At 69.2% G+C, this 43,691-nt stretch carries 48 protein-coding genes, 2 tRNA genes and 1 rRNA gene (1 of these 51 cut by a window edge); 27 read left to right on the forward strand and 24 right to left on the reverse strand.

Translation table 11 applies throughout. From position 1 onward, the window contains the following. A protein-coding gene (locus tag CRP55_RS11620; RefSeq protein ID WP_097319819.1) for a mechanosensitive ion channel family protein crosses the window boundary here: on the reverse strand, positions 1-645 show its 5' portion. It extends 420 nt beyond the left edge of the window; only the first 645 of its 1,065 coding nucleotides appear in the window; it begins with the start codon at positions 643-645; its stop codon lies off the left edge, out of view. A gap of 189 nt (positions 646-834) precedes the next feature. Between CRP55_RS11620 and CRP55_RS11625 the strand changes: the two genes are divergently transcribed. Continuing rightward, on the forward strand, positions 835-1,383 hold the full coding sequence (locus CRP55_RS11625; protein WP_097319820.1) for an HNH endonuclease: 549 nt from the start codon (positions 835-837) through the stop codon (positions 1,381-1,383). Between the two features lie 58 nt (positions 1,384-1,441). On the opposite strand, the gene CRP55_RS11630 is transcribed toward CRP55_RS11625, so the two are convergent. Both CRP55_RS11630 and CRP55_RS11635 read right to left on the reverse strand, forming a co-directional pair. Beyond that, positions 1,442-2,245, reverse strand: coding sequence for a class F sortase (locus CRP55_RS11630; protein WP_097319821.1), 804 nt, complete (start codon positions 2,243-2,245; stop codon positions 1,442-1,444). 244 nt (positions 2,246-2,489) lie between these two features. Beyond that, entirely contained in the window at positions 2,490-2,984 is a 495-nt protein-coding gene (locus tag CRP55_RS11635; protein WP_097319822.1) for a hypothetical protein, read from the reverse strand. Positions 2,985-3,234: 250 nt separating this feature from the next. Here CRP55_RS11635 and ctaJ point away from each other — a divergent pair, with 250 nt between their 5' ends. The 3 genes from ctaJ to CRP55_RS11650 all read left to right on the forward strand — a co-directional run bounded on the left by ctaJ (position 3,235) and on the right by CRP55_RS11650 (position 4,660). After that, positions 3,235-3,519: an aa3-type cytochrome oxidase subunit CtaJ gene (gene ctaJ / locus CRP55_RS11640; RefSeq protein ID WP_245922932.1), complete on the forward strand. Its 285-nt coding sequence runs from the start codon at positions 3,235-3,237 to the stop codon at positions 3,517-3,519. Positions 3,520-3,583: 64 nt separating this feature from the next. Further along, positions 3,584-3,973 carry a DUF5130 family protein gene (locus CRP55_RS11645; protein WP_097319920.1) on the forward strand — a complete coding sequence of 130 codons (390 nt, stop codon included), beginning with the start codon at positions 3,584-3,586 and terminating at the stop codon, positions 3,971-3,973. Between the two features lie 114 nt (positions 3,974-4,087). Next, entirely contained in the window at positions 4,088-4,660 is a 573-nt protein-coding gene (locus CRP55_RS11650; protein WP_097319823.1) for a Uma2 family endonuclease, read from the forward strand. On the opposite strand, the gene pepN is transcribed toward CRP55_RS11650, so the two are convergent. Beyond that, entirely contained in the window at positions 4,657-7,215 is a 2,559-nt protein-coding gene (pepN, locus tag CRP55_RS11655) for an aminopeptidase N (protein ID WP_097319824.1), read from the reverse strand. The two genes, CRP55_RS11650 and pepN, sit on opposite strands and share 4 nt — an antisense overlap. A 129-nt stretch (positions 7,216-7,344) precedes the next feature. Between pepN and CRP55_RS11660 the strand changes: the two genes are divergently transcribed. From CRP55_RS11660 to CRP55_RS11680, 5 genes are all read left to right on the forward strand, one after another. Further along, positions 7,345-7,974, forward strand: coding sequence for a mycothiol-dependent nitroreductase Rv2466c family protein (locus CRP55_RS11660; RefSeq protein ID WP_097319825.1), 630 nt, complete (start codon positions 7,345-7,347; stop codon positions 7,972-7,974). Positions 7,975-8,044: 70 nt separating this feature from the next. Next, positions 8,045-8,257 (forward strand): hypothetical protein, encoded by a 213-nt coding sequence (locus CRP55_RS11665; RefSeq protein ID WP_097319826.1) that lies wholly within the window; start codon positions 8,045-8,047, stop codon positions 8,255-8,257. Positions 8,258-8,267: 10 nt separating this feature from the next. Continuing rightward, positions 8,268-9,464 (forward strand): DUF1015 family protein, encoded by a 1,197-nt coding sequence (locus tag CRP55_RS11670; RefSeq protein ID WP_097319827.1) that lies wholly within the window; start codon positions 8,268-8,270, stop codon positions 9,462-9,464. A gap of 2 nt (positions 9,465-9,466) precedes the next feature. Continuing rightward, complete coding sequence (locus CRP55_RS11675; protein ID WP_097319828.1) at positions 9,467-10,378, forward strand: alpha/beta hydrolase; 912 nt, start codon at positions 9,467-9,469, stop codon at positions 10,376-10,378. Positions 10,379-10,399: 21 nt separating this feature from the next. Beyond that, on the forward strand, positions 10,400-10,864 hold the full coding sequence (locus CRP55_RS11680; protein ID WP_097319829.1) for a ribose-5-phosphate isomerase: 465 nt from the start codon (positions 10,400-10,402) through the stop codon (positions 10,862-10,864). A 40-nt stretch (positions 10,865-10,904) separates the two neighbouring features. Here the strand turns inward: CRP55_RS11680 and CRP55_RS56460 are convergent, their stop codons facing one another. Both CRP55_RS56460 and CRP55_RS11690 read right to left on the reverse strand, forming a co-directional pair. Then, positions 10,905-11,189: a hypothetical protein gene (locus CRP55_RS56460; protein ID WP_438865781.1), complete on the reverse strand. Its 285-nt coding sequence runs from the start codon at positions 11,187-11,189 to the stop codon at positions 10,905-10,907. Between the two features lie 431 nt (positions 11,190-11,620). Continuing rightward, positions 11,621-12,838 (reverse strand): GNAT family N-acetyltransferase, encoded by a 1,218-nt coding sequence (locus tag CRP55_RS11690; RefSeq protein ID WP_097319921.1) that lies wholly within the window; start codon positions 12,836-12,838, stop codon positions 11,621-11,623. Positions 12,839-12,938: 100 nt separating this feature from the next. Here CRP55_RS11690 and CRP55_RS11695 point away from each other — a divergent pair, with 100 nt between their 5' ends. After that, positions 12,939-13,553 carry a DNA-directed RNA polymerase II gene (locus CRP55_RS11695; RefSeq protein ID WP_097319830.1) on the forward strand — a complete coding sequence of 205 codons (615 nt, stop codon included), beginning with the start codon at positions 12,939-12,941 and terminating at the stop codon, positions 13,551-13,553. Here CRP55_RS11695 and CRP55_RS11700 read toward each other — a convergent pair. From CRP55_RS11700 to CRP55_RS11755, 12 genes are all read right to left on the reverse strand, one after another. After that, positions 13,546-14,343 carry an SDR family oxidoreductase gene (locus CRP55_RS11700; RefSeq protein ID WP_097319922.1) on the reverse strand — a complete coding sequence of 266 codons (798 nt, stop codon included), beginning with the start codon at positions 14,341-14,343 and terminating at the stop codon, positions 13,546-13,548. The genes CRP55_RS11695 and CRP55_RS11700 overlap by 8 nt on opposite strands. 142 nt (positions 14,344-14,485) lie before the next feature. Next, positions 14,486-14,839, reverse strand: coding sequence for an AtzH-like domain-containing protein (locus tag CRP55_RS11705; RefSeq protein ID WP_097319831.1), 354 nt, complete (start codon positions 14,837-14,839; stop codon positions 14,486-14,488). Continuing rightward, the gene (locus tag CRP55_RS11710) at positions 14,836-16,383 is read right to left on the reverse strand and encodes a SulP family inorganic anion transporter (RefSeq protein WP_097319832.1); all 1,548 of its coding nucleotides are present in this window, start codon (positions 16,381-16,383) and stop codon (positions 14,836-14,838) included. Before CRP55_RS11710 ends, CRP55_RS11705 begins: the two co-directional genes overlap by 4 nt. Then, the gene (locus CRP55_RS11715; RefSeq protein ID WP_097319833.1) at positions 16,380-17,039 is read right to left on the reverse strand and encodes a cysteine hydrolase family protein; all 660 of its coding nucleotides are present in this window, start codon (positions 17,037-17,039) and stop codon (positions 16,380-16,382) included. Before CRP55_RS11715 ends, CRP55_RS11710 begins: the two co-directional genes overlap by 4 nt. A gap of 2 nt (positions 17,040-17,041) precedes the next feature. Next, complete coding sequence (gene biuH / locus CRP55_RS11720; RefSeq protein WP_097319834.1) at positions 17,042-17,776, reverse strand: biuret amidohydrolase; 735 nt, start codon at positions 17,774-17,776, stop codon at positions 17,042-17,044. Further along, a complete protein-coding gene (locus CRP55_RS11725) occupies positions 17,773-19,365 on the reverse strand; it encodes an allophanate hydrolase (protein ID WP_179855129.1) in 1,593 nt (530 codons plus the stop codon). The genes biuH and CRP55_RS11725 overlap by 4 nt, the downstream gene beginning before the upstream one ends. A 61-nt stretch (positions 19,366-19,426) precedes the next feature. After that, positions 19,427-20,062, reverse strand: a complete 636-nt coding sequence (locus tag CRP55_RS11730; protein WP_097319836.1) for a GntR family transcriptional regulator — start codon at positions 20,060-20,062, stop codon at positions 19,427-19,429. A 213-nt stretch (positions 20,063-20,275) separates the two neighbouring features. Beyond that, positions 20,276-20,788 (reverse strand): SRPBCC domain-containing protein, encoded by a 513-nt coding sequence (locus CRP55_RS11735; protein WP_097319837.1) that lies wholly within the window; start codon positions 20,786-20,788, stop codon positions 20,276-20,278. Further along, a complete protein-coding gene (locus CRP55_RS11740) occupies positions 20,785-21,105 on the reverse strand; it encodes an ArsR/SmtB family transcription factor (RefSeq protein ID WP_097319838.1) in 321 nt (106 codons plus the stop codon). Before CRP55_RS11740 ends, CRP55_RS11735 begins: the two co-directional genes overlap by 4 nt. A gap of 76 nt (positions 21,106-21,181) precedes the next feature. Further along, positions 21,182-22,921, reverse strand: a complete 1,740-nt coding sequence (locus CRP55_RS11745; RefSeq protein ID WP_097319839.1) for a PH domain-containing protein — start codon at positions 22,919-22,921, stop codon at positions 21,182-21,184. Beyond that, positions 22,918-23,373 (reverse strand): PH domain-containing protein, encoded by a 456-nt coding sequence (locus CRP55_RS11750; protein WP_218854335.1) that lies wholly within the window; start codon positions 23,371-23,373, stop codon positions 22,918-22,920. The genes CRP55_RS11745 and CRP55_RS11750 overlap by 4 nt, the downstream gene beginning before the upstream one ends. A gap of 743 nt (positions 23,374-24,116) precedes the next feature. Then, the gene (locus CRP55_RS11755; protein ID WP_097319840.1) at positions 24,117-24,797 is read right to left on the reverse strand and encodes a TetR/AcrR family transcriptional regulator; all 681 of its coding nucleotides are present in this window, start codon (positions 24,795-24,797) and stop codon (positions 24,117-24,119) included. A 148-nt stretch (positions 24,798-24,945) separates the two neighbouring features. Here CRP55_RS11755 and CRP55_RS11760 point away from each other — a divergent pair, with 148 nt between their 5' ends. The 5 genes from CRP55_RS11760 (at position 24,946) to CRP55_RS11780 (ending at position 30,901) form a co-directional block, all read left to right on the forward strand. Further along, positions 24,946-26,142, forward strand: coding sequence for an FAD-dependent monooxygenase (locus CRP55_RS11760; protein ID WP_097319841.1), 1,197 nt, complete (start codon positions 24,946-24,948; stop codon positions 26,140-26,142). A 37-nt stretch (positions 26,143-26,179) separates the two neighbouring features. After that, complete coding sequence (locus tag CRP55_RS11765; protein ID WP_097319842.1) at positions 26,180-26,557, forward strand: nuclear transport factor 2 family protein; 378 nt, start codon at positions 26,180-26,182, stop codon at positions 26,555-26,557. A 121-nt stretch (positions 26,558-26,678) separates the two neighbouring features. Then, positions 26,679-27,860 carry an FAD-dependent monooxygenase gene (locus CRP55_RS11770; RefSeq protein WP_097319843.1) on the forward strand — a complete coding sequence of 394 codons (1,182 nt, stop codon included), beginning with the start codon at positions 26,679-26,681 and terminating at the stop codon, positions 27,858-27,860. A gap of 218 nt (positions 27,861-28,078) precedes the next feature. Beyond that, on the forward strand, positions 28,079-29,575 hold the full coding sequence (locus CRP55_RS11775) for an MFS transporter (RefSeq protein WP_097319844.1): 1,497 nt from the start codon (positions 28,079-28,081) through the stop codon (positions 29,573-29,575). A 156-nt stretch (positions 29,576-29,731) separates the two neighbouring features. Continuing rightward, on the forward strand, positions 29,732-30,901 hold the full coding sequence (locus CRP55_RS11780; RefSeq protein WP_097319845.1) for an FAD-dependent monooxygenase: 1,170 nt from the start codon (positions 29,732-29,734) through the stop codon (positions 30,899-30,901). Between the two features lie 103 nt (positions 30,902-31,004). On the opposite strand, the gene CRP55_RS11785 is transcribed toward CRP55_RS11780, so the two are convergent. Continuing rightward, positions 31,005-31,700 carry a TetR/AcrR family transcriptional regulator gene (locus tag CRP55_RS11785; RefSeq protein WP_097319846.1) on the reverse strand — a complete coding sequence of 232 codons (696 nt, stop codon included), beginning with the start codon at positions 31,698-31,700 and terminating at the stop codon, positions 31,005-31,007. Between the two features lie 116 nt (positions 31,701-31,816). Beyond that, entirely contained in the window at positions 31,817-32,308 is a 492-nt protein-coding gene (locus CRP55_RS11790; RefSeq protein ID WP_097319847.1) for a MarR family winged helix-turn-helix transcriptional regulator, read from the reverse strand. Between the two features lie 202 nt (positions 32,309-32,510). On the opposite strand from CRP55_RS11790, the gene CRP55_RS11795 reads away from it, so the two are divergent. From CRP55_RS11795 to CRP55_RS11805, 3 genes are all read left to right on the forward strand, one after another. Then, entirely contained in the window at positions 32,511-32,939 is a 429-nt protein-coding gene (locus tag CRP55_RS11795) for a DUF6069 family protein (RefSeq protein WP_097319848.1), read from the forward strand. A gap of 75 nt (positions 32,940-33,014) precedes the next feature. Then, positions 33,015-33,659, forward strand: coding sequence for an NAD(P)-dependent oxidoreductase (locus CRP55_RS11800; RefSeq protein WP_097319849.1), 645 nt, complete (start codon positions 33,015-33,017; stop codon positions 33,657-33,659). Continuing rightward, positions 33,656-34,297: an NAD(P)-dependent oxidoreductase gene (locus tag CRP55_RS11805; RefSeq protein WP_097319850.1), complete on the forward strand. Its 642-nt coding sequence runs from the start codon at positions 33,656-33,658 to the stop codon at positions 34,295-34,297. The genes CRP55_RS11800 and CRP55_RS11805 overlap by 4 nt, the downstream gene beginning before the upstream one ends. A gap of 180 nt (positions 34,298-34,477) precedes the next feature. Here the strand turns inward: CRP55_RS11805 and CRP55_RS11810 are convergent. Continuing rightward, positions 34,478-34,548, reverse strand: a tRNA-Gly gene (locus tag CRP55_RS11810). A 132-nt stretch (positions 34,549-34,680) separates the two neighbouring features. On the opposite strand from CRP55_RS11810, the gene CRP55_RS11815 reads away from it, so the two are divergent. From CRP55_RS11815 to clpX, 5 genes are all read left to right on the forward strand, one after another. After that, positions 34,681-34,754: transfer RNA gene (locus CRP55_RS11815), tRNA-Pro, on the forward strand. A 37-nt stretch (positions 34,755-34,791) separates the two neighbouring features. After that, on the forward strand, positions 34,792-36,147 hold the full coding sequence (gene tig / locus CRP55_RS11820) for a trigger factor (protein ID WP_097319851.1): 1,356 nt from the start codon (positions 34,792-34,794) through the stop codon (positions 36,145-36,147). Positions 36,148-36,312: 165 nt separating this feature from the next. Continuing rightward, positions 36,313-36,942, forward strand: a complete 630-nt coding sequence (locus CRP55_RS11825) for an ATP-dependent Clp protease proteolytic subunit (protein ID WP_097319852.1) — start codon at positions 36,313-36,315, stop codon at positions 36,940-36,942. An 11-nt stretch (positions 36,943-36,953) separates the two neighbouring features. Beyond that, positions 36,954-37,619: an ATP-dependent Clp protease proteolytic subunit gene (locus tag CRP55_RS11830; protein ID WP_097319853.1), complete on the forward strand. Its 666-nt coding sequence runs from the start codon at positions 36,954-36,956 to the stop codon at positions 37,617-37,619. A 213-nt stretch (positions 37,620-37,832) separates the two neighbouring features. Next, on the forward strand, positions 37,833-39,122 hold the full coding sequence (gene clpX / locus CRP55_RS11835; protein ID WP_097319854.1) for an ATP-dependent Clp protease ATP-binding subunit ClpX: 1,290 nt from the start codon (positions 37,833-37,835) through the stop codon (positions 39,120-39,122). A gap of 104 nt (positions 39,123-39,226) precedes the next feature. Here clpX and CRP55_RS11840 read toward each other — a convergent pair whose 3' ends face one another. Both CRP55_RS11840 and CRP55_RS55600 read right to left on the reverse strand, forming a co-directional pair. Further along, positions 39,227-40,153, reverse strand: a complete 927-nt coding sequence (locus tag CRP55_RS11840; RefSeq protein ID WP_097319855.1) for a hypothetical protein — start codon at positions 40,151-40,153, stop codon at positions 39,227-39,229. Next, positions 40,150-40,677 carry a PadR family transcriptional regulator gene (locus CRP55_RS55600; RefSeq protein WP_097319856.1) on the reverse strand — a complete coding sequence of 176 codons (528 nt, stop codon included), beginning with the start codon at positions 40,675-40,677 and terminating at the stop codon, positions 40,150-40,152. Before CRP55_RS55600 ends, CRP55_RS11840 begins: the two co-directional genes overlap by 4 nt. 71 nt (positions 40,678-40,748) lie before the next feature. On the opposite strand from CRP55_RS55600, the gene CRP55_RS11850 reads away from it, so the two are divergent. The 3 genes from CRP55_RS11850 to CRP55_RS11860 all read left to right on the forward strand — a co-directional run bounded on the left by CRP55_RS11850 (position 40,749) and on the right by CRP55_RS11860 (position 42,587). Continuing rightward, complete coding sequence (locus tag CRP55_RS11850) at positions 40,749-41,135, forward strand: nuclear transport factor 2 family protein (RefSeq protein WP_097319857.1); 387 nt, start codon at positions 40,749-40,751, stop codon at positions 41,133-41,135. A 31-nt stretch (positions 41,136-41,166) separates the two neighbouring features. Further along, the gene (locus CRP55_RS11855; protein WP_097319858.1) at positions 41,167-41,649 is read left to right on the forward strand and encodes a hypothetical protein; all 483 of its coding nucleotides are present in this window, start codon (positions 41,167-41,169) and stop codon (positions 41,647-41,649) included. A gap of 140 nt (positions 41,650-41,789) precedes the next feature. Then, complete coding sequence (locus tag CRP55_RS11860) at positions 41,790-42,587, forward strand: carbon-nitrogen hydrolase family protein (RefSeq protein WP_097319859.1); 798 nt, start codon at positions 41,790-41,792, stop codon at positions 42,585-42,587. A 16-nt stretch (positions 42,588-42,603) separates the two neighbouring features. Here the strand turns inward: CRP55_RS11860 and CRP55_RS11865 are convergent, their stop codons facing one another. After that, positions 42,604-42,819, reverse strand: a complete 216-nt coding sequence (locus tag CRP55_RS11865; RefSeq protein WP_097319860.1) for a hypothetical protein — start codon at positions 42,817-42,819, stop codon at positions 42,604-42,606. A gap of 591 nt (positions 42,820-43,410) precedes the next feature. Between CRP55_RS11865 and CRP55_RS11870 the strand changes: the two genes are divergently transcribed. Beyond that, positions 43,411-43,691: ribosomal RNA gene (locus tag CRP55_RS11870) — 16S ribosomal RNA — on the forward strand; the annotation flags it as partial.

Raw genomic sequence — 43,691 nt, forward strand, 5'->3', positions numbered from 1 at the left:
GAGCACGCCGCGCGCGTCGCGCACCGTGGTGATGCGCAGGCCGACCGTCTCGACCACGCCGGTGGCCTCGCCCAGGTCGACCGTGTCGCCGACGCCGTACTGGTCCTCCAGAAGCATGAACAGACCGGCGATCAGATCCTTGACGAGGCTCTGCGCGCCGAAGCCGAGGGCCACGCCGACGATGCCGGCGCTGGCCAGCAGCGGGGCCAGGTTGAAGCCGAACTCACCCAGGACGAGCAAGGCCGCCATGGTGAAGACGACGGCACTGACGAAGCTGCGCAGCACCGACCCGATCGCCTCGGCCCGCTGGCGGCGGCGCTCCGGTATGTACTGCCCCTCCTCGGCGGTCTGCGCCGCCTTCTCCTTCAGCGGCTTGAGCAGCGCCGGCATCGAGGCCCGGGTCGTGGTGTGCGTCAGGCGGTCGATGGCCCGGTGCAGCAGCCAGCGGATCAGCAGCGCGATCAGGATGATGCCGATGATCCGCAGCGGCTTCACGATGATCACGTAGCTGCTGCTGGCCAGCCACTGGTTGCCGGTCCACTCCAGGACCCGGCTGCAGAGCGCGTCGGTCTTGCAGACCTCTTCGACGTTGATCGTCGTGTAGACGTCGGGCGAGGGTGAGGGGGATGGGGCTAGAAGCAACACGGGGCACAACCGTACCGGGAAGCCCGGACCCGCCTCTCAGGTGTCGCACAGCGCGCTGACCTCAGACGTTTACCCTCCGGCCACGGATTTCGCTCGCAATTTGGCCATCCATCAGGGACTATTGGCGCACAAGGTTCCGTCTACGCACGCAGGAGCGCCAGTAACGCTTTACCCGAAGGGTGAACTTTGATGCCTGACATACGACCCATAGTGGGCTCATCCGCGTTGGTTCTGAACGCCACCTACGAGCCGCTGTGCGTCGTATCGGTGCGTCGAGCGACCATCCTCGTCCTGACCGCCAAGGCAGAGTGCGTCTCCGACGGCGACGGCATCCTGCACAGCGTGCACACCAACCTTCCGGTCCCCTCGGTCGTGCGCCTCACCCGGTACGTGAAGGTTCCGTACCGCACCCATGTCGGTCTCTCCCGCCGAGCGATCTTCGCCCGGGACGGCGGCCGCTGCGCCTACTGCCGCGGCTCGGCCGAGACCATCGACCACGTCTTCCCGCGCAGCCGCGGAGGCCTGCACGCCTGGGAGAACGTGGTGGCGGCCTGCGCCAAGTGCAACCACAGCAAGGGCGACAAGACCCCGGCCGAGCTCGGCTGGAGGCTCCACCAGATACCGGCCGCACCACGCGGTGTGGCGTGGCGGGTCCTCGGGCACCGCACGCCAGACCCCCGTTGGGCCGACTGGCTCGACCTCCCTGCCGCCCCGGCTCTGGAAGCCGAGGCGGCTTAATTGTCTGTGCTGCTGGCTTCGCTTCGCTCAACGGGGCAAATCGCGGTTCGCGCCGGGGCTAAGAGTCTCGGGTGTCTATGAGTGAGGCGAAGACGACGATGTTGTCCTGGTAGCCGGTGCTGCCGCCGATCCAGCGGCCGCCGCAGGTCAGCAGGCGCAGGGACGGGCGGCTGAAGTCGCCGTAGACGCGCTGGACCGGGAGTTTGCCCTTGTCGAAGTGCTCGACCGAGTTGACCTCGAAGATCGCTACGGAGTGGTCGGCCCGCTGCACCTCGATCCGCTGGCCCGGCTTGAGCTTGGGCAGGGCATGGAAGACCGATGGTCCGGTACGCGTGTCCGCGTGACCCACGATCAGCGACGGCCCGAACTGGCCCGGCGTGGGGCCGCCGTCGAACCAGCCGGCCTCGTTGTGCCGCTCCAGCGGCGGCACGTCCACGGTGCCGTCGTCGGCCCAGCCCACCTCGAGGATCGGCGCCTTCACCTTGATCGCCGGGATGGTCAGGCGCAGCGGCCGGCTCGGGTCGAGCACCGGGAACGAGCGCGGCGGCGGCTCGTTCTTCTCGTGGCCCGCGAACAGACCGCCCAGGTCGAGGTTGGTCGCCGCGCCCAGCCCCATCGCGACCACGAACAGGCCGACGAAGAGCAGGGCGAGCGCGATCATCCCGATCGGCCACGGCTTGCGGCCGCGGGTGGGCCGGGGCGGCGACTTCGGCAGCGGGCGGGGGCTCGCCTGGCGAAAGGGGTGACGCCCGGGCAGGGGTGACGGCGCCGGCAGCGGCCCGGTGATCATGCCGGGTGGTGGCGCCGCGATCTGCGCCGGTTTCTTGCGCAGCACCGACTCCGGCATCCGCGGCCCGCTCATCGGATCACGCCGATCGGACCCCGAGGAGCTCCGCCCGGCCCAGCCGCCCCGCGCGGCCCTTTCTCGCGCGGCACCCTGGCTCGGGGTGCCGGAGCGCGCGGCGCCCTGGCTCGGGGTGCCGGAGCGCGCGGCGCCCTGGCTCGGGGTGCCGGAGCGCCCGGCGCCCTGGTCCGCGGGGTCGGGGCGCGGTGAGGGGCGGGACGGTGACTGGCGCGGCGGGGGCTGGCCGGTCATCGCCGGGGCCTCAGCCGAGCCACCGGCGGCGCAGGGACACCGCGCCGAGGACGACGCCGGCGGCGATGACCGCGAGGCCGCCGCCGATCAGCACGGGCGCGTTGCGGCCGGGTGCGGTGCCGCCTCCGCCGGTGGCCGGTCCGCGGGCCGGTTCCACCTTGGCCACCACGTGGATCGTGGCCACCGTCGTGTGGCCGTCGGGGCAGCGCAGCTCGGCCTGGTAGTCGCCGGGCCGGGCACCGGACGGGACGCGTACGGTCGCCGTCAGAAAGCCGTATTGGGGCGCCACCGTGACCGTTCCGAACAGCCCGGACGTGACCGTGGCTGCCTTGAGATTGTCGTCACAGGACGCGCGGAGCCCCAGCTCGTCACCGACGGGCACGGTGCTGGGGTTGACCTCGAGGAAGATCGCGGCGGCCCGCGCCGGCTCCGCGCCGACCAGGACGATCGGGACGAACAGGCCCAGAAGGAGCGCCGCCAGGGCGGCGGGGACGTGAATGCGCATCGATTCCCCCTCCTGCCGTCCGGTGACGCAGGGACACGAACGGCGCGTGTGGGTGATTTTCGCATCTCCAAGCCCTTTTCGCCGAGATCCCCATCGGCGGACCATCCGACCGCCCCGCCCTGCCACCCTTAAGAGGACTAAAGCCGGATCTGAAGTTATAGACCCGGCGCAACGGCATGACCTGCGCTCCGCTACCGTGACAGTTGTTCGGATCAGTTCGAGGGAATTCAGGCGCCTGGGGGCGTTGACGTTGTCGATTTCAAGCACCGTTCTGGTCTTCGTGGTCATTCCGGCGGTGATCATCGGCCTGATCGCCGCGCTCGTCATGGCCGGCGCCGACCGCACGAAGCGCACACACCGCTACCGGCCCGGCCGGCCCTACGACTTTCAGCCGATCTGGTTCTTGGCCAGGCCGGAAAAGCTCGTGGGCGCCACTGCCGCTCAGCCGGCGCTGACCGCTGGGCAGGTCCTGGAGGACAGCTCCGGAGCCCCGGTCAAGCCCGGTCCTACAGGAGGCGCAAGTGACAGCTGGTGACCTTGGCAAGCAGCCTCGGAAAGGCCAGGCGCTGACCGCCCTGGACGAGCCCGGTGGCGACACGCTGGTCCACGCGTCCTCCGGCAACGAGGTCGAGGACGGCCCGTTCACCACGCGGCAGCTGCTGCGTCTCGACGAGGCGCTGCGGGTGGCCGACGAGTCCACCGGTCTGACGTTCAGCGTCTACATCGGCGAGTTCGAGACGCCCACCCGCGAGTTCGCGGAGAAGCTGGCCGCCCAGGTCAAGGACGCCGACAACGCGGTTCTGCTGGCGATCTCGCCCAACCAGCGCAAGCTGGAGATCGTGACCGGCAGCCAGGCCCGCAAGCGGATCTCCGACCGGGACGCGAAGCTGGCCGGGCTGTCGATGTCGGCCGCCTTCGCCGGCGGCGACCTGGCCGGCGGCGTCATGGCCGGTCTCGACCAGCTCGCGTCGCACGCCGGTCGCAGCTGACATTTACTGCGATAAAAGCCCTCGGGTAACCGGGGGCTTTTTCGTAGGCGAAACCGGGCGGTAACAACACTCTGTCGCTAGGCTTGTAGCCCACGGTGATGGAGGTGGTCCGGTGTGGGACTGACGAGCCCGGCTTCGTACACCCTCGCGCACTGGAGCGCCCCCGAGGGCGAGTGGAGCGAGCCCGACCTCCACTTGTTCCCGCAGGACGGTCACCGCTACGAGATCGTCGACGGCAGCCTGCACGCGTCGCCGCCCCCGCCCGAGTCGCACGAGGCGACCGTCCGCGGCGTGGTGACCTCGCTGCGCTCGTCGGCGCCGCCCGGCTGGTGGGTCTGCGACCGGGTCGGCATCCAGATGGGCGACAGCAACCTGGTGCCCGACGTGCTGGTGCTGCGCCCGCGCTCGTCCGGCTCGGTCTGGTGCGATCCGGCCGATGTCGCCCTGGTGGTCGAGATCGAGACGCCGGCCACCCAGCGCTTCGACCGCCTGCTCAAGCCGTCGCTCTACGCCGAGGCCGGCATCGCGAGCTTCTGGCGGGTCGAGCCGGGACGGGCGACACCTTTGCTTCACACGTACGCGTTGGCGGGCGACCGCTACCAGGCGGTGCACAGCGTCGAGGGCGCCGAGCCGGTCAAGCTCGACGCCCCCTATCCGATGCGGATCGCCCCCGCGGCCTGGCTCTAGCTCGCGGCCGAGACATCCTTGGCGCGGGCCTTCAGGGCCCGCAGGATGCCGTCGCGGCCCTCGGCGACCAGGCGGCGCAGCGACGCCGGCTGACCGTCGCGGGCGAGCCACGCGTCCGTGAGCGCCACCGTCTCCTCGCTGATCTGGTACACCGGGTAGCCCAGCATCGCGAACTCCTGCGCGGGCTCGCTGTCCGAGCGGGCCCAGACGTCGCCGACCACGTCGAAGAACTTCGTCGCGTACGGCGCGGTCAGCTCCACCTGCTTGGTGCTCTGGAAGCCGGTCAGCAGCGAGCGGTTGAGCCAGTTGGGCACACCCTCGCCGGTCAGTTTCGCCCACACCCGGGCCTTGTTCTCGGCCGTCGGGATCAGGGCGTGGGCCACCGCGGCCTCGCGCTCGCCGCTGGCCGTCCGGTCGGAGGCGAGCTCGTCCTCGATCTGCTGCTCGGTGGCCTCGCCCAGCGACGCCAGCGCCTGCAGCAGCGACCAGCGCAGCTCGGTGTCGACGACCAGGCCCTCGGGCACGCCCTCGCCGCCCAGCCAGCCGCGCAGCACGGCCAGCTCGTCCCCGGTGCGCGCGGCCCCGATGAACGCCCGGGCCCAGGTGAGCTGCCAGCCGCTGCCGGCCGCCGCGGCGGCGAGCTGGGTGCGGGCGAGCTCGGCCAGCTGCGCGTATCCGGTGGCCTGCCACGCCGGGTCGGCGTACTGGGCGATCGCGGTCGAGGCCTGGCGGAACGTGTACGTCGACAGGTTGATGTCGGTCTCGGCGGGCAGGCCCGAGCAGACCAGCGTCACGTAGTCGCGGGCCGCCAGCTCGGCGTCGCGCAGCATGTCCCACGCCGCGTTCCAGCACAGCGCCCGGGCCAGCGACGAGTCGAGGCCGGCGATGTGGCGCACCACGGTCGCCATCGAGCGCTCGTCGAGCCGCAGCTTCGCGTACGTCAGGTCGTCGTCGTTGAGCAGCAGCACGTCGGCCGCCTTGACCCCGGCCAGGGCCGAGATCTCGGTGCGCTCGCCGGTCACGTCGATCTCGAGCCGGTCGCGCCGGACCAGCCGGTCGCCCTCGAGGTCGTAGAGGCCGACGCCGATGCGGTGGGTGCGCAGCGTCGGGTAGTCGGCCGGGGCCTCCTGCTGCACCACGACGCTCGTGTACGAGCCGTCGGCGCCGATCTCGACCAGCGGGCGCAGCGTGTTGACCTGCGACGTCTCGAGCCACTGGGCGGCGAACTTGCGCAGCTCGCGGCCGGAGGCGGCCTCGAGCTCGGTGAGCAGGTCGTCGAAGGTGGCGTTGCTCCAGGCGTGCTTGCCGAAGTAGGCGCGCAGGCCGCTCAGGAACGGCTCGAGGCCGACGTAGGCCACGAGCTGCTTGATCACGCTGGCGCCCTTGGCGTACGTGATCCCGTCGAAGTTGACCTCGACGGCCTCCAGGTCGGGCATCTCCGTGTAGACCGGGTGGGTCGAGGAGAGCTGGTCCTGGCGGTAGCCCCAGCTCTTGCGCACCGACAGGAACGTCGTCCAGGCGTCGGTGAAGCGGGTGGCCCGGGTGTTGCACCAGTGGCTGGCCCACTCGGCGAACGACTCGTTGAGCCACAGGTCGTTCCACCAGCGCATGGTCACGAGGTCGCCGAACCACATGTGCGCGAGCTCGTGCAGGATCGTGTTGGCCCGCTGCTCGTACTCGAAGTCGGTGACCTGCGAGCGGAAGATGTAGTGCGCCTCGGCGTGCGTCACGCAGCCGAAGTTCTCCATCGCGCCGGCGTTGAAGTCGGGCACCCACAGCTGGTCGTACTTGGCGAGCGGGTAGCGCACGCCGAACTGCTCGTGGAAGAAGTCGAAGCCCTGCTTGGTGACCTCGAACAGGTTGTCGGCGTCGAGGTACTGAGCCATCGAGGCGCGGCTGAAGACGCCGAGCGAGATGCCGTCGTGCTCGTCGCGCACCTCGTGGTACGGCCCGGCGCAGAGCGCGGTGATGTACGTGCTCATCCGCGCCGACTTCTCGAAGTGCACCGTCTTGGCGCCCGGGCCGGCCTTCTCCTCGCGCTCGGCCGGGCTGTTGGAAATGACCTTCCAGTGCGCCGGCACCGTGGCGTGCCACGTGTAGACGCTCTTGAGATCGGGCTGGTCGAACGCGGCGTACACCCGCTGGGCATCGGCCGTCTCGAACTGGCTGTAGAGGTAGATCTCCTTGTCCACCGGGTCGAGGCTGCGCTGCAGCCCCTGACCGCTCGCCGAGTAGGCGAAGTCGGCGTCGACCACCAGTTCGTTCTCGGCGGCCAGGCCGGTCAGGGTCAGGCCCTTCTCGGCCGAGAACCCGGCCAGGTCGAGCGGCTGCCCGTTCAGGGTCGCCGACCGCACCGAGGCCGCCGCGGCCTCGATGAAGGTCTCGGCCCCCGGCTCCCGGCAGGTGAACGTCACGACCGTGGTGGAGCGGAAGGTGCCGTCGCCGGGGTTGCCGTGGCCGTCGGTGAGGTCCAACGTGATGTCGTACCCGGTGACCTCGAGCAGGCGAGCCCGCTCGGCCGCCTCCACCTGGGTCAAATTACGAACTCCGGCCACAGTCACTCTCCTCTGAGCGCACAAGCTTTCCCGCTCAGCCTATGCGGACGGCTACGGGTGGCACACCTCACCCGGCGTCCTGGACAGGACAGTCGAGCAATAGATAGTTGCTTGGAGGAGTATCGACACATGACCGAACGCTCAACCGTCGACATGTGGTTCGACCCCATCTGCCCGTGGGCCTGGATGACCTCCCGGTGGCTGCTCGAGGTGGAGAAGGTCCGTCCCCTCGACGTCCGCTTCAACGTGATGAGCCTGTCCGTGCTCAACGAGGGCCGCGACTTGCCCGAGGAGTACCAGGCCCTGATGACCAAGGGCTGGGGCCCGGTACGGGTCTGTATCGCGGCCGAGGAGGCCGCCGGCCCCCAGGTCCTGCGTGACCTCTACACCGCGCTCGGCACCCGCATCCACCTGCAGAAGTACGAGCTCGACGAAAAGCTCTACAAGGAGGCCCTGTCCGAGGTCGGCCTCGACACCGCGCTGGCCGACGCGGCCACCAGTGACGCCTGGGACGACGCGCTGCGCGGCAGCCACGACGCCGGCATGAAGCCGGTCGGCACCGACGTCGGCACCCCGGTCATCCACGCGCCCGGCCCGAACGGCGACGGCGACAAGGTCGCCTTCTTCGGCCCGGTGGTCACTCCCGCCCCCAAGGGCGAGGCGGCCGGCAAGCTGTGGGACGGCGTTCTGCTCGTGGCCGGCACCCCCGGCTTCTACGAGCTGAAGCGTTCGAGGGACATCGGTCCCATTTTTGACTGACCGGCTTCCGCTTCTCCGTACGAGTCGTTGGATGGGGTGAGATACGCCTCATCCACGACGGAGAACAGAAATGGCCGACACCGAAGCGGTGGCGCTGTCCACCATCGCCGTCCAGCGCGGTGACTGGACTGATCTAGCACCCGACCTGGCACGCCTGGTGGCGCCGCCGGTCACGGTCTCGGCGCTGCCCCTGCAACGGCCCGTCGGCGACTGGCGCAGAGGGCAGCAGGCCAGGTCACGGGGCAACATGCCCGTCGGCAAGCATCAGCGGCGCGCCCGGTAACTTGGCAGACATGACGGTCGTGCACCCGATCAGCAAGGCCTGGGTCACCACTGGTGGCACCGGCGCCCAGAACTACGACGAATTCGCCGACGACGCCGAAATCACGTCCATCATCGCCGACAATCCGCATAGTTCTCTCGCTGTCGAGATGCCGCATCTGGCGCCCGACTCGCTCGGCAAGTCGTTCACCGACGCCCTGCCGGACGCGGTGGCCCGGCTCGCGCTGGAGCGCGCCGACGGCAGCTACGCCCCGGCCGAGCGGGTCGTCGTGCTCTACCGGATCACCGGCGAGGGCGAGCCGCCGGCGTACGGGCTCTGGAGCATGGTCGACACCGACCAGATCTCCACCCGGGCCGACGAGCCCGGCCTGGTGATCCGCAACGAGGAAGTCTTCATCGAGAAGGTCCGCGAGCGCGTGGCCCTGGCCGAGGCGCTGGGCACCCTGCTCTCGCCCGTCCTGCTGCTGCAGACCACGAGGGGTGAGGAGCTGCACGCGGCCCTCGCCGCGGCGATCGAGGGGGCCGGCGAGCCGGCCGCGACCGACACCGATCAGACCGGCCGTACCCACGCCATCTGGGTCGTCGGTCCCGGCGCGCTCCAGGACGAGCTGACCGGGCTGGCCGGCGGTGGCGAGCTGGTCGTGGCCGACGGCAACCATCGCAGCCTGGCCGCGCAGACGGCCGGCTTCCCGCGCTTCCTGGCGGTCGTCACCACGCCCGCCTCGGTCGCCATCCAGCCCTACAACCGCCTGGTCAGCGAGTTGCCGGTGCCGCTCGACGAGTTCCTGGCCCGGCTGCGCGCGGCCGGCGCGACGGTCACCGAGGTGCCGCGACCCGCGCAGGTGCCTTCCAAAGGGACGATTGAGGTGTACGCCTCCGGGCGCACCTTCACGCTGGGCCTCCCCGTCAACACGAACCTGTCGGCCGTCGACAACCTCGACCACGCGCTGGTCGAGCGGGTGCTGCTGCGCGACACGCTCGGCCTCGACGCCGGCGACAAGCGCGTGTCGTACATCGGCGGTGACTACCCGGCCGAGTGGCTGCGGGGCGAGGTCGACGAGGGCCGTTCCGAGCTGGCCGTGCTGATCGCGCCGGTCACCGTCGACGACTTCGTCACGGTCAACCTGGAGCGGCAGAAACTGCCTCGCAAGAGCACGTGGTTCACCCCGAAGGCCCGGGGCGGCCTGGTTCTCGCGCAGCTCGACTGATCATGCTGAACCCGCAGGTCACGGCGGCGGCCGGGCTCCGTTCCCGGCCGCCCGTCCTCTCCTCTGCCGACCCTTACGAGCAGCTCCAGGCCGTCCGCCAGGCGATGATCGACGCGATCGAGGTGGAGACCGGGCCGGAGCTGCCGCTGCCGGTGGTGGTCGACGTGGACGCCGACGGTGTGCCGTGCCGGCTCTACGCCACGCGTACGGACGCTCCGGTCTTCGTCTATCTGCACGGCGGCGGCTGGTGCTACGGCACCGTCGAGACCGTCGACCGGCTGTGCCGCCGGATCGCCGACCGCTCGGGCTGCGCGGTGCTGTCGGTGGAATACCGGCTGGCCCCCGAGCATGTCTTCCCGGCCGCCCAGGACGACGTCGACACGGTGCTGGCGTTCGTCCGCAAGTCGGGGGCGGATCTCGGCGTCGACCCGTCGCGGCTGGCGATCGGCGGCGACAGCGCCGGCGGTCAGCTCGCCACGGTGGCCGCCCGGCGGCAGCGCGACCAGGCCACGCCGCTCGACCACCAGGTGCTGATCTACCCGGCGATCGACCCGATGACCGCCTCGGAGTCGTACGACGAGGTCGGCTCGTACGGCCTCGACCGCGCCTCGATGAAGCTGGCCTGGGAGACGTACGTCCCCGATCCCCGGCTGCGGTTCACGCCCGATGTGGCCCCGCTGGCGGCGGACCTGGCCGGAATGCCGCCGACCCTGATCATCACGGCCGAGTACGACGCGCTGCGCGACGAGGGCGCCGACTACGCGGACGCGCTGCTGGCGGCCGGGGTCCCGGTGGTGCACACGCGCTATATGGGCGTGAACCACGGCTTCGCCCGCAAGCTGGCGGTGATCGACGACGCACGCGTGGCGGCGGATCAGATCGCCTCTGTTCTGCGAGCATCCTTGTGCTTCTGATCGTTCTGAGAGAGTGAGAGCATGCGCGTCTACCTGGGTTCCGACCACGCCGGCTACGAGCTGAAGATGCACCTCGTCAACCACCTGATCAAGCAGGGTCACGACGTCGTGGACGTGGGTCCGCACGTCTACGACCCGGAGGACGACTACCCGGCGTTCTGCCTGCAGACCGGGGCCAAGGTGGTGGCCGACGAGGGCTCGCTCGGCATCGTCATCGGCGGCTCCGGCAACGGCGAGCAGATCGCCGCCAACAAGATCGACGGCGTCCGGGCCGCGCTGGTCTGGCGCACCGAGATCGCCCAGCTGGCCCGCCAGCACAACGACGCCAACATCATCAGCATCGGCGCCCGCGAGCACACCCTCGACGAGGCCACCGCCTTCGTCGAGACGTTCCTGGCCACCCCGTTCTCCGGCAACCCGCGCCACGCCCGCCGCATCGCCCAGCTGGCCGACTACGAGCGCACCCGCGAACTCCCCGAAATCTGAGCTGGCTGAGCCGGCTGGCTCCGCTTCGCTCCGCGGGCGGTCACCTGTTCCGGGGGAGATCCTCGCGGGGGACCCAGTTGCGGCGGACGATCGTGAGGTTGGCGTCGGCGTCGGCCAATTGCTCGTCGGTGGGGCGGGCGGCGTCGCGGGCGCGCAGGGCGGCGGTGACGCTGACCTGGGACGAACCGGAGCCGACGAGGCCGCGCAAGCCCCGCTCGGCCTCGCGGTCGTCGCCGCCGGGGCCGTTGCCGAGAGTGCGGCGGCCCGGTGAGCCGTTCCGCGCCGGCCGGGCGTCGGCCGGTTTCGCCCGCGGCGGCGCCGGCACCGGCTCGGGCTCGGCACTCCGCTCCTCAGCGACAGGCTCGGCGGCCGCAGCGGCACCCGCGGTGCCGGGGCGGGCGAGGCCGGAGGCCGCGGCGCCGGAGCCCGCCAGGCCGGAGCCCGCGAGGTTGGGGCTCGCGGTGCCGGAGCCCGCCAGGCCGGAGCCCGCGAGGTTGGGGCTCGCGGTGCCGGAGCCCGTGAGGCCGGGGGTCGCGGGGCCGGAGCCCGCGAGTTCAGCGGCCGCGGGCTCTGAGTCGGTGACGTCGGGGGCCGGGTCGGCGACCGGAGTGGTCACGGCCGTCCCCGTGGGCGGCTCGGTGGTCTCGTCGTCGTACCCGGGCGGCGTGGCGGCTGGGTACGAGTGGGAGGGACGCACGCGGCGACGTCGGCGTTCGGGCTCACCCATGACGCCGACGTTACCGCCGCCGGTGCCACTCAGAACACCTCGAGGGCGCCCGGCTGCCGGTGCCAGCCGAACGCGGCCGACGGGAAGTTCGCCGTCAACCGCCGCACCCGGCCCGCGGCGGCCAGCGTGGCCAGCGTCGTCCCGCCCAGATAGGCCGCGCCGAGCTCGGTGACCGTGCACGTGAGGTCGGGTGCGTCGTCCGTGCGTACACAAGAAGCCTTGTCCTGATTCGCCGTCAGGCGAAACCGGCCGTTGTTGGCCTCGATGATCGGGTCGGTGACCTCGATGACGACGTCGATCGGGAAGAGGTAGCGCCGGGCCTCCAACGCCGCCGGCACGTCGACCAGGCGCACCCAGAGCCCGTCGGCGTACTGCCGGCCCAGCCGGCGCGGCTCGTCGACCAGATGTTGCAGGGGCTCGTCGACCGTGGCGTAGCTGTACGCCGCCTTGCGGGCCAGGTCGATGGTGAGCAGGAAGCGCCACAGCTCGGTGTAGGTGACCGGGTCGGCCGCCACGACCTCGTCGATGCGCACGGTGGCGTCGGGGCCGTAGCCGTTCCAGCCGCTCTTGACCCGCCACAGCGCGTATCCGGCCGGGCCCTCGTCGCCGTCGACGATCACGCCGTAGCGGCCGGTGGCCCCGTCACGCTGGTCGCTGTCGTCGCGCAGCAGATATTGCCACCAATGGTCGGCGCGGCTCGACCAGCCGGGACGGTCGGCGCGGAGCCGGTCGTGCAGCGCGGCCAGCTCGGCGCGCGCCTCGCCCGGCTTGATCATGCGCAGCCGGACGCGCTGCACCGGTGCGGTGATGCGCAGCTCGCGGGTGGCGATCTCGAGCCGGAGGCGGTCGGCGGCCGCGCCGTAGCCGAACCGCGGGTAGATCGCCGTCTCGCTGGCCCACAGCACCGCGACGGCCTCACGGCCGGCCTCGGCGATCTCGGTGAGCTGGCGGCGCATCATCCCGCTCAGCAGGCCGCGGCGCCGATGGGTGGGAGCGACGCCGACGCCGGTGACGTGCGCGGCCGGGATCACGGCGCCGGGCACGCTCAGCTCCCGGGTCTGCGCGGTGGCATGACCCACCACCAGGCCGCCGTCGTCGGCCACCAAGGAGCGCTCGGCCTCGGTGATCCGGATCTCCCAGTCGCGGAAGTCGTCGCTGACGTGCTCGTGGAAAACCTGGCCCATGAGGTCGGCGATCGCGGGGAGATCGGCGGCGGTGGCCGCGCGCAGGCGTACGGAATCGTCCATGCGCACTTGTGTAACGGACAGCCGCCACCAAGGCGAATGATTTGCGGGCTCGCTACTCTCGGAGTGGCGGGGAACATTAACCGCCGACGGAGGGGGACTGATGCCTGAGCAACCGCAGTGGTCTGAGCGGACGCTCGACATGCCACCGCAGGACCCGTGGGCCGACGTGCCCACGACGCCCGTGGACGGCCCGCCGGCGCCCGGGCGTTCGGCACAGATGCCGCCGACCGCGCCTTTCGCGAAACCGGAGGAAGCGGCGTCGCCGTTCAGCCGGGGCCGGGCCCAGGTCAACCCGCAGCCGCGCTACACGCAGCCCGAGCACACCAGCCCGGGCTGGTCCGGCGTCGAGGCGGCGCCGGACCGGCCCGCGTTGAGCTGGCGCTGGAGCGAGATGCGCAAGGGCGGCGAGTGGACCAGCGCCGCCGTGCTGTTCGCCTTCGTCTGCTGGGGCATCTGGACGCTGTCCGGCGACGGCGACTTCGGCACCCCGGTGATCGTCTTCGTGGTCACGCTGGCCGTCGCGGCCGGCCTGTTCTGCCTGGCCCGCCTGGTCGGCCACCTGGTGCTGGAGCGCCAGTTCGGCCGCGTCCGGCGCTCCTCACGCGGCTCCCACCTGGTCACCTCGCTCTTCCTGGCCGGTGTCGGCGTCACCTTCCTCCAGCAGACCCAGTGGGTCATGACCGCCTTCCACTGGGTCACCGGTCACCTCAGCTGACCGGCTTTCCGCCGGTCACGCCGAGCACCTCGCCGGTCGTGTAGCTGGACTCCTGGCTCGCGAAATAGACGTAGGCCGGTGCCAGCTCGGCCGGCTGGCCGGCGCGGCCCAGGGGAGTGTCGCAGCCGAACGACTTGACCTTCTTCTCCGGCATCGTGGCCGGGATCAGCGGCGTCCAGATCGGGCCGGGCGCCACAGCGTTGACCCGGATGCCCTTGTCGGCCAGGTCCTCGGCCAGCGCCTTGGTGAAGGCCACGATGCCGCCCTTGGTCGTCGCGTAGTCGAGCAGCGCGCTGGACGACTGGTAGGCCTGGATCGACGCCGTGTTGATGATCGTGGCGCCAGGCTGCATGTGCGGCACCGCGGCCCGGCACAGCCAGAACATCGCGTACAGGTTCGTCTTCATCACCCGGTCGAACTGCTCGTCGGTGATGTCGGTGATCCCGCCCGGCTGCGCCATCTGATAGGCCGCGTTGTTGACCAGGATGTCGATGCCGCCGAGGTCGGACAGGGCGCGGTCGACGATCGCCCGGCACTGCGACTCCTCGCGGATGTCGCCGGGCACCAGCGCCGCGACCCGGCCCGCCTTCTCGATCAGCTGGGCCGTCTCGCGGGCGTCTTCCTCCTCCTCGGGAAGATAAGAGATGAGGACATCAGAGCCTTCCCGGGCGTACGCGATGGCGACCGCCCGCCCGATGCCCGAGTCCCCGCCGGTGATGACGGCCTTGCGGCCGGCCAGGCGCCCCGACCCCTGGTAGCTCTCCTCGCCGTGGTCCGGTCGCTGCGGCATCTGCCCGGTCAGGCCGGGCGGCTCCAGGTCGCCGCCGTCGTACTCCGGTCCGGGATATTTGCTGCGCGGGTCCAACGCTTTCTCCTTCGGCTCGTGAGCGGACGAGCACGGTATGCCCGGAGAAACCGTGCGTAATCCACCGTCACGCCGGCTCCGACACGTGCGCCGCCACGATCCGCCAGCCCTCCTCCGTCCGTACCCAGGTCTGGGACTGGCGGCCGAGAACGTCGCGGCCCGGATAGCCGAAGAGCGTGTTGACCACCGCCACGTCCGGGCCGAAGGCCTGAACGAGGGTGTCCTTCAGATAGCGGCCGGACGGCAGCGGCGGCTGGGCCCGGCGCCACCGCCGCTGCTCGTCGAGGCCCACCTGCTGGTCGGCGATGCCGTAGCGGACCGCACCCGGCGCGAAGAAGGCCAGTATCGCGTCGGCGTCGTTGGCGGTCAGGGCCCGCTCGTACGCCTCGAACAGTTCGGTGACCTCGGCCTCGACAGTCATGCGCGGGCCTCCGCGACCTCGTCGATCTCCTCCGGCTCCGGTCCCCGGAGCGCCGGCCGGGTCAGCGCGAAGATCACGCAGACGGTGGCCAGGAACAGGTAGCCGAGCGTGACCTGTCCGTCGGCGTTCCACTGCACCTTCGCGGCGTGGATGAGGCCGACGAAGCTGAGCGCCGCCCCCGAGGCCGCGAAGATCGCCGCGTGCCAGAAGCGCTTGTCGATGATGAAGGCGACGATCGCGCCGAGCACGAGACCGGCCAGGATGGCGCCTTCGCCGAGCGTCTTCAGGCCGTCGTAGACCACGCCGGCCCCGGCCAGCGCGTCCGTGCCGACCTGGGCCGCGGTCGTGCCGGCGGCGGCCAGGGCGTTGTCCATCTGCCCGGTCGCCCACTGCGCGATGTTGGGGATGAGCGCCGCGACCACCGCCGCCGCGTGGGCCCGCGGGGTCGCCTGGAACGCCTGCGCGCCGATCAGCAGGCCGATGTAGAGCAGGATCGGCACGATCGCGGCGGTCGGGAAGATCGCGCCGAGCAGCCCGAACAGGCCGAAGAAGCAGAGCAGCGCGATCACCACCCCGGTCGCCATCGAATATCCGGTGCGGCCGCCCGCGGCCTTCCAGCCGGGGTGCCCGACGTAGACGGCGGGCGGGAACGGCGAGCCGAGGCAGGACCCGATCACCGCGCCGGCTCCGTCGGCCAGGAGCACGCTGCGCAGGTTGTACCGGTCGCCGGCGGTGGCCGCGCTCTCGACGTTGGTCATCGCCTCGGTGAAGTTGTAGACGCCGAGCGGGATGGCGGTGGCCAGCAGCGGCGCCATGTCCTTCAGGCCGTCGAGCAGCAGGTCGACCTTGAAGTGCGGGAAGGCGAACGCGATGTCCTTGGCGGCCGCGGTCACGTCCGGCACCGACATGGCGCCGCCGATCCAGCCGATCGCGGTGCCGACGAGCAGCGCGGCCAGGCCGATCGGGAAGTTGTAGGGCAGCTTGACGTCGGTGAGCAGGCCGATCAGCAGCAGGCCGAAGACCGGCAGCGCGATCCACGCGTAGTTCCACATGGTGCCGGCCGGGTTCATCGAGATGAAGGTGATCGAGATGCCGGCCAGGGTGCCCAGCAGCGCCGCCCGGGGCGCGTACTTGCGGATGTACGGGCCGACGAACGCCCCGATCAGCACGATCACGCCGATGATGAAGGCCCAGGCGATGCCGGCCGTCCACGCCGCCACCGGGTCCTTCGTGGCCAGGTAGATCGGCAGCATGATCACGAAGATGACGATGAACATGTGCGGCACGCTGGGCCCGTACGGCAGCGCCGTGACGTCCGTGCGGTTCTCTTTGGCCGCGAGCCGCCGGGCCAGATAGGTGTAGTAGACGTTGCCGGCGACCAGGGCGATGCCGAGCGCGGGCAGGATGACGCCGAAGACGTCCGAGGCCGGCATCCCGATCACGCCGATGCAGAGGCCGGTGAGGGTGAGCACGTTGACCAGGACGTTGACACCGAAGCCGAAGAAGGCGTTGGTGTCGCCGCGGACCCAGTAAGCCGTTTTCATCTCTCCTCCTGGAGGGCGTCGATGACCGTCGGTGACTCCGCGACCCAGCCGAAGATGCCGCCCTGGGCGGCGATCATGTCGAGGCCGGCGCGCTGGAACTCGGGGAAGTAGGAGCCGACGCAGTCGGCCAGGACGAGGCACTCGTAGCCGCGGTCGTTGGCTTCGCGGACCGTGGTGTGGACGCACACTTCCGTCGTGACGCCGGTGACGATCAGGCTTCTCGTGCCCAACTTGTCGAGAATTTCCGACAAGTCAGTCGCGTAGAAGGCGCCCTTGCCCGGTTTGTCGACGACGATCTCACCGTCCAGAGGGGCCAGCTCGTCGACGATGTCGTGCCCGTACTCGCCGCGGATGAGAATGCGGCCGAAGGCGCCCTCTTGTCCGATCTGCCCGCGAGACAGCTTGGCGGGTGGGCAGTCGGACAAATCGGGCAGATGACCTTCGCGGGTGTGAACGACCGGGAGGCCTCGGGTGCGCCACGCCGCCAGCAGCACGGACAAGGGCTCGATGGTGCGGCTCAGCTGGGACACGTCGTTGCCGAGGGACTCGCCGAAGCCGCCGGGGAGCAGGAAGTCCCGCTGCATGTCGATGACGAGCAGCGCGACGCTGTCGGAATTGAAGGTGTAGGGACCGGGTTTGGCCTCCAGAGTGGGCATAATCAGACCGCCTTCAGTCCGCTCAAGGGCGGCGGGTGGGGTGGTTGGATGGCCGTCGCCGCGATGACGTCGTCCGAGGTGGCGACGCAGCCGAAGACCCCGCCCTGCATGGTGACCATGTGCAGGGCGGCGGCGTGGTTGGCCGGGTCGGTCGCTCCCGTGCAGTCGCTGAGGATCAGGCACTCGTAACCGCGGTCGTTCGCCTCGCGCATCGTCGTGTGCACGCAGACGTCGGTGGTGATCCCGGTCAGGATCAGATGCGTGATGCCGTGGGTGCGCAGCACCAGGTCGAGGTTGGTGGCGTAGAAGGCGCCCTTGCCCGGCTTGTCGACGATCACCTCGCCGGCGATCGGCGCCACCTCGGGCACGATCTCCCAGCCCGGCTCACCCTTGATCAAAATGCGGCCGCACGGGCCGAGCGCGCCGATCTCGGCCCCGATCTGCGCCGAGCGCCAGCGCTTGTTGGCCGGCAGGTCGGACAGGTCGGGGTCGTGCCCCTCGCGGGTGTGGATCACGAGCATGCCCAGCTCGCGGGCGTGGGCCAGCAGCCGTGCGGTGGCCGGCAGGCCGGCCCGGGTGAGCCCGATGTCATATCCCATCGCGTCCACGTAGCCGCCCGGCCCGCAGAAGTCGGTCTGCCAGTCGATGCAGAGCAGCGCCGTCCTCGCGACGGGGACCGACCCGTCGTACGGCCAGAGATAGGGGTTCGCTTTCACGGGTCCGATGAGTGCCGTCATGCGTTCGGTCCTCTCGAGCGGTATTGCCGCCAGCCGCCGCTGGCGGTGATGTCCGGTGCGCCCCGCGCCGCGTACGCCTCGCAGAGGAACCCGGTGACCTCGGTGCCGTCGGCCAGCGCGACCCGGCCCAGCGACAGCGGCGCGGCGATGCCGGCCAGCAGGCCGCCGACGGTGGCCGACGGCAGCTGCCACAGCTCCACCTCGATCGCCTCGCCGCCCTCGGGAACACGGACCAGGCCGGGCGCGCCCGACGGCAGGTGATGGAGCCGGTAGCAGGGCGCGGTGCGGGCGGCGCCGAGCAGCGTGCCGCCGCGGTCGAGCAACTCGCCGTTGCGCGGCTCGCCGCTGAGATGCAGTCCGGCCACGGCCAGCGTCATCGCGTCGTCTTTTCTGACGCGGCTCGCCGCCAGCAGGAGCGTCTCGTCGCTGAACGCCGGGCCGAACAGGGTGAGCGACGCCGGCCGCCCGTCCTCGGTGAAGCCGTTCGGCACGGTCACCGCGGCCATGCCCAGCAGGTTCGCGAACTGCGTGTACCGGCCGAGATCGAGGTTGCGGCCGATCGGGTCCTCGGCGATCTCGGCCTGGGTGTAGGTCGTGCCGATCGTCGGCAGCACGAGCACGTCGATCCGTTCCCACATCCGGTCGGCGGCGGCCTTCAGCTCCCGCAGGCGGTGCTGGGCCCGGAAGGCGTCGACGGCGCTGAAGGCGTACCCGGCCTCCAGCACCCGCCGCGTGACCGGCAGCATCTTCGTCAGGAAGCCGTCGAGATCGGCCAATCGCTCGGCCACCCACGGACCGCGGTAGAGCAGGTCACCGGCCTCCAGTAGGGGCGCGACGTCCAAGACGATGTCACCGCCGATTCGCGCGTACGCCTTCTCCTGCCCGGCGTCGGCGAAGAAGTCCAGCCCCTCGGCGACGCCGACTTTTGGTTCCGCCGGCAGCGGCCGGTCACCCTCCGAACCCCAAGGGTCCTGATGTACGCGGCCCCGCGCGGCCCGGAAGACGCCGCCGGCCGATGCCACAGTCGGAGCGAAGACCGACACGCAGTCCAGCGAGCGGCAGGCCGGTACGACGCCGAGCGTGCTGAGCAGGCCGCGGGTGGGCTTGACGCCGACGATCCCGTTGAGCGCGGCCGGCACGCGCCCCGAACCGGCGGTGTCGGTGCCGAGGGCGAACGAGACCGATCCGTCGGCGACCGCCACCGCCGAGCCCGAGCTGGAGCCGCCCGAGATGAGCCCGCCGCCGAAGACGCTCTCGGGGGCGCCGTAGGGGGAGCGGCAGCCGGTCAGCCCGGTGGCGAACTGGTCGAGGTTGGTCTTGCCGACGACGATGGCTCCGGCGTCGACCAGGCGCTGGACGACCGGTGCGCTGCGCTCCGGCTCGTACGCGAAGTCGGGGCAGGCGGCGGTGGTCGGCAGGCCGGCCACGTCGATGTTGTCCTTGACCGCGAAGGTCAGTCCGGCCAGCGGCTGTCGCGGATCGACCCGGTCGGCCTGTGCGTGCAGTTCGGCGGCGCTGAAGGTGCTGATCCAGACGCCTTCTGATCTTCGGTGGGACAGGAATCGATCGACGCTTGCGTGTGCCTCCACATCGTCGATTGTCGACAATCCTGTTTCGGTCGTTATCCAGCTTTGTAACGAGCCGATTTCGCTACGTCAGGTAGGTGCGGGCGCCGTGATCGTTCAAGGCCGCGGCGATGCCTTGGACATCGCCGCGCTCGACGGCGGCGAACAGGCGTTCATGTCGCAGCACGCCCTCCGCGGCCCGGGCCGCCTCCGCCTCGCGGCGCATGTTGACCGCCATGTACAGCTGAATGCGCACCAGAACCGAGCCGTAGAGATCGGCGAGCTGGCGGTTGCCGCCCAGCGCGACCACCTCGGTGTGGAAACGCCGGTGGGCGTTGGCCAGCTCCAGCCGGTCGCCGGCCTCGGTCGCCTCGCGCATGGCGTCGAGCGCGGCCCGCAGCGCGGTCAGGTCGGGGGCCGCCGGCATCGAGGACACGGCGTGCCGCTCCAGCACGTCGCGCACTTCGTAGAGCTCGCGCACGTCATCGTCGGAGAGCGTGGCCACCCGGGCCCCGCGGCGGGGGATGTGCTCGACCAGGCCCTGCTGGGCGAGCAGCCGCATGGCCTCGCGCAGCGGCGCCCGGCTGATGCCGAGCCGGCGGGTCAGCTGCTCCTCGACCAGGCGCTCGCCGGGATCGCTCCGGCCGCTCAGGATCTCGCGGCGCAGCCGTTCGACGGCGAGCTCCACGAGGCTGTACGTCTGAAGCTCACCCTCGGTCACGCCGACGAGTCTGCCAGCCGCCCCTCACGCCCGGTCGTGCCGGTCGTGGCCGCGGGGACGGCCGGGGCGAACGCTGGGCCAGACCGCCGTGGCGATCATGACGATGCCGATCACGATGAGGGCGATCCAGAGAAGGGTCACTGCGGGAGGTTAGCCCCGGCCGGGCCCCGTGTGCTGCCTCGGAACCCGGCCGGATCGTGCACCATGTGACAGCTATCGCCCGGCCAGGCTCGAGCCCGTCTCGACCAGCGTCTTGAGGTCGCTGAGGATCCAGGCCCAGCCGCCACCCGCGCCGTCGTCCTCGGTGCCGGCGACCATCGCGGCCGTCTGCGGCGCGCCGGTGAGCTCGTGCGTGACGGTCAGCTTGTGAACGCCCGGCTGCATCTTGGCTTCCTCGATCTCGTACGTCAGCGTGGTGAAGGGCTCGGCCGCGGTGCCCGGGTCCATCAACATGCGCCAGGTCTGCACGAGCCGGCGCGGCGGGTCGGCCTCGATGACCTCACCGTCCACGATGACGTCGGGCACCTCGAAGCCGTTGGCCTTCGCGAAGTCCTTCATCTCCTGGGTGGCCATCGACCGGTAGGAGCCGCCCGGCTTGAGCTCGTAGTCGGCGGGCGACGCGTAGGCGTACCGCGAGGTCCACTCGGGGTCGGTGATGGCGGCCCAGATCCGCTCCGGGCTCGCCTTGATCCAGACGCGGTACACCTGGGTGGTCTCGGTGGTCATGGCTCTTCCTCCAGCGCGTTTTTGAGATCGAGAAGTGCGGTGACGTGACGCTCCGTGTATTTGTCGATCCACCGGTCGTGGATCTGCCGGATCGGAACCGGATTGAGGAAGTGCAGCTTCTCCCGGCCCGACCGGCGCGTGACGACGAGACCCGCCTCTTCCAGCACTTTGAGGTGTTTGGCGACGCCGAAGCGCGTCATCGCCAGCTCGGACTCCAGCTCGGTGAGCGTGCGGCCGTCACGCGCGAAGAGCAGGTCGAGCAGGAAGCGCCGGCTCGGGTCGGCCAGCGCCTTGAATACCAGGTCGTCGTCGGCCATGACGCAAAGTTATGAGACCAATAGGTCACATGTCAAGCTTAAGGTTCTCTTCATAGACCAGCGTCGAAGTGTTCCGTTACGTTGACGCCCGCACGTCGGAACGGGTGCAGACGCGCAGCGCTGGGTGGCGGCCCGGCGCTGCGCCCCCACCCCCTTCGATGAATCGCGCGGCCAGCTCGGGCGTGGCACCGCTGATGAAGACGAGCGCCTGCTCCACGCCCATGTCCGGCGCCTGATAGTGGCGCTCACCGGCGGCCGTGGCGATCCCGACGGTCATCCGGCCGCCCCAGCGCTGAAGAAGCGATTGCCGCAACGTCCACCCGATCACCGCGCCGTGCTGGAGAGCGACCGTGTTGCGGCTGAGCGCGCCACGCCGTACGACCAGATAAGGCCCGTCCAGGGCGTGCCCCAGCGACCGATAGGCCACCACGGCCAGCACCAGGGTGACCGGCACCAGGGCCAGCGGCCAGAACCAGCCGTCGAAGAAGAGCAGGACGACCGAGGCCACCACGGGCCCGGAGATCGCCCAGCCGAGCCGCCTCCGCAGCGCCCCCAGCGGATGCGGCACCAGCTCCGCCTCCAGGGGCCGCCGCCCGTCCGGCAGCAACCGCCCGGCGATCTCACGGGCTTCACTCAGGCGCAGCCGCGGCAGAATCGCCCCCGACGGCGCGTCGACGGTCTGCCGCAGCCCCGTGGTGACGACGCTGGTCTCGGCCAGGCGCAGCCAGCGCCACACCAGCGGCTCCCGGAAGGCCAGCCCGCGCATCCGCCGGTCGTCCCGCTGCAGCGTGCGGGTCGTGAGCAGCCCTCGCCGGGTCACCAGGGCGTCGCCTTCCCGGGCCAGCTCGAACCCCCAGTTCTCCACCACGAAGGAGACCGCCGACCCGACCACCCCGAACGGATAGAGGATCACCGCGCACAGCACCAGATTCCACACCAGGCTCCGCGAGTCCCACCCGCTCAGTTCTCGCCCCACCCCGAGCAGGTCGACCCCGAACGGCCGCAGGAACCAATACAGCGCGAACACCGGCCCCACCACCACGACCGGCCCCCAGACACTGACCGCATTGAGCGGCACCCACCCCCACCGAAGCCGCGCGATCACCTCCCGCCCAACGCCGCGGCCGCCGCCTTCTCCTCGCCCGCCCGCAGCCCGCGCCCCGATCTCCCGCGGTTCGCCACCCGCGCCCGCCGTCCGCCCTTCGCCGTCCGCAGCGTGCCCCGCGCCGGCCTCGCGCTCTCCGCCCGTCGCGGCGTGGCTCGCGCCGGCCTCGGGGTTTTCGCCTGCTGCGGCGTGGCTCGCGCCGGCCTCGCGGTTGTCGCCCTCTACGGCTGGGTCCGCGCCGTCCTCGAGCACTTCGCCGGCTGCGGCCTCGTCCCACGCGCTCGGCAGAAGTTCGCGGCGCAGGCGGGCCGCGTGCCCGCTGTCCAGCGCGTTCAGCGTGAACGACGACGCCTGCTCACCCGACCCGATGTGCATCACCCGCAGCCGGAACAGCCGCGGCACCAACTTGGCCGAACTGTCCACCGTGCGGATCCGGTCCCTCGCGACTGTCCGATGCCGTTTCGCCGCCCACCCGCTGCGCATCTCCACCGCCGCCGCACTAACCCGGTAGCGCGTGGTCATCCACCGCACCAGATCGAGCAGCGCACCGAGAAACCCGGCCAGCGACCCGGCGACAAGCGCCCACACCGGCCCATCGTCATTGAAGGCGACGGCACCCAGATAACCCACCGCACACGAGAAAGCCGCCCGGATCAGATCCATGTAGACGACCCGAACGCTGAGCCGCCGCCACCCGTCGTCCCCGCTCACGTCGCGTCCCCCGGCGTGGCCGCGGTGACCTCCCGTAGCCGATCGACAGTCTCCCTGGCGACCCCCGCATCCAGCCCCTCTATCGAGATCTTGCCTTCACTGGACGCCGTAGTGACCTTGACCGTCGCAATCCCCAGCATCTGCTGCAGAGGCCCGCTCTCGGTGTCGATGCTCTGAATCCGCGACAGCGGCACGATCTGCCACTTCTTGGTCAGCCACCCTTCAAGCGCGTACACCGCGTCATCAGTCGTCTCCCACCGATGCACCCGATAACGCCACCCAGGCATGACCACCACATTGACCGCGTAGACCACCCCAAGCCCCACGATCACGGGCCCCAGCCACCCCCGAGCAGCCTCGACCCACCAGAAAACGGCCCCGAGCCCGCCGAGAACCCCAAGCCCCCAAAACAACGCCTGCAGCGTCCGCCACAGCACAAACCGCCGATCCACGCGGCACCGAGGCGGCCGCAGCCTCAAACCATCGCTACCCATGATCCGCACTCATCGCGCTTCGAGCTCGAAGGCGCCCATGCCCCCAAGTTAGAGACCCCAAGCGACCCGCAAAAGCTACTTTGGTAGGGCTCCCATAGACCAAGGTCAGCCCCAGCCGCCCACCCACCGCACCGTGGGTTTCCGGCCCCCTCGACCTCCAGACAGACATGCCGTCCGCCCAGGCTCCCAGCCGCGCGGCGTGGCCCACCGCCGTCTCACGCGAGTGCCACCACCCGCCGTACACCCAAACCGCAGTCAGACCTCAGCCACCCACCAGCCGAAACCGTTCCGCACCGTGGAGGTCTGGGGGCTCGGCCCCCAGGTAGACATGGCGATCCGCCAGGGTCCGCGCATTCCGCGGACAGGGCTCACCGAAGGAGAGCGGGCGACGAGAATCGAACTCGCGTAATCAGTTTGGAAGCAACAAGTCGATCATGTCAGTGCGGCCCACCCAGTTCCAGAGGATGCCCGTGACCTGCTGTTTCATCTCAGCTTCGTCCCGGTGCATCCCAGGGCTGGGCGGGCCGTTCCGGTCGGTTCCCTAGCAAGATCCCTATCATTTGCCCGGTGCCCGGAAGTGGAACGCGCGATTACGGCCGGATCGCCGACCTCGACGCTATCGAGGCTTCAGTCATCCCGTCCCGCGGGCAAGCCTCCGTTGTCGGCCGTAACCGCAATGGGGCAGCCGCTGACTAGCGGGCTCAGGCATCGCTGGTTTCGTGGTCGCGCGAGGATATGCGGGGTAGCCACCGGCCGGCGATGGCGTCGAGTTGCTCGCGGTTGAGTGGTTCGCCCAGGTCCTGGGCGAATGTGGGGTTGCGGAGTCCGGCGAGGATCAGGTTCAGGTATCGGGTGTGGAGGCCGGGGCGGACTGAGTTGCCGTGGTGGGCGACCTCGCTGAGCATGGTGAGCAGGATCGGTAGGTCGTCGGCGGTGACGTCGGGCCGGAGGGTGCCTTCGTCCTGGGCACGGGCGACCAGCCGTCGCAGCAGTGGCTCGAGTTGGTCGCTCATGTTCTCGAAGTGCTGCGGGCCGAAGCCGTGGCCGAGCGCGAGGTCGCGCAAGCCGCGGTCCTCGGCATACATCCCGGCGGCTGTGCTGAGTACCGTGACCAGGCCATCCCAGCCGGATGGAATCTGCAGCGCGGCCTCGACGGTGGCGATGAACTCCGCTAGGCGTTGTGCGAATACGACCTCCACCAGTTCTTCCTTGGTGGGAAAGCGTCGATAGACGGTGCCGAGGCCGACGCCCGCGCGGTCGGCGATGTCGTGGAATGTGCCAGCCAGCCCTCGTTCGGCGAAGACCTCCTGAGCTGCGCGAATGATGCGGTCGCGGTTGATCTGGGCGTCGCGGCGCAGGGGGCGGTTGTCGGTCGTGGTCACGCCGCGAGCCTAGCTAAGCGGACGGGGTGCGTCAGCTTCTGTGATGTCTTCCACTAAGCGGACTAGGTGCGTCCGCTTATCGGCTACGGTCGTAACCGGACGCAGGTAGTCCACTTGTCCGCTCAAGGCCCTCAGAGGGAGAAGATTCGTGACCAAACGCGCACTCGTGGTCGGGCTCGGTATCACCGGTATCGCTACGGCTGTCCGGTTGCGGCAGATCGGCTGGGAACCGGTGATCGTGGAGCGGGCGCCGCAGCGGCGCAGCGGCGGGTACTTCATCATGCTGTTCGGCACCGGTGCGGCCGCTGCCCGGCGGCTCGGGGCGCTGGATGCGATCGGCACTCGCAGCGGCCCGGAGGCCGTCGCCTTCGCGGTCGACCGGGACGGTAACCGGGCGCCGGCGATGCTGCCGTCGGCGCTGCCCGGTGAGCCTCGCATGCTGCTGCGCGGCGATGTTGAGCAGGGACTGTTCTCGGTGCTGCCGTCCGACGTCGAGATCCGCTACTCCACGGTGCCCGTCCATATCCGCCAGGACGACGCCGCCGCGCACGTGACCCTTCTCGACACGGCCTCGGGCGGTACCCGCACCGAACGTTTCGACCTGGTCGTCGGTGCGGACGGGATGCGGTCCACGGTCCGCACCCTGGCCTTCGGCGACCAGTACCTGCACCCGTTGAACTTCATGATCGGCGCCACCGTCCTGGACCGGCCACTGACCGGGTTCGGGTTGTCGGAAGGGCTGTGGCTGGCCGAGCCCGGCCGGTCCGCTATCGCCTTCTCGTTCACCAACCACGCGCCGAGTGTGCTGTTCACCTACCGCACCGACGACCCGGATGCTCAGTTCGAGCGGGCGCCGATCGACAACATCCGGGCCGCTTTCGGTCCCGGACCGGCCGGGCCCGTCCTGGAGGAGCTTTTCGAGCGGTACGAGCAGGCCCCGGACGCGTTGTTCGACTCGGTCCAGCAGGTCCGAATGCCGCAGTGGCATCGCGGCCGGGTGGTTCTGGCCGGGGATGCCGCGTGGTGCCTGACTCTCTACTCCGGGATGGGCGCGTCTACCGGTATGGCCGGCGCCGACCTGCTCGGCACCATGCTCGAGCGGCACGCCGACGACATCGGCACCGCCCTGAAGGCTTGGGAGGAACGGCTGCGGCCCTACATCCAGGACCAGCAGACGTCCGCGCTCACCGACCGGCTGTTGTTCATCGCCAAGGACGAGCAGGAGTTCGCCATCCGTACCCAGATGATGCGGATGCAGGCTGACCCGGCGTTCGCCGCCGAGATGGCGAACTCGCCCGCGGCCGCGGGTTTCGCCGCCAAGAACCTCGACATCGCGGCCCTCTGAGCGACGGATCAGTTCGACCAGTCCGAAAGGAAGACAGATGACTGCGACCGAAACGGCGCTCGACCGGTACATCACCTTCATGGGCCGGGCCGCGCACGACACGGCTCTGCTCGACGACCTTTCGTCGATCTTCGCGGTGGACGCCACCGTGGCGATGGGAACACCCGAAGTGGTGGCCGGGCTGGACGCGATCACCGAGTTCTACCGCGGCTTCTACGCCGGCGCCGGGGACAGTAAGCACTTCTGGACCACCACCGTGCTCGACGACGGCACGCTCAAGGCCCACTTCATCGTGGCCGGGCGTAACCCCGACGGCAGTCTGATGGCCCGCAGCGGCATCGAGCACGCGACTGTCAACGACGACGGTCTGATCACCAGCCTGACGGTCACCTTCACCGGCGCGCTCGACAACTGAGATCCGCCCCGCGGCACGCACCGGCCGAGCCGCGGCGCACCAGCAGGCCGTCACCTTCTGCGACGAGCTGCCGCACGACCCCCGTCGCGGCAGTTCGTCGCGTCAATCAGGGAGTGAATTCATGGGACAACGCGCGTTGATTGTGGGCCTGGGCATCGCCGGTATGGCTGCGGCGATCGGGCTGCGCCGCGCCGGGTGGACGCCGGTGATCGTCGAACGGGCACCGCAGCGCCGTACCGGCGGCTACTTCCTCGGGCTGTTCCCCGAGGGCCGTGAAGCCGCCGCCGAGCTCGGGATCATCGAGTACCTGCACACCCGTAACCCGAGCGCCGACGTGGACACCTGGTCGTTGGACCGGCGTGGCAACCGTGGCCCGGGCGTCGGTTTCCTCGACCAGCCCGGCCAGCCGGCCGCCGTGCTGCGCGGCGACGTCGAAGCCGCGCTCTGGCAGGCCATCGACGGCGTGGAGGTTCGCTTCGGCACCGTGCCCGAGGAGATCACCCAGGACCGTGCCGGCGTTACCGTCCTGCTGCGCGACACCGTCGGTGGGACGGAGTATCGCGAAACCTTCAACCTGGTCGTCGGGGCGGACGGTCTGCGGTCGACCGTACGCAGGCTGGTGTTCGGACCGCACGAGGAGTTCATGACCAACTGGAATGCCATGATCTGCGCGTTCCAGCTGCCCGCGCAGGCGCCGACCTTCGCCGAGCAGGAGAGCGTCATCAGTGCCCAGGCCGGCCGCGCGGTCTGGATCTTCGGGCTGTCCGACCGGACCCCGACCACGCTGCTGACCTACCGCACCAAGGACGTCGACGCCGAGTTCGCCGTACCCACCGCCGAACGCCTGCGCACGGTGTTCGCCGGGATGGACGACCCTGCCGTCCGGCACGCCCTGGACTGTCTGGAGAATGCGCCGGAGCACCTGTTCGACTCGGTGCACCAGGTGCGGATGCCGCGCTGGAGCCAGGGCCGGGTAGTCCTGATCGGCGACGCCGCCTGGTGCCTCAATCTCTACTCCGGGCTGGGTGCCACCTCGGCGCTCAAGGGCGGCGCCGCGCTCGCCACCGCCCTGATGGACCACCCGGGCGACGTCACCGCCGCCCTCGGCGCGTGGGAGGCACGCCTGCGCCCGTTCATCACCAAGGAGCAGCGGCTCACCCACATCAAACGGCACCTGTTCGTGCCGTCGAACCGGGTCACCGAAACGATCCGGACGCTCGGCATCCGCCTCATCAACGCCAAAGCCCGGCGGGCCGCCGCGAAGACACGCGCTCCGCAGCCGGTGACAACCGGGCGCCGCTGACCACGGACCGGCCCTGCCGGAAAGCGCCCGCGGCGCAACCGACGACCTTCTCCTGGCCGGCCCCCGCACCAGCGGGCGCTCACACCCGAACAGCAACCGAGAAGTGCGAGCGACTCCGTCAAGTTCCGCGCCCCCACGACGAAGTGGATAGCACGCATCCACATCACCCCCCACGTCGGCGACCTGCGGGCGAGCCCTTCCTGCGAAACGGATCTCCTATGACCACTCAAGTACGAACCCACGCGGCGAGCGCACCGATCCACGCACCTGATCCACATCATGCGAAGCGCTGGCTGATCCTGGGTGTGCTCGGCATCGCGCAGCTGATGGTGGTGCTCGACGGTTCGATCGTGAACATCGCGCTGCCGTCCGCGCAGGCCGGGCTGGGGTTCAGTACCGAGGACCGGCAGTGGATCGTCACCGCTTACGCTCTGGCGTTCGGTGCGCTGCTGCCGCTGGGCGGGCGCATCGGTGACCTGATCGGCCGCAAGACGGCGCTGATGATCGGCTTGATCGGTTTCGCCCTGGCCTCCGCGCTCGGCGGCGCGGCCGAGAGCTTCGAGATGCTCGTGGTCGCCCGGGCCGTGCAGGGCGTGTTCGGTGCCCTGCTCGCCCCGGCCGTGCTGTCGCTGCTGACCACCACGTTCACCGACGGCAAGGAACGCGCCAAGGCCTTCGGGATCTACGGTGCGATCGTCGGTGCCGGCGGCGCGATCGGCCTGCTGCTCGGCGGCACCCTCACCGAGTACCTCAACTGGCGCTGGTGCATGTACGTCAACATCTTCTTCGCTGCCGCCGCCGCGGTCGGTGCTGCCATGTGGCTGCGCAACCAGCGCCACGACGGACCCCGTCAGAAGATCGACATCCCCGGCACGATCACCGTCTCCGCCGGCCTGTTCTCCCTGGTCTACGGCTTCGCCAACGCCGAGACCCACGACTGGAGCGACGTCGTGGTCTGGGGCTGGCTCGCCGCCGCCGTCGTCCTGCTCGCCGCGTTCGTCGCCATCCAGGCCCGGGTCGCCCAGCCGCTCATCCCGCTGCGTGTGCTCGGCGACCGTACCCGCGCCGGCGCGCTGCTGTCCGTGCTGATCCTCGGCATCGGCATGTTCGCCGTGTTCCTGTTCCTGACCTACTTCGTGCAGCAGAACCTCGGCTTCTCCCCGGTCCGTTCCGGTGTGGCGTTCCTGCCCATGATCGGCGGCCTTGCTGTTGCCGCCACCATCGCCAACAGCGTCCTCGTCCCGCGTTTCGGCACCCGCCCGGTCGTCCCGTCAGGCTTCCTGGTCGCCGTCGCCGGCATGCTCTGGCTCACCCAGCTCGACGCCGGCTCCACCTACCTCGCCGACGTCCTCGGCCCGCTGGTCATCGTCGGCATCGGTATCGGCATGGCCATGGCCCCCTCCATGAACGCCGGCACCGCCGGTGTCGCCGCCGACGACGCCAGCGTCGCCTCGGCCCTGGTCAACACCGCCCAGCAGGTCGGTGGCTCGATCGGCACGGCCGTGCTGTCCACCATCGCCGCCTCCGCCATCACCGACTACCTCGTCGGCAAGAACCCCACCGGCGAGGTCATGGCCGCAGCCGCCATCAACTCCTACACCACCACCTTTGCCTGGGTCGCCGCCTTCTTCGCCGCCGGCGCCGTCATCAGCGCCCTCCTGCTGCGCTCCGGCGCACTGCCCACCAACCCTGACGCCCCCACTGCGCACATGTGACCCCCGCACAGCGCTGACGCCAGCCACAGAAGCCCCTCTGGTTCCCGCGGGGCGGGAACCAGAGGGCTTCGCTGCGTCCGAGGTTGTGAAACTCCTCAGCAGCCCGCCGCCGACCCCGAACTGGATAAGGGAATCCGCTTCAGTTCCGGAGGCACGATGAGTACACAGGGCAAGGCCCTCGTTGTGGGGCTGGGAATCGCGGGCATGGCCACGGCCATCCGTCTGAAAGAGGCCGGCTGGCAGCCGGTGATCGTCGAGCGTTCACCCGAGCGCCGCACCGGAGGCTATTTCATCGGCATGTTCCCGGAGGGCGTGGCGGCCGCGCAGCGGCTCGGCGTGTACGACGAGATCGTCAAACGCACCATGCCCGATGTCGTGAACTGGGAGATCAACGCCGACGGCGAGCGCAAGCCCGGGATGGGCTTCGCGGATCAGCCTGGCAAACCACAGTCGGTGTTACGCGGGGACATCGAGGCCGGGCTGTGGACGAAGGTCGACGGCCAGATCGAGGTGCGTTTCGACACCAGTCCCGATGAGATCTTCCAGTCCGCCACCGGCGTGATGGTGACCTTACGCACGGGCTCGACCGGAGAGACCCGTACCGAGCCGTTCGACCTGGTGGTCGGGGCCGACGGCATGCGTTCCACGGTGCGCCGGCTGGTCTTCGGCCCCGACGAGAAGTTCCTCAAGCCGATGGAGGCGATGATCTGCGCGTTCCAGATGAGCCGTCAGCTGCCGGGCCTCGGCGACCGGGAAGCGGCGATCGTCTCGGAACCGAAACGCTCCATGTGGATCTTCACGATGGAGGACACGCCGCCCACGGTGCTGCTGACCTACCGCACCAAGAACATCGACGAGCAGTTCACCAGCCCCGCACCGCAGGTGCTGCGGGAGGTCTTCGCCGGGGTGTCCGCCGGCGGGCTGATCGAAGCCGCGATCGACGAGCTCGAACGAGCACCGCAGATGCTGTTCGACTCGGTCAACCAGGTGCGCATGGACCGGTGGCACGAGGGACGGGTGGTGCTCGTCGGTGACGCAGCCTGGTGCCTGACGTTGTACTCCGGCATGGGCGCCACCGCCGGCATGCTCGGCGGCGCGACACTCGGCGACAAACTCGCCGAGAATCCCGGCGAGGTCACCAAGGCGCTGGCGGCGTTCGACGCCGAACTGCGGCCCCTGATGACCAAGCACCAGCAATTGGCGTTGCACAAGTCGCAGCTGTTCGTGCCATCCAATGTCACCGCGCACTGGCTGCGCAAGCACATCGTGCGGGCGATCACCGCCAAGGGCGCCCGGGAACGCGAGAAGGCAGCAGCCGGGGCGTGATGCGGCACCAGCCCGGTCTGCTGTTGTCCGAACGGCGGGGCCGAGCGGTCAAAGGCTCGACCCCGCCGGCAAAGGGGGGCGCGTGCACTCACCCCCGTCGAAGTCAGGAGGATGCGGGGCGGCTGCGGCCTTGCGCTCGGCTCTGCATGATCAAGCTGGCGTCGGATTCGCTCATTCCGGGAGGCAGTGCCGGCTTGGACGCATCAGCACGCAGAGACTCGAGCAAGAGGTCGAAGTAGCGGTGGTAGGCCCCCGGGCACACGGCCTCGCTGGACGAGGCGACCTCGCCGACCATGAGCAGGATCATCAGCAGATCCCCGATGGAGACCCCGGCGCGCAAGGTGCCTTCCTGCTGCGCGCGCTCGATCAGCTCCCGGACATGGACTCCGATGGTGGTACGCAATCTGGCGGTGAGTTCCTGCCCATGCCCCGCCCCCGTGATCGTTTCCCACAGCCCGCGGTTTTCTATCTGGGATCGGGCTACCGCATGCAGCAGTTGGGTGAGCCCCTCCCAGGCGCTGTCAGCGCGAAGGGCGTCCTCGGTCCGTACCGCCAAGGCGGCGATGTCGTCCCGCAGCACCGCAGCGATCAAGGCTTCCTTGTCGGGAAACCGCCGGTAGACGGTAGCGACTCCCACCCCGGCATGCCGGGCGATCTCGTTCAGGCCGACGTTGAGGCCCTGCCTCGCGAAAATCTCGCGTGCGGTGGTGAGGATCTGCTGCCGGTTGCGCTCGGCGTCACGCCGGATCGACGGAGCACTGCCCGTCGAACCGGGGGCGGGCTCCTTGCCGGACGACATGAGGTGACCTCCGCAACGACGGGCGCCACCGGTGACGATATCCGGGCCAGCCAGGCATAAGACGGCTTTTGGCGCTCTTAGAACGCGCCAGGCACCGGACGTTAAGCGGTTGCCCGTCAGGCGGATGGGTTGCGGCACGGGTCGTCGACCCCGGTGGCACGCACGATGCGGCGGGCGATGTCGCGCAGTTGCCGTTGCTGCGCCTTGGTGAGCGCGTCGAACACCAGGCGCTGCACCTCGTTCACATGCCCAGGAGCTATCGCCACGATCGTCTCCCAGCCGGTGTCGGTCAGGATCGCCAGGGTGAACCGGCCGTCGGCGGGATCGGGGACACGCCGGATCCAGCCGCGTTTCTCGAGCCGAGCGACGACCTGCGACAACCGTGGCAGCGAGCCCTCGACGAACGCCGCCAGCACACTCATGCGCAGGCTCCGCTCCGGTGCCATCGACAGACGCGCCAGGACCTGGTACTCGAAGTGACTCACCTGGGCATCGCGCTGGAGTTGAGCGTCGAGTGCCGCGGGGAGCCGGGCCATCATCACGGTCAGCGCGAGCCAGGTCTGATGCTGCTCCTCATCGAGCCAGCGCGGCGTGATCCCGTCTTCCATCCGCCCACCATAACTTCCAGATCGAGAACGACCCGAGGACCGGTCATGACTTGCATCTTGAAGTCAATGACCCTACCGTAACTTAAACCTTGAAGTCACGAGGCGGCCTGATTCGCCCTCCGGAAACGGCGACTCGCCGAAACCGTCGCTCCTGTTCTTGGGCACTTTCAGCTCATCTCACCCATCCCCGGGAGTTCTCACCATGACCACAGTTGCCGCCCCCGCCCGCATCTCCTGGAAATCCACGCTCGCCGCTGCCGGCCTCGGCGCCGTCGGCGGCCTTATCCTCAACACCGCCATCGCGTGGGGCGCCCGGACCCTGGCGGACATCCCCAGCGAGTTCCAGCAGCTGACCCTGCCCGTCTACGGGTTCCTCACCGTCCTCGGCGCGTTGATCGGGGCCATCGGCTGGCGCCTCATCGTCAACCGCAGCCGCAACGCCGGCCGGCTGCTGACCTGGCTCGTGCCGGTCGTGCTGGTGCTCTCGATGATTCCCAACGTGCTGCTGCTGGTCTCCAAAGCTCAGCCGGGAACGACCACCGCCGGGGTCGTCGCCCTCATGCTCATGCATATCGCTGTCGCGGTGGCCGCCGTCCCCGCCTACCGGCGCCTCATGCCGCCCCGGTCCTGACCTTCCCACCCGCCCAACTACCCGCGCGGCACGCCCGCACGGTTCACCGAACACTGTTCCAGGAGCACTCAGACCATGATCACTATCGCCATCATCGGTGTCACCGGGTTCGCCGGGTCACACATCGCACGAGCTGCCACCGCTCGCGGCCATCGGGTGGAAGGCGTCAGCCGCAACCTTCCGGCCGATCCGATCGAGGGCGCGTCCTACAACGCCGCGCCGGTGAGCGACGACGCCGTCCTGAAGCGCGTCGTCGCGGACGCCGATGTCGTGGTGGCCTCCCTCAGCCCGCGCGGTGACCTCGCCGGGAAGCTGACCGAGGCGGTCGCGCGCATCGCCACCGAGGCGGCAGCGGCCGGCACCCGCTTGATCGTCGTCGGCGGGGCCGGGGCACTGCGGGTCGCACCCGATGGGCCTCGCGTAGCCGACGGCGACAGCCTTCCAGCGTTCCTGATCGAGGAGTCACGGCAGACCGCGGCCGTGGTGGCCTGGCTCGAACAGTCAGCTCCAGACGGCCTGAACTGGACCTACATCAGCCCCGCCTTCGGATTCAGCCCTCGCGACCCCGGCGAAGCCACCGGTTCGTACACCTTCGCCGGCAACCAGGCGACCTTCGACAGCAAGATCTCCGCCCCGGACTTCGCCGCCGCCGTCACCGACGAGATCGAAGCTGACACCCGTAGCGGGCACATCTCGGTGTACAGCGAGATCACCGCATGATCGTCACCATCTTCGGGGCGACGGGCGGCATCGGCCGGCTCGTCGTCGAGCGGGCATTGGAGCAGGGCCACGAAGTACGCGCATACGTCCGGAATCCTGGCAAGGTCACGATCAACCATGAACGGCTGACAGTGATCGACGGCCAACTGAACGACTACCCAAACGTGCGTAAGGCGATCGAGGGCAGTCAGGCGGTCATCGACGCGATTGGAGTGCCTGTGCAACGCCACTACGACTCGGCCGACGCACTGAACGGGGCACGGGCAATCATCCTGGCGATGCAGGAGACCGGAGTCCGCCGACTAGTGGCCTGGTCGACCCCGACCGTCCGCAAACCCACGGACAAGCGCGCGTTCGGGCTGGTCGCCGGCCGGTGGGTCATCCGGACCTTCTTCAAACAGACAGCCGCCGAACTACACGCGATCGTAGACGCGATCGAGAAGTCGGGCCTGGACTGGACTGTCGTCAGGTTCGGCCCTCTCGGCGACAGCCCCGACGACCGGGAACTCCGCGCCGGAGACGGCGATGGATACAGCCCAGAAAAGGTTGCCCGCAGCCAGATCGCCGGGTTCATGGTTCGGGAGCTCTCCGAGAACCGATGGGTGAGGCAGCTGCCGATCGTGCACAACGACAACTGAACGATCGTTGTGGGTCCATCCGAAGTCCTGGAGCTGGTGCCTTCAGATTTCCGCCAGCAACGCCTACCCGAACTTAAAAGTCCTGGTCAGGGGGTTGATCATCCCTAGCATTCCCTAGCAAAGATCAAACTCGCCTGCATCCGTGCAGCCCAAATTGGCCCCTGACCAGGGCAAACTCTGAGCGGGCGACGAGAATCGAACTCGCGTAATCAGTTTGGAAGACTGAGGCTCTACCATTGAGCTACGCCCGCAACGTCCCCGTTTGATCGGGGTCCGCTCGCATAGCTTACTGGGTCCGCCAGGGGCTTTGCGAACCGGATAGGTGCCTGAGGTGACTCCAGCGCACGCGTGGGGAAGCGGACCGCATACACTGGCCGACGCCACGGGGTGTGGCGCAGCTTGGTAGCGCACTCGCTTTGGGAGCGAGGGGCCGTGGGTTCAAATCCCGCCACCCCGACTGACATCATCTATCGGCAGCAACAAGGAGTACGCCTGTGAAGAGCACCGTCGAGACTCTGAGCCCGACGAGGGTGAAGCTCGCTATCGAGGTGCCGTTCGACGAGCTCAAGCCGAGCCTGCAGAAGGCGTACCGGGAGATCGGCGCGCAGGTGCAGGTGCCGGGCTTCCGTCGCGGCAAGATCCCGGCAGCGGTCATCGACCAGCGTGTCGGGCGTGGCGCGGTCCTGAACGAGGCGGTTCAGGAAGCCATCCCGCAGCAGATTCTGGCCGCCGTGCGTGAGCACGACGTCAAGACGCTGGGCCGGCCCGAGGTCGAGATCACCGAGTTCGCCGACAACGAGCCGCTGAAGTTCACCGCCGAGGTGGACGTGCGTCCCGAGATCTCGGTGCCGGACCTGTCCACCATCAAGGTGGAGGTCCCGGCCGTCGAGATCGGCGACAACGAGATCGACGAGCAGATCAACGGCCTGCGTGAGCGCTTCGCCACCCTCAAGACCGTCGAGCGTGCGGCCGCCGAGGGCGACTACGTGCAACTCGACCTGAACGCCACGGTCGACGGCGAAGAGGTGCCCGGTGGCTCGGCCACCAACATCTCGCACGAGGTCGGCAGCAAGCAGCTGCTTCCGGGCCTCGACGAGGTGCTCGTGGGCATGTCGGCCGGCGAGGACGCCACCTTCACCACCCAGCTCGTGGGCGGCGACTTCGCCGGCCGTGACGCCGAGGTGGCGGTGACCGTGCGCAGCGTCAAGGACAAGCAGCTTCCCGAGATCGACGATGAGTTCGCCCAGCTGGCGAGCGAGTTCGACACGCTCGACGAGCTGAAGGGCGACCTGCGCGAGCGGCTCACCAAGGTCAAGAAGGTCGAGCAGATCTACGCGGCTCGTGACGAGGCCCTCAAGCAGCTCGTCGAGGCGGCCGGGATCCCCGCTCCTGAGGGCGTCGTCAAGGACGAGGTCGAGGGCCGCAAGCAGGCGATGACCGACCAGCTGGAGCGGATCGGCGCGACCCTGCAGGACTACCTGACCTCCGAGGACAAGACCGAGGAGCAGATCGACCAGGAGCTGACCGAGGCGGCCGAGGAGGGCGTCCGGATCCAGCTGCTGCTCGACACCATCGCCGACGCGGAGGACGTGCAGGTCTCCGACGACGAGTTCGGTCACGAGATCGTGCACCGGGCGCAGCGCGCCCAGATGCAGCCGCAGCAGTACTACGACCAGCTGGTCCAGTCGGGCGCGGCGGCCGCCGTGTTCGGTGACGTGCGCCGCGGCAAGGCGCTGGCCTCCGTGATGGAGCAGGTCGAGATGAAGGACGCCGAGGGCAACGTTCTGACCCTCGACGACCTGCGTGCGGCCAGCGACGAGGAGCACGGCCACGAGGGCCACAACCACTGAGTTCGTACGGCGTGAGCCGCCACCCCTGGGGTGGCGGCTCTCTGCTTTTTCCCGGGCGCGTGCGCTGTCAGCGAACACCTGCCCGAGCGGGAAGCCGTTGCCCATTTCACCGGTTAGGTTGGGCGTACGACGGACAACCTGCCGGCTAGCTGTTGAAGGGCTGCCATGACCGATCTTCACCTCCCCGCGAGCCCCCTGCTGCGCGGTGACTCAATCAGTGGCAACCTCGACGACTCGGTCTACAACCGCCTGCTGCGTGAGCGCATCATCTTCCTCGGCAGCGAGGTGACCGACTCGGTGGCCAACCGCATCTGCGCGCAGCTGCTGCTGCTCTCCGCCGAGGATCCCGAGCGCGACATCAACCTCTGGATCAACTCGCCCGGTGGCTCGGTCTACTCGGGCATGGCGATCTACGACACGATGCAGTTCATCGACAACGACGTCTCGACCGTCGCGATGGGCATGGCCGCGTCGATGGGACAGCTTCTGCTGTGCGCCGGCACCCCTGGCAAGCGCTACTCGCTGCCGCACGCGCGGATCATGATGCACCAGCCTTCGGGCGGCATGGGCGGCACGGCCGCCGACATCGCGATCCAGGCCGAGCAGATGCTTTACACCAAGCGCATGTTCCAGGAGCGGGTCGCCTTCCACACCGGCCAGACCCAGGAGCAGATCGAGCGCGACTCCGACCGTGACCGCTGGTTCACGGCGGAGGAGGCCAAGAACTACGGCTTCATCGACCAGGTGATCACCGGGGCCACTCAGGTTCCCGAGGGCGCCGGAACGCTGAACTGAGGAGCGGAACTATGACTGACCTGACGACGCCTCGCGGGTTCGCGCCGGTGACCAACCGCTACGTGCTGCCGTCCTTCATCGAGCGTTCTTCGAACGGGATGATGAAGGAGACGAACCCGTACAACAAGATGTTCGAGGACCGGATCATCTTCCTCGGCGTGCAGGTGGACGACGCGTCGGCCAACGACGTGATGGCCCAGCTGCTGACGCTGGAGAGCTCCGACCCCGACCGTGACATCACGATGTACATCAACTCGCCCGGTGGCTCCTTCACCGCCATGACGGCGATCTACGACACCATGCAGTACGTTCGCCCCGACATCTCGACGGTCTGCCTCGGCCAGGCCGCCAGTGCCGCGGCGGTGCTGCTGGCCGGTGGCACCCCGGGCAAGCGCCTCGCGCTGCCGCACTCGCGGGTGCTGATCCACCAGCCGGCCACCGAGGGTGGCTACGGTCAGGGCTCGGACATCGAGATCCAGGCTCGCGAGATCCTCCGCATGCGGTCGCAGATGGAGGAGATGATCTCCCGCCACACCGGCCGTACGACCGAGCAGGTCCGCAAGGACGTCGACCGCGACAAGATCATGACGGCGGCCGAGGCCAAGGAGTACGGCATCGTCGACACCGTCCTGGTCAGCCGCAAGAAGACCCTCCAGGCCGTCGGCAGCGGCAGCTGAGAGAAGCGTATCGTCAGGGGCCGGCCGGCCCGAGTTAGACTGGCCGACCCCTGACACGCCCGTTTTGGGGGGTCGGAGAACAGCCCCTTTGCGGGTAACGTCGAGCATGCAGCCTCAGTTACGCGGTTCGGCAGACGATGAGAAGGCAACGGGGCGTTTCGTCCTCGGTTCCGGGCCGGCAGCAGTCGGCCGATGAGCACAAGGAGTACGTAGGTGGCACGGATCGGCGACGGCGGCGACCTACTGAAGTGCTCCTTCTGTGGGAAGAGCCAGAAGCAGGTCAAGAAGCTCATCGCGGGCCCCGGGGTCTATATCTGCGACGAGTGCATCGACCTCTGCAACGAGATCATCGAGGAAGAGCTGGCCGAGACCGGCGAGGTGAAGTGGGAAGAGCTTCCCAAGCCGATGGAGATCTGCCAGTTCCTCGACCAGTACGTGGTGGGCCAGGAACAGGCCAAGAAGGCCTTGTCCGTGGCCGTCTACAACCACTACAAGCGGATTCAGGCCGAGTCGAGCGGCGCCCCCGGCGCGGGCAGCGACGTCGAGGTGGCCAAGTCCAACATCATGCTCATCGGCCCCACCGGCTGCGGCAAGACGCACCTGGCCCAGACGCTCGCGCGGATGCTCAACGTCCCGTTCGCGATCGCCGACGCCACCGCGCTGACCGAGGCCGGCTATGTCGGTGAGGATGTCGAGAACATCCTGCTCAAGCTCATTCAGGCCGCCGACTACGACGTGAAGCGGGCCGAGCAGGGCATCATCTACATCGACGAGGTCGACAAGATCGCCCGCAAGAGCGAAAACCCGTCGATCACCCGCGACGTCTCCGGTGAGGGCGTCCAGCAGGCCCTGCTCAAGATCCTCGAGGGCACTGTGGCCAACGTGCCGCCGCAGGGTGGCCGCAAGCACCCTCACCAGGAGTTCATCCAGATCGACACGACGAACGTGCTGTTCATCGTGGGCGGCGCCTTCGCCGGTCTGGACCGCATCATCGAGTCCCGCGTCGGCCACGGCGGTGTCGGCTTCGGCGCCAACCTCCGCTCGATCACCGAGCGCAAGACCGACGACATCTTCGGCAAGGTCATGCCGGAGGACATGCTGAAATTCGGCCTGATTCCGGAGTTCATCGGCCGTCTGCCGGTCATCACCACGGTGCGCAACCTCGACCGCGAGGCGCTCATCAAGATCCTCACCGAGCCGCGCAACGCGTACGTGAAGCAGTACCAGCGCCTGTTCGAGCTCGACGGCGTCGAGCTCGAGTTCGACCAGGGCGCGCTCGAGGCCATCGCCGACCAGGCCATGCTGCGCGGCACGGGCGCCCGCGGCCTCCGCGCCATCATGGAAGAGGTCCTGCTTTCCGTGATGTACGAGGTCCCGAGCAACCCCGACGCCGCCCGCGTGGTCATCACCCGCGAGGTCGTCCTCGAAAACGTCAACCCCACGATCGTCCCGCGCGAGTTCGTCGGCCGCCGCCGCCGCGAGCGCGAGGAGAAATCCGCCTGACTTTCGCTTGATGCCGCCGTCTCTCGCTGTGAGAGACGGCGGTTTTTTCTGTACGGGTGCACAACCGCCCCAACCGCAAGAATCCCGGCACCGCTGCGGCCGGCTCATTGCATGGCGGTGCCTGGCGGATGGCGGGCGTCTCGGGGGCACGCGAAGACGTACAGCGAATAGCCCCGGCCTATCACCACGTCCGTGGGAGTGCGGGGAGTTCCGTCGTCCTCGCTGGACGCCGCGGTGATCAGCAGCTTCATCGGGCTGCCGCATGTCGCGCAGTCGACCGCGTGCCAGTCGCTCAGCGACCAACTGGCGAACCCGCCGGCCTTCCACCCGGGCGCCACCGACAGGTCGTCGTCGTAGTCGAGCCCGTGCCGGTCCGCCCACCGCTCGGCCTGGGCCCGCAGCTCGTCCGGCAGGAGCGCGTCGTACTCGTGCTCCCGCACCACTTCGGGCCGGACCACACACGGTGTCGCCAGATAGTCCTCGTTGACGACCGCCGGCTGCGGCACGCTCCCGAGCGTCACCCCGACGTCCCCGGCCCGCCGCCACCGAAACTCCACCCGCGGGTTGTAGCCCGTCGACTCATGATCGAGCGGGCACCACAGCACCTGGAGAAGGTCCGCGTCTTCCGGCCAGTCGATGCCCGGCACGTCCCGCCGATACAACTGAGCCACCGGCACGAGCGCGATCGGCCGGCGCGCCGCCGCATGCGGCTCCGAGTAGTCGTATCCCGGCAGTTCGGCCCGCTCGGCGTCGGTCACCTCATACGGCTTCCCGGTGGCCGCGGCCCGCGCCTGTGCCGCCGCGTAGATCCGCCGCTGCCGCCACACCGTCTCGACGGTCAGGAGCCGATCGAGATAGTGGTCGTCGTCGGCGCAGTGGGGCCACGCCTCGCCGGCCGGCCACAGCAGAGGCCCGCCCACCGAGCTTTCCGCCGCTGACGGCTCTCCCGGCGCCGGCCGCAGCCGGGTGGCGTCCCGGGCGTACTCCCGCAGCCCCGGAACCGCTTCCTCGATCTCGGCCCGCCGTGTCACGCCGTCCCGTCCTCCCCGCCGCGCAACCGCTGAAGCACCAGCTCGGTCCATTGGATGTTCTGCTGCTCGTACATGATCCCGGCCATAAGCGTCAGATACGGCCCCAGGTCGTCGCCGCTCTCGGCGAGCAGCCGCTCGTAGCCCGCCAGTTTCTCCCGCGACCGCGCAAGTCGCGCTTCGGCTCCCGCGACGAGCGCGCCGGCATCGCCCGATTCGACCGCCTGGAGCTTCACCAGGAACTCGTCCCGGATGGCCGCGGGCCGGGCCGGCTCCCGGACGAACTCCCGCAGGGCCTGGTGTCCGGCCGCGGTCAGGGTGAAGACCCGCTTGGTCGGCCGGCGGCGCTGCTCGACCACGCGCGCCTCGACCAGCCCGTCGCGCTCGAGTCTCTCCAGGTCGCGGTAGAGCTGCTGCGGTGTGGCCGACCAGAAGTCCGCGACCGCCACATCGAAGCGCTTGGCCAGCTCGTAACCCGACGCCTCGCCGCGAGACAGCGCCGCCAGCACCGCATGTCGCAACGACATCTGGACAGCCTCCCGTGTCCGGGCTAGCGTCATGCCTACCTATTCAACTTGTTGAGTATAGGGGCCTTCTCGTGACCGCAGTCCACCCCTTCCGCGCCGCCGTGGAGTCGGGCGACATCGCCGCCGCCATCGCCCTCCTGGACGACGACGTCGTCTTCCACAGCCCCGTGGTCTACAAGCCTTACGTGGGCCGCGCCGCCGTAGCCGAGATCCTGCGCGCCGTGGTCCAGGTCTTCGAAGACTTCCGCTACACCCGCGAGATCAGCACCCCCGGCGCCCTGGACCACGCCCTCGTCTTCCGCGCCCGCATAGGCGACCGCGACCTGGAGGGCTGCGACTTCATCCACCAGACCGCCGACGGCCGCATAGCCGAGCTGACCGTCATGGTCCGCCCCTTGTCAGCCACCCTGGCCTTGGCCGAGTCGATGAAGGCCCGCCTGACCCAGCCGTCGGCCTGACCCGGCGCCCGGCGTCGTTCGAGGAGCGCGCGTGGACGACGGAGCCGTCGGTGAAGTGGAGGTCAGCGCCGAGGCCGTGGCTCTGGCCGGCCTCGAGCCGGTCCACTACCGGGAGGGGTTCGGTTTCACGACACGGGAGAGGTTGAGCGCCGAGGCGTGGGCCCGGCGGATCCTGGAAGGGTCGTCCTGGTCGCAGCGGGCCAAGATGCTCGCCGCCTGGCGGCTGCTCGGCGTCGGCCTGGCGCCGCTGAAGGCGCCCGGACAGGTGCTCGGCTGGCGGATCCAGCGCAGCGACCCGGAAGTGGTCGTCCTGGCCGTCCGGGCGGCCGCCGGTTGCAGCGTCCGCCTGGTGCTCCGAGCCGAGCCCGGCCGGGTCACCCACGCCATGCTCGTCCGCTACGACACCGTCCTGGGCCGTCTTGTCTGGACGAGGTTCGCCCCCGCCCACCGCCGCTTCTACGTCGACCTTCTCGACCGCGCCCGGCGTGCTGGTCATGAACCGCTCCCCTCCTGAAGTGCCCTCACTCAGTAAGACGCTTCGAGGACGCCGAGTTGCTTACCTCGAAGCGGCTTGGTGGGAGGGAGGGGAGCGGGGCTCATCCCGTACACACGAAGGCCTTGGGTGTTGGTTGTGAGCGCTCGTAGGCTGCACTCATGCGCGTTGCGGTGTGTCAGCTGAATGCCAGGGACGATCGGGAGAAGAACCTGGCTACGGCCCGGGAGTTGCTCGAACGGGCGGCCGCGGGTGGGGCTCAGCTGGCCGTCCTGCCGGAGTACGTGGACTACCTGGGCCCGGGGGACGGTGCGCCCAAGGCCGAGGGCGTGGACGGTGAGTTCGCCGGCTTCTTCGCGCGGGCGGCTCGGGAGCTCGGGATCTGGGTGCATGCGGGGTCGTTCCACGAGAGCGGGCCGGACGCGCGCCGTACGTACAACACCTCTCTGGTCTTCTCTCCCTCGGGCGAGCTTGCGGCGCGCTATCGCAAGATTCATCTGTACGACGTGGAGATCGCCGGACGGGTCTCCTACCAGGAGTCCCGGTCGGTCGCGCCGGGGGACGAGACCGTGGTCGCGGAGATCGCCGGCGTGCGGACCGGGCTGTCGATCTGTTACGACCTGCGGTTCCCGGAGCTCTACCGGCGGCTGGCGGTGGAGGGACAGGCGCGGGTCCTGGTGGTGCCGGCCGCGTTCATGATGCATACGGGGCGGGACCACTGGGAGGTTCTGCTGCGGGCCCGCGCGATCGAGAACCAGTGCTACGTGGTGGCGGCGGGACAGATCGGAGACCACGAGCCGGGGCGTACGTGTTTCGGGCGGAGCATGATCGTCGACCCGTGGGGGACCGTGGTGGCTCAGGCTCCGGACGAGGTGGGCGTGGTGAGTGCGGACATCGATCTGGGGCGGCTCGAGCGCATTCGTCAGGAGCTTCCGAGCCTGGCCAACCGCCGGCTCTGAGTCGATGTTGCCGGGGTCACAGGAGCTGCACTAAGTAACTGACCACTGTCAGTCCGATTACGGCGCCTCCGGCCATGAGCATGGCGCCGCCCATCCGGGACGGACCTCTCATGACCAGCTTCCGTACGGACAGAACGACCGTGACCAGCACAAGCGCGCCGATCACGAACTGCCAGAACGGGATCATCATGTCGGTCAGAGCGTCGGCTGCCAGCGTCGCGGAAGCACCCATGAGCCCACTCTTTCACGGTCAAAGGCTCGTTTGGGCGGTCTCGCGGCACCGGTGGGCACGGGGGTCGATTTGCCTGCGCGGCCTCGGGTCGCGTAACTTTCTCCCTGCCCACGGGAAACCGGGACGGAACGGAGCGAAAGCGACGGGCCGGATCAAGACCTCGGGGGTACGCGGTAAGCTTGCTCAGCACTTCGGTGGTGAGCCGGGCGAGATCGGAACAAGGCAACTTGCGCCGATGGAAACGACCGGGTAGAGTTACCGGGCCGGACAGGAGCCGGGCGGACGGATCGCTGAGCGATCGAGTCGGCCGGTCTGTGGGCCACCTTCACGAATCACCCGCTTAGCGGCGGGTTCGAAGCGTGAGGAAAACTTGGGCGGTGCAAGCAAGATCCTAGATCTTGCGCTTGCGGAGCCGACCAGGTAAGTTTGAGCGGTTGCCCCGGAGCAGTCAGCCGGGTAGCGGTTGTTCTTTGAGAACTCAACAGGGTGCTTGATAAGCCAGTGCCAATTAAGTAATACCCCGGCCAGCTTTATGCTGGTGGGAAATTCCTTTGGCAACACTTATGTTGCCGGGACGCTTTTCCACAGTTTTTGTTGGAGAGTTTGATCCTGGCTCAGGACGAACGCTGGCGGCGTGCTTAACACATGCAAGTCGAGCGGAAAGGCCCTTCGGGGTACTCGAGCGGCGAACGGGTGAGTAACACGTGAGTAACCTGCCCTGGACTTTGGGATAACCCTCGGAAACGGGGGCTAATACCGAATACAACCTCTCACTGCATGGTGTGGGGGTGGAAAGTTTTTCGGTCTGGGATGGGCTCGCGGCCTATCAGCTTGTTGGTGGGGTGATGGCCTACCAAGGCGACGACGGGTAG

The sequence above is a fragment of the Paractinoplanes atraurantiacus genome, assembly GCF_900215205.1.
Lineage (GTDB): Bacteria > Actinomycetota > Actinomycetes > Mycobacteriales > Micromonosporaceae > Actinoplanes > Actinoplanes atraurantiacus.

Coding starts and splice junctions, on each gene's coding strand:
- CRP55_RS11625 (WP_097319820.1), top strand. CDS start 835: ATGCCTGACATACGACCCATAGTGGGCTCATCCGCGTTGGTTCTGAAC.
- CRP55_RS11630 (WP_097319821.1), bottom strand. CDS start 2,245: ATGAGCGGGCCGCGGATGCCGGAGTCGGTGCTGCGCAAGAAACCGGCG.
- CRP55_RS11635 (WP_097319822.1), bottom strand. CDS start 2,984: ATGCGCATTCACGTCCCCGCCGCCCTGGCGGCGCTCCTTCTGGGCCTG.
- CRP55_RS11660 (WP_097319825.1), top strand. CDS start 7,345: ATGACCGAACGCTCAACCGTCGACATGTGGTTCGACCCCATCTGCCCG.
- CRP55_RS11665 (WP_097319826.1), top strand. CDS start 8,045: ATGGCCGACACCGAAGCGGTGGCGCTGTCCACCATCGCCGTCCAGCGC.
- CRP55_RS11670 (WP_097319827.1), top strand. CDS start 8,268: ATGACGGTCGTGCACCCGATCAGCAAGGCCTGGGTCACCACTGGTGGC.
- CRP55_RS11675 (WP_097319828.1), top strand. CDS start 9,467: ATGCTGAACCCGCAGGTCACGGCGGCGGCCGGGCTCCGTTCCCGGCCG.
- CRP55_RS11680 (WP_097319829.1), top strand. CDS start 10,400: ATGCGCGTCTACCTGGGTTCCGACCACGCCGGCTACGAGCTGAAGATG.
- CRP55_RS11690 (WP_097319921.1), bottom strand. CDS start 12,838: ATGGACGATTCCGTACGCCTGCGCGCGGCCACCGCCGCCGATCTCCCC.
- CRP55_RS11695 (WP_097319830.1), top strand. CDS start 12,939: ATGCCTGAGCAACCGCAGTGGTCTGAGCGGACGCTCGACATGCCACCG.
- CRP55_RS11700 (WP_097319922.1), bottom strand. CDS start 14,343: ATGCCGCAGCGACCGGACCACGGCGAGGAGAGCTACCAGGGGTCGGGG.
- CRP55_RS11705 (WP_097319831.1), bottom strand. CDS start 14,839: ATGACTGTCGAGGCCGAGGTCACCGAACTGTTCGAGGCGTACGAGCGG.
- CRP55_RS11710 (WP_097319832.1), bottom strand. CDS start 16,383: ATGAAAACGGCTTACTGGGTCCGCGGCGACACCAACGCCTTCTTCGGC.
- CRP55_RS11715 (WP_097319833.1), bottom strand. CDS start 17,039: ATGCCCACTCTGGAGGCCAAACCCGGTCCCTACACCTTCAATTCCGAC.
- biuH (WP_097319834.1), bottom strand. CDS start 17,776: ATGACGGCACTCATCGGACCCGTGAAAGCGAACCCCTATCTCTGGCCG.
- CRP55_RS11735 (WP_097319837.1), bottom strand. CDS start 20,788: ATGACCACCGAGACCACCCAGGTGTACCGCGTCTGGATCAAGGCGAGC.
- CRP55_RS11740 (WP_097319838.1), bottom strand. CDS start 21,105: ATGGCCGACGACGACCTGGTATTCAAGGCGCTGGCCGACCCGAGCCGG.
- CRP55_RS11765 (WP_097319842.1), top strand. CDS start 26,180: ATGACTGCGACCGAAACGGCGCTCGACCGGTACATCACCTTCATGGGC.
- CRP55_RS11770 (WP_097319843.1), top strand. CDS start 26,679: ATGGGACAACGCGCGTTGATTGTGGGCCTGGGCATCGCCGGTATGGCT.
- CRP55_RS11775 (WP_097319844.1), top strand. CDS start 28,079: ATGACCACTCAAGTACGAACCCACGCGGCGAGCGCACCGATCCACGCA.
- CRP55_RS11780 (WP_097319845.1), top strand. CDS start 29,732: ATGAGTACACAGGGCAAGGCCCTCGTTGTGGGGCTGGGAATCGCGGGC.
- CRP55_RS11785 (WP_097319846.1), bottom strand. CDS start 31,700: ATGTCGTCCGGCAAGGAGCCCGCCCCCGGTTCGACGGGCAGTGCTCCG.
- CRP55_RS11790 (WP_097319847.1), bottom strand. CDS start 32,308: ATGGAAGACGGGATCACGCCGCGCTGGCTCGATGAGGAGCAGCATCAG.
- CRP55_RS11795 (WP_097319848.1), top strand. CDS start 32,511: ATGACCACAGTTGCCGCCCCCGCCCGCATCTCCTGGAAATCCACGCTC.
- CRP55_RS11800 (WP_097319849.1), top strand. CDS start 33,015: ATGATCACTATCGCCATCATCGGTGTCACCGGGTTCGCCGGGTCACAC.
- CRP55_RS11805 (WP_097319850.1), top strand. CDS start 33,656: ATGATCGTCACCATCTTCGGGGCGACGGGCGGCATCGGCCGGCTCGTC.
- CRP55_RS11825 (WP_097319852.1), top strand. CDS start 36,313: ATGACCGATCTTCACCTCCCCGCGAGCCCCCTGCTGCGCGGTGACTCA.
- CRP55_RS11830 (WP_097319853.1), top strand. CDS start 36,954: ATGACTGACCTGACGACGCCTCGCGGGTTCGCGCCGGTGACCAACCGC.
- CRP55_RS55600 (WP_097319856.1), bottom strand. CDS start 40,677: ATGTCGTTGCGACATGCGGTGCTGGCGGCGCTGTCTCGCGGCGAGGCG.
- CRP55_RS11860 (WP_097319859.1), top strand. CDS start 41,790: ATGCGCGTTGCGGTGTGTCAGCTGAATGCCAGGGACGATCGGGAGAAG.
- CRP55_RS11865 (WP_097319860.1), bottom strand. CDS start 42,819: ATGGGTGCTTCCGCGACGCTGGCAGCCGACGCTCTGACCGACATGATG.